We start from the raw sequence: 54,871 nt of genomic DNA, 5'->3' as shown, positions 1-54,871 counted from the left end.
AGAAAACCATGACAGTTTTATCGAATTGTACTGCATTGTCTCTGGTGGCGCCATAGCCGCGGGCCCCATAGAGGGGCGAAACAAACGGAGCCTGCGATGGACAAGACGGCGAGCGGCTGGGTGAGCGGATTTATCGGCGTGCTGATTTTCAGCGGTTCGTTGCCGGCGACGCGCGTGGCGGTGATGGATCTCGACCCGATATTCCTGACGTCGGCCCGCGCGGTCATTGCCGGCCTGCTCGGTCTCGCGCTGCTGCTTGTGTTCCGCGAGAAGCGCCCCGGGCGTCATGACTTGCTGTCGCTCGTCATCGTTGCGCTTGGCGTGGTCGTCGGCTTTCCCTTGCTGACGGCATTGGCGCTGAAGCATGTCACCTCGGCCCACTCCATCATCTTCGTCGGCCTGCTGCCGCTGGCGACCGCGATCTTCGGCGTGCTGCGCGGCGGTGAACGGCCTCGGCCGGCCTTCTGGCTGTTCTCATGCCTGGGCAGTGCGCTGGTGGCGGGCTTCGCGCTTGCGCAAGGCGTGACGGCTTCGCCGGTCGGCGATGGACTGATGCTTGCGGCCATCGTCGCCTGCGGCCTTGGCTACGCCGAGGGTGCCGCGCTGTCGCGCAAGCTCGGGGGCTGGCAAGTGATCTGCTGGGCGCTGGTGCTGTCCCTGCCGGTCATGCTGGTGCTGACCTTTGCGACCCTGCCGCTATCCTTCGCCAGCGTAGGCTCCAATGCCTGGATTGGCCTTGGCTATGTCTCGCTGTTCAGCATGCTGATCGGCTTCGTGTTCTGGTATCGAGGCCTGGCGCAAGGCGGCATTGCGGCGGTGGGGCAGTTGCAGCTTCTGCAACCGTTCTTCGGGCTCGCACTGGCGGCGACGCTGCTGCATGAACAGGTCAGCCCGATGATGATCGTCGTCACGCTTGGCGTGGTGCTTTGCGTTTTCGGCGCGAAGAAGTTTGCCAAGCAGGATTTGCCGCGTCGTGCGGCTGCATAGCGATGCCTACCCTCACGAGAACTTCGTCACCACCCCAATGCCGATACCCTCGAAGCCGCCCATCGCCATCAAGGCTGCTGGCGCTTCGTCGAGGCTGATTTTCTTGCCGACCAGCAGTTCGGGTTTGAGCTTGCCGTGGCGGATCATCTCCATCATCGCGGGGTAGCGATAGGCCTGCATGCCGTGACTGCCGAGGATTTCGAGTTCGAAGGCGATCACCTTGTCCATCGGCACCTGCGGGCGGGCGTGTTCGCCCAGCATCAAGCCGACCTGCACGTGACGGCCGCGCCGGCGCAGGTTGGCGATCGAGTTGAAAGACGTCGTCGGATGGCCGAGCGCGTCCATCGACATGTGGGCGCCACCATTGGTGATCTGCTTGACGGCCTTGACGACGTTCGGCGTCGTCGAAGCGTTGATGGTCGCCACGGCGCCGATCTGTTTGGCGAAGTCCAGCTTTTCCTCGGTGAGGTCGATGGCGATGACGTTGGCGCCCATCGAACTGGCGATCATGATTGCCGACAGGCCGACGCCGCCGCAGCCATGCACCGCCACCCATTCGCCGGGCTTTACCCGGCCCTGATCGACAATGGCGCGGAACGATGTGACGAAGCGGCAGCCGAGGCTGGCGGCGGTGGCGAATTCCATTTCGTCGGGCAGGCGCACGAGATTGGTATCGGCGTGTTCGATAGCGACATATTCGGCGAATGAGCCCCAGGTGTTGAAGCCAGGCTGGGACTGGTGTTCGCAGACCTGGTGATTGCCTGATGTGCATTCGAAGCAGTGGCCGCAGCCGACGGCAAACGGCACGGTGACGCGTTCGCCCGCCTTCCAGCGGGTGACGTGCTTGCCGGCGGCAACCACGACGCCGGCCAGTTCGTGGCCCGGCACATGCGGCAGGCGGATATCGGCGTCATGGCCCATCCAGCCGTGCCAGTCGCTGCGGCAGAGCCCGGTCGCCTCGACCTTGATGACGACGCCATCGGCCGCCGGCTTGGGGTCTGGCACGGTCTGGATCGTCGGCGCTTCGCCGAATTTCTCGAAGACGACGGCTTTCATCGTTCATTCCACCCTTGAGACGACACTCACTGTGGAAACGATAGCCGATTCCCTGTTCGGTCAAGCGGAAATCGACTCCGCCAGGCTGGCCAGTCCGCGGACCCTGCGGTCAGCTGTTTTCCTGGTTGCGGAAATCGGCAAGCCGGGTGTCACCGGGGGCAAGCAGGCGGCCGTCTTCTGCGTGCACTTCAAGACGCCTTATCGGCCGGCCACTCTCCGTGTCGACCATGAAGGTGTAGGGCTCGCCCGGACCGGAGAAATAGGTCTCGCCCCATTGCCGCAAGGCGATCAGCACGTAGAACAGGCCGCGTCCTTTTTGCGTCAGCACATATTCATGATGCGCGCTGCCGTCGGGGGCCGGGACGGTTTCGAGGATGCCGTGCGTAACCAGATTTCGGAGCCGCGCCGACAGGATGTTCTTGGCAACGCCCAGGCTCTTTTGGAACTCGCCGAAGCGTCGCAACCCGTCGAACGCGTCGCGCACGATGAGCAGCGACCACCAGTCGCCGATCGCATCCAGCGGTCGCGCGATCAGGCAATCCGCACTCTGGTGGCTCGTTCGTTTCACCATGGCTTTCGTTGGTCCAGATTGTTCATTTTGGTTGCAAGATAAAACTGTTTTGTTTATCCCACAAGTGGTTTCAAATTGAAACCTTTCGTGGAGAGCCTCATGAATATACAGGTGGTGAACGGCGCGGCAGCGAAGGCGGCGCAGCCCGAAGAGCCGAGGCAAGTCACACCGGGATTGTCCGGAATGACAGCGCTGGTCTTCGCCATCGCCTGTGGCCTGAGCGTCGCCAATGTCTATTTCGCCCATCCGCTGCTCGACGCCATGGCGCATGATTTTGCCATTGCGCCGGCCTCGATCGGCATCGTGGTGACGGTCACGCAGGTCGGCTATGCACTTGGCCTGTTCTTCATCGTGCCGCTGGGCGACCTGTTCGATCGCCGCAAGCTGATTGCCGGCCAGGCGATCCTTTCGGCCGTGGCGCTGATAGCCGTTGGACTTGCACCGAACGCGGCGATGCTGCTGGCGAGCCTCGCGGCGGTCGGGCTGCTTGCCGTGATGGTGCAGGTACTGGTTGCCTACGCGGCCGACCTCGCCGCGCCGTCGCAACGGGGGCGGGCGGTCGGCACCGTCACCAGCGGCGTCATAACAGGCATCCTGCTTGCCCGCTTCGTCGCCGGCGTCGTCGCCGATCTCGCCGGCTGGCGCTGGGTCTATCTTGTCTCGGCCGGCCTTACACTTGTCATGGCGGTTGTTCTCCACACCGTCCTGCCGCGCCATGAGGCAGAGCGGCCGCGCACGTCCTACATCAGGCTGTTGGGCTCGATGGTGCTGCTGTTCGTGCGGGAACCGCTGCTGCGCGTGCGCGCGGTGCTCGCCTTGCTGATCTTCGCCAGCTTCAACGTGCTGTGGGCACCGCTGGTGCTGCCGCTCAGCACGGCGCCATTTTTACTGTCGCACACCGCGATCGGGCTGTTCGGCCTTGCCGGTGTCGCCGGCGCGCTGGGGGCGCGATGGACCGGTGGTCTGGTGGATCGCGGGCATGGTCAACTGGTCACTGGCCTCAGCCTGCTTATGATGACGACGGCCTGGCTGCCTATCGCCTTCATGGGCATGTCACTATGGTTGCTTGTCGCCGGCATCGTCATGCTGGATCTGGCAATCCAGGCCGTCCACGTCACCAATCAGAGCCTGATTTTCTCCCGTCGGCCGGATGCGCGCAGCCGGCTGGTCGGCGGCTACATGATCTTCTACTCGGTCGGCAGTGCGCTCGGCTCGATCGCCTCGACCATGGCCTATGCCGCGGCCGGCTGGAGCGGGGTCTCGTTGCTCGGCGCCGGCATCGGCTTGACGGCGCTATTGTTCTGGGCGCTGACGCTGCGCGTTGGCCGGTGAGCCCTTACTCGGCGTCGATCTGGTTCTGTGGCGCGGCTTTCTGGAAAGCGGGTAGCGCCACGCAGGCGGCGTTGATGCGCGCGATTGTCGGATAGGGCGTCATGTCGACGCCGAAGCGGGCGTTGCTGGTGACTTGCGCGGCAAGGCAGATGTCGGCCAGCCCCGCCGCCTCGCCATGGCAGAATGTGCCGGTTTCGGGCGACGCGGTGAGCAATTTTTCGAGCGGTCCAAATCCTTCATTGACCCAATGCCGGAACCAGTTGGCGACATCCTGGTCGCCGGCGCCGAACAGGGTGCGCAGCGAAGTCAGCACGCGCAGATTGTTCACCGGGTGGATGTCGCAGGCGATCATCTGCGCCAGCATTCTCACTCGTGCCCGGCTCGGCGGATCCTTCGGCAATAGCGGGGGTTCAGGTATGGTCTCGTCGAGAAACTCGATGATCGCCAGCGATTGCGTCAGGAGCATGCCGTCGCTCCAGATCAGTGCCGGCACCAGCCCCTGCGGATTGACCGCGAGATAGGCCGCCTCCAGATGCTCGCCATGGCGCAGGTGATGCGGGATGTAGTCATAGCCCACCCCTTTCATCTCCAGGGCAATCCGCACCCGGTGCGAGGTGGAGGAGCGGAAGTAGTTGTGCAGGACAATGTCGCTCATGCGTCACTTCCGCTGGCCGATGGTCAGTTCGATCGTGCCGATGCCGTCGACACCGCCTGATATCGTTTCACCCGGCTTGATCGCGCCGACACCGGCGGGCGTGCCGGTGAAGATCAGGTCGCCAGCCTGCAATTCCACGCCTTCGCTGCAGATCGAGACGATGTCCGATACCGGCCAAATCAGTTCGGCGAGGTCGGCATCCTGTTTCACCGCGCCGTCGACGGCGAGCCAGATGCGTCCCTTGGCCGGGTGCCCGGATTTCCGTGCGGCAACCAGCGGGCCGCAGGGCGCGGAACGGTCGAAGGCCTTCGACCAGTCCCAGGGCCGCGCCGCCTTCTTGGCGGCATCCTGGAGATCGCGGCGGGTGAGATCGATGCCGACGCCATAGCCCCAGACATGGTCCAGCGCTTTGTCGCGGGAAATGCGAAAGCCTGAGGTGCCGATCGCCACCACCAGTTCGATCTCGAAGTGGAGGTTTTCCGTCAGCGGCGGGTAGGGGATATCAGTGCCGGAATCGACCACCGCGTCGGCCGGCTTGGTGAAGAAGAAGGGCGGATCGCGATCGTCATTGCCGAACTCGCGCGCATGGGCCGCATAGTTGCGGCCGACGCAGAAAATGCGCCGCACGGCAAAGCGTTCGCCGGAACCCGCAATGGCGACGGAAGGCGTTGGCGGGGCGGGAAGGACAAAGGCGGTCATGGCGGTCTCTGCGTTTGGCGGGGAGTCGGCGGCACATTCGGCCGATTTCCAGGGGCGGGCAAGGCGTCGCTTTTGATAAAGCATGGGCTTCGCCTAGGCTGTATAAGGGATTCAGGCTTCCGATCATTTTTTTGCAGCGATGAAACCTGTTCGACGGCGATAGACTATTTGCCAATAATCCGGCCATGGTCAGGAGACTATGGTGTGCCCGGTAAACCGGAACGAGCCCTATGACAGCCCCTACCGATCGCGTCCGGTTCCTTATCATCGACGATCATCCGCTGTTTCGCGAGGCGCTGCACAGCGCCGTTCAAATGGCTTATCCCGAGGTCGACACAGTCGAAGCGCGCTCGATCGCCGAGGCGCTGGACTTGCTGGCCGACGCAAAGCCTTTCGACCTTGCGCTTCTGGACCTCAGCATGCCCGACGTGCACGGCTTCGAGGGGTTGTTGCAGCTCAGGACCCGCTATCCGCGCCTGCCAGTGGTGATCGTGTCGGGTTATGAGGAGCCTCGCATCATTTCCGAGGCCTTGTCCTACGGCGCTGCCGGCTTCATTCCGAAATCGGCGCGCAAGAGCGATCTCGCCGCCGCCATTCGCTCGGTGATGGACGGCGCGATCTATGTGCCTGAAACCTATGAGGGCCTGCCGCCGGGCGCGGACAGCACCGATCGCGCCGATATGGTGCAGCGGCTTTCCAAGCTGACGCCGCAGCAATTGCGCGTGCTGCAGATGCTGCGCCAGGGCCTGCTCAACAAGCAGATCGCCTACGAGCTGCAGGTCGGCGAGACCACGGTGAAGGCGCATGTGTCGGAGATCCTGCGCAAGCTCAATGTGTATAGCCGCACGCAAGCGGTGATCGAGGTGTCGAAGCTGGACAGCGCCGAGCTGTTCCGGGATCAGGTAGGGTTTTGAACCAACCCTCCCGCTATGCCAGCAGATGCGCCAGCAGTGCCCTTAGCTGCGCCGGCTTCACCGGCTTGCGCATCAGTTCGATGCCGCCGGCCCGTGCTGCCTTGGCCACGGCTTCGGAGCTGTCGGCGGTGACGATCAGCGCCGGCACGGCGCGGCCGAGATAGTCGCGGACCTCCGATATGGTGGCGGTGCCGAGATCGCCGCCGTCGAGATGCTGGTCGGCAATGACGATGTCGGGCAGCCAGTCGGTGTCGCCAAGCATGTCCAGCGCATCGGCGGTGGAGGTCGCCGCGCGTACCAGGCACTGCCAGCGTTCGAGCAGGAAGGTCATGGCTTCCAGCACTTCGGCGTCGTTTTCGACCAGCAGCACCTTGGTGCCGAACAGGCCGTAGCCGCGCGGCCGCTCCATGCTGGCGGCGCTGGCGATGGCGTCGGCCGGCGCGCCGAGGCCGACGGGGACATCGATGTGGAAGATGGTACCGCGGCCGACCCTGGATGAAAACGTGACGGGATGGCCGAGCGCGCCGGCCATGCGGCGCACGATGGCGAGCCCCAGCCCAAGACCGCCGCCGTCGAGTTCGGCGGTAGCCGGCAAGGTGCCGCGATGGAACTCCTCGAACACCGCTTCGCGCTGATCCTCGGGGATGCCGCAGCCCGTGTCGGCGACATCGATGCGGATGGTGTCGCCGCGATGGCGTGTGCCGACAAGGACGCCGCCCGAGCGCGTATAGCCCAGCGCGTTGGAAAGGATGTTCTGCAGGATGCGGCGCAGCAGCGTCCTGTCCGAGCGGACCACGGCATTGACCGGCCGGAATTTCAGCGACAGCGCCTTCAATTCCGCCACAGGCTGGAAATCCGAGCGCAGCGACGAGAACAGCGCCTCCAGGCTGACGTCGCCAATGTCGGGCTGAACCACGCCGGCGTCGAGCTTGGAGATGTCGAGCAAGGTGCGCAGCAGGTCTTCCATCGTTTCCAGCGAGCGCTCGACCTGCCGCACGAGCTTCTCTCCCTCTTCGCTGGTCTGCACCTCGGCAAGGGCTGAGACGGAGAGATGGGCGGCGTTCAGCGGCTGCAGCACGTCGTGGCTGGCCGCAGCCAGAAACCGTGTCTTGGACAGGTTCGCCTGTTCGGCGTTTTCCTTGGCGGCGCTGAGATCGATGTTCGACTGCTCCAGCCGCCGCAACGTCGAATGCAGTTCCTCGGTGCGCGTACGCACCCGGCTTTCCAACGAGATCGCCGTCTGGAACAGCGAAAAGGCATTGCCTTGCTGGTCCATCGAGCGCTCGACGCGGCTGACCAGGGCGGCGTTGATCTTCTTCAGCCTGTCGAGATCGTTTATGTTCCTGAGCGGCATGCTGTTGCGCCGCCCTATTCAGCCGCCTGGCGGTCGCCGAAAGCGATGCCGGTGAAAGTCTGGTTGAGGTGCATCGACCGGTATTGTTCGCCATAGGTGCCGAAGCCGATGACATTGTTGACCCGGTAGAGTTCCGAAATGTCACGAAAGACCTGGCGGTTGCGCGCATCCAGCCGGCGCAGCACGCAGTCGAAGCCAAGGATCATATCGATGCCGCCCAGCCTTTCCTCGACCTCGCGCAATGCCGCTCGTGTCGCGTCCACCATGTCCTTGGGCTGGGCGATCGACAGCACGACACCGTCGTCGATGGCGCAGAAGAACGACAGCGAGCCATCCGCGTGCATCTTCTGGATTGAGCGGCAGTAATATTCTCCGCCCACCTTCACCACCACTGGATGCGAGGCGAAGCTCAACGGTGTCAAGGTCTGTGGGAGGATCCCGACCGAAGCGGCATATTCCTCCGCCGCATTGGTGGCGTTGAATTCCCGCACGACGCGGTGATCCGGGTCGGACGCGGTCACCACCAGCTTTTCGTCGGTGGGAACGAAATTGTCGGTCTTGAAGACGTGGAACGGAATTTCCGTGGCGACCAGCACGATGATGGCGCTGTCGGAGGTGACCCTGCCGTTCGAGATCAGACGCGTCGTCTCGAATTTCAAATCGTCGCCAGCCGAGCCGCCGAGGAGCGGTATGTCGTCGAGACCCCAGTGGATGGCCGAACTCACCGCTTCCTCGGCATAGGACAGCCCGTCGATGAAGCAGAGCGCGAAGGTGTTGCTGGTCTGCTCGCCGCCGAGCCGGGCGCGCAACGTGCGCCGCAGGGCCTCGACCTCTTCGGTGATCCTGTCCATGCCCGATGTCGACAGATTGTCGATCATCGTGCTGACCGCCGTGAAGGACGCCGAGGGCAGCAGCATCGCCAGCATATGGCCTTCCTCGAGCCCCTGCGGCGTGATCTCGCCGGCGGTGGAACAGCCAGCATGGTGGAGACACGGCGCGTGGGCCGAGAGTGCCCGTGACAGGGCGCCGGCCTCGATCAGGCTCTGGGAAAAGAACACGAGGGCAAAGCCGGCATTGATGGCGGCGGCCTCGGCGGCTACCGCTCGTGCGAAGACATCCGGGTCGGGCTGGTCCGTGGTCAGCGCCGACAAGCCGCATGCGTAGCGCGTCCGTGAACTTGTCAGCGGCGGTCCTCCCGCATTTCCTCCGACGCCTTCTTGTGCGCGGCTTTTCAAGTGCTCCTGGCGCGCGGGCGACGAGGGCATTGTTGCCGCCAGAAGGCGTTTTGGCAATGGGGCCGGAGGAATGCACTTTGGTGCCCTGGCCATGACCGAAAGTACAATGATCCGCCTTTTCCGTCGTGCTGTTTTTTGTGCGTTGTGCGGTGTACGACTAGCACGTGGCCGAAGTGCCAGCGGCGCGTCGGCAGCGTGATGACCAAGGTTGACACCCAGGGAGGGGCTATGTCGGACGTTTCGTTGATGGTGAACGGGAAGCGGGTCGGCGGTGCCGTCGAGGATCGAACGCTGCTCGTCCATTTCCTGCGGGAGAACCTCGGCCTGACCGGCACTCATGTCGGTTGCGACACCTCGCAATGCGGCGCCTGCGTCGTGCATGTCGATGGCAAGGCGGTGAAGTCCTGCACCATGCTCGCGGTCCAGGCCTCGGGGTCGAGCGTGATTACGATCGAAGGCCTGGCCAGTGGCGCCGACTTGCATCCCGTCCAGGCAGCCTTCAAGGAACATCATGGTCTGCAATGCGGCTTTTGCACGCCGGGCATGATCATGGCCGCGACCGACATGATCAACCGCCACCCCGAAGGCCTCGACGAGGCCACGGTGCGGGCAGAACTCGAAGGCAACATCTGCCGCTGCACAGGTTACCACAACATCGTGAAAGCCATCCTCGCCGCATCGACGACGATGTCGAAGGGGGCCAAGGGCAAGGCGAAGCAAGCGGCGTGAGGGAAAAGAGGAGTGGAGTAGTCGGTAGTCAGTAATCGGTCTGAACCGGCGGCTGTCCTCACTACTACTTCCTATTCACACTTCCTATTCACACTTCCTATTCACTTTTCGGGAGGAATCTCTGCATGGGTATCGAAGGTGTCGGCGCTCGGGTCGCGCGCAAGGAAGACAAAAGATTCATCACCGGCGCCGGCCGCTATGTCGACGACATGGTGGTGCCCGGCATGAAGCATGCGGCCTTCGTGCGCAGCCCGCACGCCCATGCGCAGATCAAGAAGATCGACGTGAAAGCGGCTCAAGGCATGCCGGGCGTCATCGGCGTCTTGACCGGCAAGGAACTGAAGGCCGACGGCATCGGAAACCTCATCTGCGGCTGGATGATCCATTCCAAGGACGGCACGCCCATGAAGATGGGCGCATGGTCGCCGCTGGCAGTCGACAAGGTCCGTTATGTCGGCGATGCGGTCGTGGTGGTGGTGGCGGAAACCAAGGGCCAGGCACGCGATGCGGCCGAGGCGGTCGAGATCACCTACAAGGAATTGGAGGCGGTCGTCGATGCGACAAAGGCACTCGAAAAGGGCGCTCCGCAGGTCCATGCCGAGGCCGAGAACAACCTGATCTTCGATTGGGAAATCGGCGATGCCATGGCCACCGACGCCGCCATCAAGGCGGCGGCGCATGTCACGCGCATGAAGATCGTCAACAACCGGCTGGTGCCGAACGCCATGGAGCCGCGCGCCGCACTTGGCCATTACGACAAGGCCGAGGATCATTATACCTGCTGGACGACATCGCAAAACCCGCATGTCGCGCGGCTGGTGATGAGCGCCTTCTACAATGTCGCGCCCGAAAACAAGCTGCGCGTGATCGCGCCGGATGTCGGCGGCGGCTTTGGTTCCAAGATCTATATCTACCCGGAAGAGATCGTCTGCCTGTGGGCCTCCAAGAAGACCGGCGTGCCGGTCAAATGGGTCGCCGATCGCACCGAGAGCTTCCTCACCGACGCGCATGGCCGCGACCACGTCTCGACGGTGGAAATGGCGTTCGACAAGAACAACAGGATTACCGGCTTCAAGGTCGATACGATCGCCAATCTCGGCGCCTACATGTCGCTGTTCTCGTCCTGCGTGCCAACCTATCTCTACGCAACGCTGCTGTCAGGCCAATATGACATCCCGGCCATCCACGCCAATGTGCGCACTGTCTACACCAACACGGCACCCGTCGATGCCTATCGCGGGGCAGGACGGCCGGAAGCCACCTATCTTCTGGAACGCACCATGGAAGCGGCGGCACGCGAGCTCGGCGTCTCGCCGGCAGACCTTAGGCGCAAGAATTTCATCACCACGTTTCCGCACCAGACACCAGTGATCATGAACTATGACGCCGGGGACTATGGCGCTTCGCTCGATGCGGCGATGAAGACCGCCGACTATACCGGCTTTGCCAGGCGCAAGGCGGATTCGGTCAGGAATGGCAAGCTGCGCGGCATTGGCATGAGCTGCTACATCGAGGCCTGCGGCATCGCGCCGTCGGCAGCGGTCGGCTCGCTCGGCGCCGGCGTCGGCCTGTGGGAATCGGCTGAGGTAAGGGTCAACGCCGTCGGCACGATCGAGGTGCTGACAGGCTCGCACAGCCATGGGCAGGGGCACGAGACGACCTTCGCGCAACTGGTCAACCAGCGTTTCGGGGTGCCAATCGATTCGGTGTCGATCGTCCACGGTGACACCGACAAGGTGCAGATGGGCATGGGCACCTACGGCTCGCGCTCGGGCGCGGTCGGAATGTCGGCGATTGCCAAGGCGCTCGACAAGGTCGAGGCCAAGGCCAAGAAGATCGCCGCCCACCTGCTCGAAGCCGACGAGGGCGACATCGTCATCGAGAACGGCGAGGTCAAGGTCGCCGGCACCGACAAGAGCCTGCCGTGGTTCCAGGTGGCTTTGGCCGCCTATACCGCGCACAATTTGCCGGCCGGCATGGAGCCAGGCCTGAAGGAAACGGCGTTCTACGATCCCGCGAACTTCACCTTCCCGGCGGGCTGCTATATCTGCGAGGTCGAGATCGATCCGGAAACCGGAACGACCGAGATCGTCCAGTTCGTGGCTGCGGACGATTTCGGCAACATCATCAATCCGATGATCGTCGAAGGACAGGTGCATGGCGGCATTGCCCAGGGCATCGGCCAGGCGCTGCTGGAAGGTGCTCACTACGACGCCAGCGGGCAACTGCTGACGGCAAGCTACATGGACTACACCATGCCACGTGCCGGCGACCTGCCGTCGTTCAAGGTCTCGACGTCGAACACGCCATGTCCGAGCAACCCGCTCGGGATCAAGGGCTGCGGCGAGGCCGGTGCCATCGGCTCACCGCCGGCAGTGATCAATGCCATCACCGACGCCATCGGCATCGTCGATATCGCCATGCCGGCCACACCGTCCACCGTGTGGGCCGCGATCCGCGCCGCGAAATGAGTGACTGGGAAAGTAGTGAGTAGCGAGTAGGGCAGCGTGCCATCTCCGGCGGCGGCCATTCCCTGCTCCCTACTGACTACTCACTGCTGACTAACCACTTAGGGGGAGGATCCCATGTACGCAGTCAACTATCACCGTGCCGCCTCGGTCACTGAAGCCGCCAAGCTCGTGAAGAGCGGCGACGCCAAGCTGCTTTCCGGCGGCATGACCTTGATCCCCGCCATGAAGACGCGGCTGGCGGCGCCGTCCGATCTGGTCGACCTGTCCCGCATCAAGGAACTGCAGGGGGTCAAGGTGTCGGGCAAGACGGTCACGATCGGCGCTGCCACCACGCATTTCGACGTCGCCAATGACGAGAAGCTGCGCAAGGCCTGCCCGGCACTTGCCCATCTGGCGTCGCTGATCGGCGATCCGGCGGTACGCCACAAGGGCACGATCGGCGGTTCGATCGCCAATAACGATCCGGCGGCGGACTATCCGGCCGCACTTCTGGCGCTCGGCGCCACCATCATCACCAACAGGCGCGAGATGTCAGCCGACAAGTTCTTCAAGGGGTTGTTCGAAACCTCCTTGAAGGACGGCGAGATCGTCACGGCGGTCTCCTTTACGGCACCGGCGAAGGCTGCGTACGAAAAATTCCGCAATCCGGCCTCGCGCTACGCGATCGTCGGCGTGTTCGTGGCCAAGGGCAAGGACGGCGTCAGTGTTGCCGTCACCGGCGCCGGCGACGACGGCGTCTTCCGCTCGAAGGAGATCGAGGCAGCACTTGCCAAGAGCTTCGATGCCGCTTCGCTCAATGGTGTGAAAGTGCCGGCGAAGAACCTGATGAGCGACATTCACGCTTCATCAGACTACCGTGCCAATCTGATCACAGTCATGGCCAAGCGCGCGGTGGCGGCAGCCAACGCCTGACGCAAGATCGATTACGGACGGGGGAACGGGCTGTCACGGCCCGTTTTCATTCCCGGCGACCGTAGGCCTAGTTCCCGTCGGCCACGTCCCCATCCTTGCTTGAAGCAATTCCGGCCCATGCTGCGGGGGACATGCATCGGCGGCAATCTCGCACTTGCACAAACTTATATTGCGCTGCAGTATAGATCAGGGCGGGAATGCGAGCCGGGTTCGGGAATTAGCCGTGCCTTTCGCATTACAATGCGAAGGGATCGGCATGTCCGAAATTTCCGCGACCCATCTGGTTCCGCCCCGAGCGATCGTCGAGCTACCGGCCAGGACAAGACTGGCCTATCTCGATGGCTGGCGCGGTCTGTCGATCGCGCTCGTGCTGATCGGGCATTTTTTTCCCGTTCCCGGGATCAATCTGGGCGTGCTGGGCGTCGAATTCTTCTTCGTGCTGAGCGGCCGGCTGATGGCCGAAATCCTGTTCATCGAACGCTATCCGCTGAAGAAATTTTTCAAACGCCGGTTCTCGCGCATTTATCCGGCGCTTCTGGTCTTTGTCGTCGTCGCCATGATCGCGCTCTCAGGCACGTTCATCGCCTTCAAATGGAAGGCGGCCCTGACGGCGCTGACCTTCACCTACAACTATGCCGGAATTCTCCTGAATCGGGCCGGCGCGCTCGACCACATCTGGTCGCTCTGCATCGAAGAACATGCCTATATCATCCTGGCGGCGATCAGCGCGGTCGTTGCCAGCCGCAGCCGTGTCATCCCGCTGCTGCTCGTCCTGGCTCTGCTGGCCATGGTCAATGGCGCGGTTTCCTACTGGTTCCTGCACATGGATTATGAGACCACGTACTGGCGCACCGACGTGCACATCGCCTCGATCCTGCTGTCGGCCGCGATCTGCCTGCTCAAAGCGGACGGCAAGCTGCCGACCTTGCTGAAGGGGCCTTATGTCGCCGTTGCGGCGGCCGTCGGCGCGGTTTGCCTGTTCATGGACTCGGTACCGACACCGATCCACTACCTGGCCGCGGTGCCATTGCTGGCGATTGCCGTCAACGCGCTGGATTTCAGCACGCGGTTCTTGTCCGGATGGCTGTCGTCCCTGCCGATGACGACGCTGGGTCTATGGTCATATTCCCTCTATCTGTGGCAGCAGCCCTTCTACAAATTCGTCTACGAGCAGGGCAGCAATCCATGGCCGATGCTGGCCGGGGTTTTTGCCTGCGCGCTCTGCAGCTACTACCTCATCGAGCGCCCAGCACGCGAATGGCTCAACCGCAATTGGTGAGCCGCCCGATGGTTTGATAGTCGCCAGACGATAGCCGTACGACCGCGAGGTCCCTTTTCGTCAGATAGCGCTTAGCCGTTTTTGGGGGTGGCGCAACGTCCAGGTGAGTCGGCGGGTGCCACCGATCAGGTGGCGATCTGCCTGACGTAATAGCGCACCGCTTTCTTGCCGCCATGGATCACCGCGTCGCCGACTTCGGCGAAGCCGAGTGCGGCGTGGAAGGCATCCGAGGCGGGGTTGGGCGGGTCGGTGTTGACCTCGCAGGTGACCAGCGCGTGACCGGCGCTCCGCGCATGGTCGAACAGGTCCCGATAGAGCCGGCGAGCATGGCCGCGGCCTCTTGCGTGCGCCGCCACGACGACGCGGTCGACATAGATGAAGCTGATGTAACGCTCGCGAAACCAGACGAAGTTCGGGCTGTCGTAGTTGGCATCCTGGTCGAAGGTCATGATGAAGGCTTCGAGATCGCCGATGCGGCGCGCGTAAAAGGCCTCGGCGAGCAGGAACGACAGCCGTTCGGCTTCAAGCCACGACAATTCGGCGGCGTGCTCGTTGTTGAGCGCCAGTATTGCCGCTTCGTCGGCCTGCGCAATGCGGTCTATGGGCGAGGTCATGCCTTGGCCGCCGCGATTGTCGCCGCCACCAGCGCTGTATCGGTCAGCGTGTTGCGATATTCGCGGTCGAGATCGGAGCCGCCCATGCCGACCTTCGGATTGCGGTAGCGCATGGCGCTCGACACGTCCTTGAGGGCGGCGAAGTGCATTTCGGCCAGGCCAGTCCTTGCGCGCACCTCGGCGATATTGCCGAGATCGAGCCCGCCGCAACCGAGGATGATGATGCGCTCGCCGGCCAGCCGGACCAGCTCTTGCAGCAATGCCAGGCCTTCGATCGCCGTGTCGCGCTGGCCGCTGGTCAGCACGCGGCCAACCCTGCAGCGGATCAGCGCTTCCAGGGCTTCGGCCGGATCGCGAGTCATATCGAAGGCGCGGTGGCAGGTTACGTTCAAGGGGCCGGCGGCCTCTGTCAATTCGCGCATGCGCTGCTCGTCGATGGTCCCGTCGGGGTTCAGGCAGCCGAACACCACGCCGGGCACGCCGAGTTCGCGAAGCGCGGCGACGTCGGCAAGCATCGAGCGGTATTCGGTCTCGCTGTAGAGAAAATCCCCGCCGCGCGGCCGCACCATGACATGAAAGGGCACGGTCGCCTGGTCGAGAGCGGCGCGCACGGTGCCGAGGCTCGGCGTGGTGCCGCCTTCGACAAGGCTGGCGCAGAGTTCGATCCGGTCGGCGCCGGCGGCCTGCGCGGCGAGCAGGCCATCAATGCCTTCGACACAGATTTCTATAAGCGGCGGGCGAATTTTTGGGGTCAAGGGGCGATCCAATCCATGGTGTTGCGCAAGCCCTAGCACCCGGGCGCCTGGCGCGGAAGCGTGAACGCTACGCCGCCACTTGGACCAGACGGCAGATTCCATTCTTGACAGTCACATAACTGCAGGGTTATGGGTTATACATAGCTGATGGGTTATGATTTTGCGCGTGGCACCACGACAGCAACGAGAGGAGCAAGGCATGACGGAAACCAAATCGATCGTCGTCGAAAGGCTGATTCCATATTCGGCGGAAAAGATATGGCGCGCACTGACCCTGCCGGTACTCGTCGGCGAATGGCTCATGCAGAATGACTTCGCTGCCCAAGAGGGGCATCGCTTCACATTCCGTGCGACACCAGTTCCCGGATGGTCCGGGGTGACGAACTGTGTGGTGCTAAAAGTCGAGGCGCCGCGGCTGCTGGCTTATAGCTGGGGCGATGGGACGGAATCGGACAGTGGGTTGAAAACCGTGGTGACGTGGTCACTGAAACCTGAGGGGACGGCGACCCGGGTGCGAATGGAGCAGTCGGGATTCCGGCCCGCCGACGAGCGTGGCTATATCGGCCTGGGAAGTGGCTGGCCGCGCATTCTCGAACGGCTCGAACAGGTTACCTCAAACCAGGCCTGATACGCGGCAGGCAGCTAACAGTTTCATCAAGTTCGAAACCCTGGATGCGAGGCGTCCGGGCCGGGAAAACACGCCCGGAGAACAGTTCAAAAGGAAAAGACACATGCAAGCGAGAATCAAGAACCCGGTGATGCTCATCCCAGGCGCCCTGCAGGCGTTTCTGGCGCTGGACAAGTCGACCGAGGCAGCGGACCTGCCCTATGTGACACGCAAGCTCGTGCATCTGCGCGCCAGTCAGATCAACAGCTGCAGCGTCTGCGTCGACATGCACGCGCGCGAGCTCAAGAAAGCCGGCGAGAAGGAAGAGCGCATCTTTGCCCTCGCTGCCTGGAGGGAAACGCCTTATTTCACCGACGCCGAACGCGCGGCATTGGCGCTGGCAGAAGCCGGCACAAGGCTCGCCGACCGACCGGACGCGGTGCCGGACGATATCTGGGAGGAGGCGGCCCGGCATTATGACGAGAAGGCCCTTGCCGGACTGGTCATCCAGATCGCCCTGATCAACGCCTTCAATAGGCTGAACGCGACGACCCGGCAGCCGGTTGGCGCCTGGGGCTGAGCGCCGGGTGCACATGGGGGGCTGGGTCCACGAGGCGAGGGGCGGGCGGCGCATTGCCTTCCCGCCCCGCCGGGAGCACCTATGCAACCTGGTGGCTACTGTCGCAATTCGGTATTCTTGGCGCCTTCCTCGACCTGATCGATCACCAGGAGCTTGACCGGCCCGTCGCCAATGTTGGTGGCCTGGTGCCACTGCCCGATCATTTCGATGATGAAATCGCCAGTCTTGTAGGTGTTGCTGTTGCCGGTTTCGACATTCGTGACCTTCAGCGTTCCGGCCTGGACATAGGCGTAGCGCGGGAAGGGATGGCGATGGACCGGCAAGGTCGCGCCGGGCGCGATGTCATAGGTCGAGACCAGCACCTGCACGTTCTTCCGCGGCAGCGTGATCGGCTGCCCGGATGCAGTGGTGGTACGTGATGCGAGTGGCGTCACGACGACCGGGGTTCCGCTGCTGTCCAGTGCATGAGCGCCGGTCGCGAACGATGCTGCCGTGAGCAGCAATGCCGATGCCAGGATTTTCCGCATGATGTCCTCCCTTGACCGACGCATCTATCGCGCGGCGGCGGCAGCGTGCAAGGCCGCTCGTGACCAGAGGCCGAACCTGGCGTGCATTTGCACGGGCAGTTGATCCACCACCCGGGCCATGTTCCTCACCCGCTTCCAACCGGAAGGCTGTCCTGCAAGGTCTGATGCATGCCCGGTCATGAACGGCCATGGTGCTGCTTCAAAAAAATTTCGGGCGACCTCTTGAACAAAAAAATCATGATTCCCAGATCGTTTTCCGTCGAGGCTTCGGCTCGACATACTGCGTCGCGGCGACGCTGCGGCGACCCGTAAACCATGTTGCTTCACGGAGGATATGGCTATGAGAAGCTTTGATTATTCGCCTCTTTACCGCACCACGGTCGGCTTCGACCGGCTCTTCGACATGCTCGAAAACAGCGTGCGCTCCGACTGGCCGCCCTACAACATCGAGAAGAATGGCGACAACGACTATCGTATCACGATGGCCGTCGCCGGCTTCGGTCTCGACGAAGTGGAACTTGTGCAGAACGGCCCCGAATTGTCGGTCATCGGACAGAGAAAGCCCGATCAGCAACATCGGGAAATCCTCCACCGGGGCCTGGCGATAGGCAACTTCAAGCAGGTGTTCAAACTTGCAGACCACGTCAAGGTCAAGGCGGCCAATATTCATAATGGCCTGCTGTCGGTGGACCTGGTCCGCGAAGTGCCCGAGGAACTCAAGCCCCGGCGCATCGAGATCGGTTCCAACGCCGCAGCGGTTCCGCTTCAGGATGGCGGCAACAAGCAGTCCATAGATGTGGATGCCGAGCCGCAACGCAAGGTGGCCTGATACAAGAAACCTCAGTCTGTGGTCCGCCTCCCGGCTCGGCCGGGAGGCACAGATCGCGGAGAACGGAGATGAGATCCCAAGCTTACAGTTTTCATGAATCCAAACCGACGGATTACGCAGCGGAATTCGCTGCGCTGCGTACGCCCGAGGACGTCCTGAACGAGAACATGACGATCGGCGAGAAGAGGGCTCTGCTCGCCTTCTGGGCCTCGGACGCCCATGCGGTTCCTGACAACCCAACCCTGCGTCAATTGGACAACGGTGCGATGGCGCAGGTCAGCGAGATTCTTCGTGCGCTCCACACCCTGGACGAGATTGCGCGCAAGCCGACGGCCAGGGCACCGTTTGATCGCAGTCCGTCCTCAGACCAGCGTCGCAACAAAACCAGGCGCAACTGGCTGCGGTACCCCTGGCGAGATGACGACGACGATGATCCGCCGCCGGTTCCGGCATATGCCGGTGTCCCACCCAGGTGTGGGGATGGCGGCATGTTCGCGGAGCCTGAGCATGCCGTCGCGTGAAAAGCTGAAGCAAACGAACACCCTCAACCGAATGGAGGACTATATGGGCGACAGGACGTTCGATCGACCGGTGTTAGTCAAGGATGGCCAGTTCATCCAAGAAATAGGAAGCCTTGAGGATGCATTCGATTTCCTGGATGAGTGGCCGCGGGAGCGTCGAGGCCCGATTTTCGAAACGGCCTTCCGGGCTTGCCAGCGTGCTTACGATGGCCAGATACCACTCTCGGTCGCGCGCGATGCCGTCGCTGGGTTCGCGAGATCCGTCAAGATGCTGCAGGAGCCGCTTGCTCCGCTGCCCTGGATGAGCGGCACCAAATCTGGCCGCGGTGGGGTGGCCGCCTAGCTGCTGCGACACCGGCAGCGGCACTGCCCAGAGGTGTCGCTGCCCGCAGTCCCTACGGGTTAGCAGGACGGGTCACAGCCACGGCGAACCCACTATGTCGCGTGGTGCCGACGATGGCAGGCAGTCTTTTGAGAAATTGGCTCCCCGGGCCGGACAAGTTTGGTAAATCGAACCGGGTGCGCAAAGGTCCAGAAACGCCTTTATTTCAATTGCTTGGTGCAATCACTTCCCCAAAGCGTCGACCGCCTTGGTGTATCTTAAGGGGTAGCAGCGGTGTATCTCTTGGTCAAGCAAAATGACGTTGCAAAATGACAATCGCAAATCAACGTCGCTCTTGTAGGGCCACCACGCTATCGGCCACCCGGAAGTACGTTATCAGCAGGGGAGAGATTGTCCGGAAAGCGTTCGCTTGTCCCGCAAGGCTTCCTACCACACCCGACATCTGCCGTGTCACGTTGGCGAAATTCCGATAGACTTCCTTCAGGCTCTTCGTTTCGCCGATCACTGCATACGTCTGCGCATCTGCTCCCTTGAGTTCGGTCAGGAATGCAAACTGCTGCTCGGAGAGTTCTTGATCAGGAAGAAAGGGAAGTACGGCTTCCATCTTGTTTGCTGCGTCTGCAAACAACTGGGCGGCTTGCTGGAATTGTTCGCCACCGGAGCCTGGCAGACGCTCCCTCTCACGGAGCCCCTCGATCACTTTGCCCACGGCTTCGAGTGCTGTTGCACTGGCGTCCCGTGACTGTCCTGCACCCGCTGAACTGCCGAGCACATTTCCGAACTCTCCGGCGTGAGTGCCGGTGCAAAGTGCAATACAAAGCAAGGCTGGAGCAATGAACCTAATTTTTCGCACACCACGCCTCCCTCATAGCCACATAGTTTTTTGAGATTCTCTTCTCGGCCAGCATCTCGTCGAATGCATTGGCCATGTTTTTTTCAGAAAGCAATTGGCAGAAATCCTGCCCGAAGGCGTCGCCTATCTTTTCGTTGATCCCGCCGGCCTCAAGTTGCCTGTAGACGGAAAGATAGAAATTTAGCATCGCCCAGAAGTCGTTTTTTGCATCCTCACGCTCCTCTGTTGGCAACGTTCCTTGTCTCAATTTTTTGACAAATCCGCGCAAAAGCACCTGTGCAGCTAAATCTCGTGCATCGTGCTGAATGGTGTAAGTGTTGGACGCTTGGAGCGAATAATTTGCTGAACGAAGCTGCCAGGCAGTCGCACCGAACCCTATGATACCAACAAGAACGCCGAGAATTGCCGCCACTGCCTGGATTTCACCATTCTTTTCCCCAAGCCATTTGCACATCTCTAGTTCCCCCTATGAGTAACATACCGCAATCTGGGGCCGGCGATAGGGAGGGTCCTGAGTAGTACACCGCCATGTTTGAGCTTCAGCCCCCGACAAACCTCTTGGGGCGATGCATCGGGGGCGGGGAGGTGGCCATTGGGTTAGCTGCTGTAGGCCGTCCCGTCCTTCCGGGCCGCTGCTATCGCTTGGGCATGTTCGTGAAATACCTCCCACCGGCCTTGTGCCGCAGCCCTGCGCAGCGCCGGGAGGTCAGCATCATCAACATGCTCCATGTACGTCGCCATCGTCAGCCCATGTTGCCGAAGCACATTGCGGTCCAGATGCTGCTCGAAAGCCACCATGACCACAGTCGCCTCAACCTCCTCGATCCCGAAAGCTTCGCCGGTCGGTATCGCTCCGGTCTCCACGAACGCGTCCACGATGAATTGTTGCTGGGCCTCGCTGTGAGTGTCCCTAAACCGGTCAAGGCTCTGGTCGGCCATGCGGACAAACTCGGCATGTTGTTTCTCCTCCTTCTCGTCGTCAGTCAAATCCTCATCGGTCTCAGCGTCGTCGGTCGTCTCATCCGCAGTCGACAAGGGAGCGGCCTTATCGGTCGCCCCCTCGGTCTCGGTCGCTGCGGCTATCTGAAAGACTTTGGCGGGGCGTAGCCACGAGCGGCCAGCCCGTCGACCACTGCCTTGTTGAACTCGGCCTGCGTGATCTGCCCGACCTCAGCCATGTCCTTGGCTTGGCTGTAGCTCAGTTCCATGTTGCCTAGAGATGGCACCCGCACCGTGGTCTTCTCGACCTCGGCCATCGGCGGGATCACCCCGACATCCTGAGAGCGGATCGCCCCTTGCGTCTTCACGCCAAGGCGTTGGGCGGCAAGCTGCTGGTTGAACTTGGACATGGAAAGCTCAACAGCGCGGTCAATCTCTTCCTGCTTGGCCCGCTCTGCCGCCTCGGAAGCCAGGACGTTTTGCTTGGCCCTGTCAGCGTCCGCCTGTGCCGCCTGGGCTCGCATCATGGCCTGAGCCACGGGCGTGTTGTCAGTCTGGTACTTGTTCGTGTTGTCGTCGTAATGGGTCATGCTGTTCGTTCCTTCTGGTCATGGTTGATCGCCCCCGGCGCGTCATTGCTCCGGGGTGCGGGTAGGCTTGATTTTGGTGGTGGTGGAGTGGTCCTCGGACCGCGAATGGCCTGCGGGTGCTATGCCCGGCGAGTGAACCCATAGGTCATCGTCACAGGGCATTCAGGACGCGCGCTGGGTGCGGCTGGGGTGGTCGGTCGAGATAAGCCGTCGCTGCCTCCGGCGAGCCCTCCCTGTGGCACTCTGGGCCGCATAAACACCTCGGTCATGCCTCGGGCCAACGTCGCAGGCTCAAGTTCTTCGTAGCCATACACGAGGTAGCACCTGTCAGCGACGGTCAGGACATTGGGGACGCCGGTCAGCCGCTCCAGTTCGCCCGATGTCCCCGCCTCACCCCTCCTGAGGGCTTCAACGATGGCAAGGGCGGTTTCCCGGCTGGGATAGTTGTCGATCCAATCGCGGCGCTGCCATGCGGTCGGAAGGTCGCCTCGGCTATATGTCAAAGCGTGCATTCCAGTGGTCACGATATTTCAACGGGCCGTGCTTGATGATCAACGGGAGATCGTCACGCAATTCGTGGCTGGTGTGGATGTGATCACTGCCCATGGCCTCCAGAACGTCCAGCACCGAGGGCTCGGCCCGGTGGCCTTGCGTGGGGCGGTTGGTGGCGCGACAAGGGTGCCGCTCGGGCAACCGGTTGAGCCAGTCAAGAACATCCTGTCCGACATGCCCCCGAAGGCCAGCCTTCATTGCACCGTTACCGACAAGGCGCTTGAGTTCGCCATTCAGCATGGTCCGACTGGTGATGTAGGCGCGGTCGACCCATTCCCCTTTTGGCTGGATGCCGTGCCTACGGGTCCGCTTCATCTCGACTGCCTGGATGATCCATTCGCGATCAGTCTCGACAACGCGGATTGTTGGCGTGATCCCCACAGGACGAAAGTCCGAGGACGTTCCTTGGCGGATGTTCTCAGCCATTGGCTGCCGCCTTGACCAGACGCGCGGCCTCTCGCTTCATCTTCCGCACCTCGGCAACCTGGGCCTTGTTGCGGTGATACCATTCCCGGCTGATTTCCTTGGCGCGCTCCGGGTTCGCTGCTCGCCATTCTCGACCGTGTATCCGCCATGCAATGCGGTTGGCCTCAGTAGACATGATGGGGGTCTCCTCCTGTAGTGGTGGTGTTCATGGTTGTGATCCTTTCGGGTGGTGAGTTCGTGGTGACATTCGAGGGTTCCTTTAAGGGACGCCTCTGGTTGACGTAGAAGCATGAAGACCTGTGGAGTGGAGACCATCAGTCTTCCAATCATCAGGTGGCCAATCATCAGGTGGCCAATCTTCATTGGTTCTTTGGGGTCCCTCTGGCTAGGACCTTGGGACAAGAGAAATCCAGAGAGCAGACCAAAGCTTTGAGTGAAGCTGTGCTGAGGTGGATCAGGTACTAAGGAGACACACCCCGTGGTCTTCGGGGCGAAGCGACCAATGACATCCTGACATAAGGGGGTCTCTAGGGTCTCTCTGTTACAGAGTGTTTCTAGAGGTGCGTCTTATGTTCCTGTGCAGCCCCAGTAATATTCAATGGACCCTTGGCGTCATCTTCGGGGAAGCCTTCATTGTGAAGGGAACCCGAAGGGCTAGCCAAAGGTATCACCTGAAAGAGGGAACCCCATGAAAGGGAAACCCCGAGGTGCCACTTTCTGCCTATAGTAACGGACAGACCGTTTTTTTGACTATGCCGCCCTGAGCGCCTTTAGGTGGTACGATACGAGCTGCTTGGAATAGCCAGTGAGCCGGACAATCTCGGCTTGGCGATGGCCGCTCTCAACCAGATGGGCGACGGTCTTTCTAACCTTGGCCTTCTGGGAACCAGCAGCTCGGCGTTCATCCACCCACTCAGCCAGACAGCCAAGCCCCGCTGGTGTTAGGACGGTCATGGTGAACTTGCTGCCCTTTCTGGTCATCGGGAAGGAGACCGCAAAGCCTCCCTGCATTGCCGCTCTGGAGGCAACGTGACGGGCATAATAGTCAGGCTTTGTGACGGCTGGATTTGAGACCATCGGGACATTGTCCCAGTCAATGAGCCGATCAAGCACGCCCTCCTTCTCCAGAACGGCGATGACTGCCCTGGAGGTGGTCTTGATCTCACAACGCGTCCACAGCCAAGACACAGCGCTGTTGATGGATAGGCAGCCGGTGTGGATTTCTCCGGTCTCGGGGTTGAGTATCTCTCCGCGAGATAAGCCAGGAAACTGAGGCTTCAGGCCGGCACGTTCCTCCAGATAGAGGCGGCTCGCCTCGGTGACCTGACGGGCCGTGAATGGTTGGCCTCCCTGCGCGATGGAAGCTTCACGGTGCTGCCGTATCCACGCGCTGTATCGGTGTATGTTTGTAGGGCTGCTTAGGGCGTTCATGAAGTTCCTTCTGTTGTGCAGAGTAAGGGAGGGGGTGCCTCATACAAAACCAATCCGTGGTTGGCGGTTTCATACAAAAGGGGGAACAGATAGAGAGGCACATGGCCTCAGATATCCGCGCCTCACCAAAGCTGCCCCGCCAAGCGCCACGTCCCGTCACCCCAGAAGGAGTAAACAGGGCAACAGGCGGTCGCAACAGGGGAGAACTGCACGGGGCAGCTTGGGTGAAGGGCGTTGGGTTGTGCTAGTGGTGTCCGTACCAGCCCTACGCAGTGCTAGTGGGCTGACTAACCGGCGAAATCGCCTTCGTAGTAGCTAGTGGGCAACCTATTTGCCGTTGCCCTGTGCTAGTGGGGTATCTATTCAGCAGTCGCTAATGGACGGCCTACATAGCTAGTAGGTTAAGGGAAATCGGCTCGGCAGTGCTAGTGGTCAGGTTTGTCGCGGAAATGGCCTTCGTAGTGCTAGTAGGGGGGTTATGGTTATGCCGCTGCGAGAACCTTCTGGACCGCTGAAGGGGAACACCCGGCTTCCTTGGCGATCTGCCTCACCGACCTTCCCTCAGTCTTCAGAGCCTTGATCAGGTCATGGTCGAGGGTCACTGGCCTGCCGGTCTTCCACGGCTCACCCTTCTTCTCAGCCTCGGCCTTGGCCTTGGCGATGCCTTCCATCTGGCGTTCCTTCCGCAGCGCCGTCTCAAACTCGGCAATGCTGGCGAGGATGCCGAACACCAGCTTGCCTGTCCGGGTGGTCGTGTCCAGCGAGGCGTCATCCAACACCTTGAAGCCGACACCCTTCTTGTCGAGGTCCCTGACGATTTGGTGAAGGTGAGCCGCTGAACGGGCCAGACGGTCAACTTTGGTCACCACGAACACGTCACCCTCGCGGGCGAACTCAAGGGCCGCTGCGAGTTCCTTGCGCTCATCGTCCAGACCGGACTTCTTCTCGCTGTAGGTCTTATCGACGCCAGCGGCCTTGAGCTTCTCAAGCTGCACGTCGAGGTCCTGGCCTGTGGTCGAGACGCGGGCATAGCCGATGATCATGTGTGCACTTTCCTCTAAGAGTGTTGATACACACCACTTAGTGGACGAATAGTGCACATGTCAAGGGCCTTGTTCACCAAGCCATAGGTTTGTGGACAGGCCAGGATGGGCCGCGCCTGCGTGTTGCCTTCATTGCCTAGAGTAAATATGCAAAGCCATAAAAAACATCGCAACTAGCGATGCTACAACGCTCCAAGCGAGCCGTCTTTGTTCCTTTGGGTCAGATGGATACTTCCACAATCCTCCTTTCCATGGCTTGAGTGTACTTGCGACAGAGATAGCGAAGCCAATGGAAAACGAGATGATAAGGAAAATGTTGTCACGAATTTCCATCAGTAAGCCGCTCTGCATCTTACGATCCCTTCGGTTGTCGACGACAGAAATGGGTTAGCCTTAGGTTGTGGCAGAGATTGTGACATGGGAAAACTTGACGCGCCATGCGTGGCAGGACGAGGGGGTACGGGGGGCCGGGGCGCGTGCCTGTTATCCGATCACCCGTAAGGAAATTTCCATCAAATATAGTGACCCCTTATTGAGCGCCACCTAATGGGCAGCGAATGGACAGAGAACCCGTTGGCACGGACCCGGAACGCGGACAACGCCCTCTCGACCTTCAACTTCAACACCTCGGCCATCCGCGTGGTGACCATCGACGGTAACCCATGGTTCGTGGCGCGCGACCTCGCTGGCCCACTTCACTGGACCATATCCAACGTCAGGTTGCAGACCGGAAGGAACTTGGCGGCGGATGAGAGGAGGGAACAAGTTGTTACCACCTCTGGCGGGCCTCAGTCCTTGGTTCTGATCTCCGAGAGCGGCTTCTACAAGCTGGTCCTCCGCGCTCAGCGTTCCAATCCCCATGCTAAGGAGGTCCAAGACTGGGTCACCCGCATCGTCCTGCCGGCCATCCGCAAGGATGGCATGTACGTCGTCGGGGAGGAACACGCGAAGACCGAGGACGACCTCGACATGCTGACGCTTGTCGTCATTGAGCGCATGAAGGCCTGCTCCCCGAAGTCACTCCATGTCCGGCACATCACCACCGACAAAGAGCGTTGTCGGTTCTCCATACTCACCAAGTGAGGGATTGGCATCACGCGACCACGCAATGACCCCGGCATGTTTCGCAGCCAACCCCTTTGCGGTCCTTATGGCCCTTTCCTCGGTCTGCTGTTCGGCTGGCCCAAAGACGGGCTGGAGGTCGCCGCTCTCGTCGCGGTCGAAGGCGGTGACGACGATGAGCTTGGGGGCTTTCTGCTGTGGAAGAATGCTTTCAGCCATGTTCACTCCAGCCGAGGCGGTGTGGCGTCGTAGCTGATCTCCACCAACTCGGGATGCCGATGGGCGAGGGCTAATATCTGCGTCTCAAGCTCGCAGTTGTAGGCCATGAGTGCCTTCACGGTTTCTACGGGACTGTCGTACCTGGCGATCAGCTTTACCGCCTCGGCATGCAGTTCCGCCTTGGCTTCGGCGTCCAGATGGTAAGTGCCCATAGCGTCCTCCCTAGCGGCTCGCGCGGCGCGGTGCTGAACGTTCGTCAAGGCGGTCCTGAAGGTGTCCATTGAGGACAATCATCTCCTTGAGTGCCTTCATCACGTCGCCTTTATGGGTGGCAACGAACCTGTCGGCGACGGCTTGAAGGGCAGCTTCCTGCCGGCTGTCCAATGTCACGAGGTGGTCCATGGCGATCGTTCCATTAAGTGTCATGCACAGAGTGAACAAAATGAGAACAAACTTGTCAAGCTCGAATTGACTGAGGCAGGAATCAGTTCCTATTTTGGGCCATGCCGGAACAGAGCAGAAGACCGCGCCGCCTTGTGCAGACCCTATGCAAAGCGCATGAGGTTGGTCAGCTAATCCGAGTCCGGTGCGTCAACTGCAATATCACCCGTCACTATCTGCCTGGGGACCTTGCCAAGTTGGTTGGGGACATTCCGTTTTGGGACGTTGACCGCCACATGCGTTGCGAACGGTGCAAGCGTAGAGACCTTGACGTGGATATCTTGCTGCCGAGCGCTGCGGAGGGTCTGAAGATACGGGTGAGGCGGCTTGTCGAAGTCCGTATGGTTCGGCGAGTGATCTGGACGGATGACTGAGGCCGGTCCTTATCGCGAAATCCTCTGCTGGTATCTATATCCGGTGCGTTCGTTCATGAGGCCTACCGCCCCCTCAAACACATCAGCCAGGGGGTGTGCCTGACAGTAGTTGTCCATCCACAGAAAGACTTGATCTTGACTGAGCTTGGCACCTGTTGCCCGCCAAAATTCAGTTCCGGAGCCAAGGACAAGTCCGTTCATGAAGCCGACCAAATAGCCCTCGAAAATATCGGATCGTCCTTCCGTTCTTGCTTTGACCCACGCCCCGCAGTCGAGAACTCCTTCAACTGTAAATCCGTCTGCAAATGCAGGATGCGCGGCGTCAAGCGATGCGATTGCAAGCATTAGCCCAATTGTGCGGCACGACATTACCCTTCTCCAAAAGCTTCATTTTTTGTCTAGAACAGCGACCCCTGGGCCGGCGCCTGCTGCGGAAACTTGATCTGTGCGGCCGGCTTCTCAACAATCACCAAGGCATCATCCTGGGCAGTCCTCTGCATCCGCTTTGCCTCAGACCATGGCGCTGTCAGCCAAGTATGGACCTCCTCCCGCGTCGTCAGGATAACCGGCATTGCCTTCTCGTGGATCGGCTTGATGAGCGCGTTGGGGGCGGTCGTCAGGAAGCCGTAAAGCTCGAAATCGCCGGGACCGTCCTTGACCCTGCGAACACCCTGCCAGCGCGTCCATAGGCCTGCAAAGAAGAACAGCCGGCGGTCGTCGTTCCGGGCAAACCAGTAGTTCCGCTGAATGCCCGTCTCGGGGTCCTTGTCGCCGGGCGTGGGGCTAGGCTCCGCGAAGCTCGTCACGGGCACCACGCAGCGGTTCTCCACGCCGACATACTGCTGCCAATGGCTGTACTGTGGATTGCGGATGTTGGTTGTGCCGTAATCGGCTTTGCCCTTCACCCGCTCTGCCGGCGTCGGCATGCCCCACAGCAGCTTGGCAAGCTCGCGCTGGCCGTCAGGCGCATTGCGGACAACCGGGCCCGGCATGTTGGGGTAGACATCGAGCGAGGGCTCAAGGTTGCCTATGATGTCCCGCATGGTGCGGGTCCATTCGCGGATGGCGTCTTGGCTGGTGGTGATGTTATAGAGATTGCACATGTGGCGAATGTGCCCGAACTGTTCCAGTTTCGCTAGGTCATCAAGCACGGCCCCATCCGTCGAAGATTGCCGCTTCCAACTGGCTGCCACCGACAAAGAGCGCCTTCGGTTCCCGCTACCGGAGCGAATCAGCCTAGAGTGTTGCGATGGACCGAGTCACGCCTGTTTCACCCTCAGCAGCAATGTTCGCCGAAGTCCCGGAGACGCGTCGGCGCATCATGCGGGCAATCCGCAGCACGGACACCCGTCCGGAGCGGACCCTTCGCGCGAAGCTGCATGCGCTCGGATATCGGTTTCGGAAGAACGTTGCGGGGCTGCCTGGCAAACCGGATGTCGCATTTAGCCGCAAACGCAAGGCGATATTCGTTCATGGCTGTTTCTGGCATTCACATGCAAGATGCAAGAACGCGTTGCGACCAAGAACCCGCAGCGATTACTGGAAACAGAAATTAGACAACACCATCGAGCGAGATCGCAGAAATCTCGCGAAGCTCCAAGAAATAGGCTGGCAGACATTTGTCGTCTGGGAATGCCAACTCGCTGCTGACGGCGAATTGCAACGGCAACTGACAGGGTTCCTGGGCAACCCCAGGGAAGAGGAATGAATAGATGCTGGGGAAGCGCGGCAAACAACTTACGGCATTTGCAATGTTTGCCGGTGCGGGAGGGCTCGATCTCGGCCTTGAGCAGGCGGGCTTTCGCGTGGCTGTGGCGACCGATATTTCGCCCCATGCGCAGGCAACCTACGCGCTGAACAAGCCGCAGACCCCGTTCATTCTGGCGGACGCACGAAAGCTTTCTGGCGACGCGCTGGTTGCTGCGGCAGGCGGCGTTGCGCCTGACCTAATCGTTGGGGGGCCGCCATGCCAAGGCTTCTCGACGCTGGGCGACAAGATGTCTGCAGACCCGCGAAACGAACTGTTTGCCGCGTTCGCTCGAATTGTTTCTGAAATACAGCCCACGTACGTCCTTATGGAGAACGTTAAGGCACTCACGACGATGTACGGGGGCCGGTTTAAGGACCACATCCTCCGGGTATTCGGGGAAATGGGCTATCGCATGCAGTGGGAAGTGCTCGACGCGGCGAACTATGGCGTTCCCCAGTTTCGCCAGCGCGTATTCTTTTTCGGCACTAGGCGGAATGCACCCTTCCGGTTCCCAGAGCCTACCCACGGCGCTGAAGCAGGCCGGCCTTACGTGACCGCATGGCAGGCAATCAGCGACCTTTCGGCGAGGGGCAGTGAAGTTCCCAACCATGTGGCACTAGCGCATTCAGAGACCGTCGTCGCACGATATCGACTCATTCCAGAAGGCGGCCGCCTGCCCCCGCCCGAGCAACTCCCTCCGGAAATACGTCGTGGCAATTTCGGAAACACCTACAAGCGGCTCCATCGGAGTAAGCCCTCTTTGACGATGGTGCCTGGAAACAACGCGTTCCCGGTCCACCCGACACTCAACAGAAGCCTGACCCCCCGCGAGGCAGCCCGTTTGCAAACCTTCCCGGACGAGATTCAGTTTGCCGGGGATCGACGCAATCAGTGCATCTTGGTTGGCAATGCCGTTCCACCCCTCCTTGGGTGCGCGATTGGCAAGGCAATCATCAAACACGCTGAAGCTAAACTCGGCAAAAGGGCGAACACGGCCAGCAGTCCCAAAGCAGACGTGCCTCCACCCCAGACGCTCTCGCTCTCCCGCGCAAAGCCTCGAACATCGACAACAAGTCGGAGCGGCCCTCCAATGGCGTTCGCTGATCTATTCTGCGGGGCAGGGGGCATCTCAATCGGGATGGAGCGAGCGGGATGGACGCCAACGCTTGCAGTCGACGCAAACCCACACGCGAGTGCCACCCATCGCCTCAACTTTCCTCAGGCCCCGTTCCTCGAGACGGACCTTTCCAAGCAAAGCGTGGTGGATGAGGTAGTGGAGAGGCTGTCGGCCTCCCAGACTAACCTGATCGTGGGTGGTCCCCCTTGCCAAGGGTTCTCAATGTTTGGACGCCGGCGGTTTGTGAATACACGGGGGTATGATCCGCACAAGGACCCTCGAAATACGCTGGTCTTCGCCTTCGTTGAGATTGTGCGCAGAGTGCAGCCGCGTTGGTTCGTGATGGAGAACGTCCCCGGTTTGGCGAACCTGGATGATGGGCAGTTTCTGCGCGTGTTGTTGAGAGAGTTCCAAGAAGCCGGGTACACCCAGTGTGAGGCACGGGTACTTAACACGGCAGACTATGGCGTGCCGCAGCTTCGCCGCAGGCTCCTCATAATTGGCAATCGGACCGGCCACGTGATTCCTTGGCCAAAAAGGAAATTCTTTGCCGAGCCAAAGGATTGGCAGGACCCCTACCGCACAGTCGGCGAAGTGATCGGCGACTTAGCAGTGCCGTCCTCTCATGACCGTGTGACCTGTCACGTGCCAATGAAGCATAAGCCGCTCTTGGTGGAACGATATGGTTACATCCCGGAAGGGGGGCGGCTGGATGTCGAGTCCCTGCCTTTCCACCTCAAATCGGGTTACCGAACTGACGAAGTGAAGAACTACAGCCATGTATTCAAGCGCCTCCACCGCGACCGGCCCTCTATTACCATGGTGCCTGGTCACAACGCGTTTCCAATACACCCCTTCCTGAACCGTGCCCTTACGGTGCGAGAGGCAGCCCGCATTCAGACATTTCCGGACGATGTGGAATTTGTTGGCCCTCGGCAGGAACAATGCATACAAGTCGGCAACGCCTTCCCGCCGCTTCTCGCTGAAATACTGGGCAACTGCATTAGGAAAGCTGAGGTCAACGGTTGGTTTCCGGGCCAGGTGCCTGCGTCCGCGTACTACTCCCTGATTGACGGCCCGCAACCGCTCTCTAATCCAGATGACAGTGGCGACGATGATGATTTGCTTGAGGCTGTGGCATGAGCCACGACATCGAGGCTTCATACGCGGCTGCCGAAATCGTAAGGCTGTTGCTCGCTTCGCCGCAGAATTGGTTTGATACTCCTCCAGCCGCCGCCACACTTAGCGCATATGCTGCTCGTGAGGGCCGCCATGCTTGGCCCCATGCCGATGGTGTGATCGCGGTCTCGATTCCGGGGCCGGCCGCAGCCGACTACACCATTGCGGTAGAGTACAAACGGCCGAACGAAGGACTGCACGGCGTGTTGACGGCGATAGGCCAAAGTCATGCCTATCTCCGCAAAGGATATGCGGGTGCTGTGCTTGTAGTGCCCGATTCATACCCTGGTTTCGCTGGTCCAGGCGCATACGCAAAGGATGTCATAGACCTCACAAGCCAATCGCGAGCAATCGGCGTTTTTTCGTACTCGAAGCCGAACATGGCGGCAGTGTCGCCATTTGCAGGAAAACTTCAAATGCATCGCACATTAGCGGTTGACGCGGCAGCCCCGATTGCCGCGCCTCTGCCGCTAACGCGAACGCAGACCCAATGGGCGCATGTACGCGAAGGCAGCACAGACCCAGATGCGTTCTTCCGGTACCTCCAAGCGGTGAAGCTCTTGGGCGGTGGAGTTGTGCAGCCGACTGCGCCAGTATTCCACGCTGATCTTTTGGCAGCGGTGCAGCGCCTTCGTCCCGGGATAGACCCAGCGCGCTACCTCTCAAACTGTATGCACAATGAGTTGCCGGATCAAGCTTGGCGACATTTCTGGTTTACGTACGTGTTGCACCCGGCAGCGCTTGCCGGATGGCAGATTGGAGGGCCTCCGTACCAGGTCAATGGCGCACAGTCTTTGCTGACAAAGTCCAACGGCAAGGGCCCCAAAAATTTCTTCGTAGGCAAGTCAAATTCAATCAAGAACCGAATCGTCAGCGACCTCAACGCTGGGGCAATCACCCTGGACGAGGCGCATGACAGGCTTGCCAAGAATTATTTTGATAGGGCCCACTCCTATCGTGAAGACATTGACTCAGGCTGTGAGCATCTCGGCTTTGTGGATGCCAACGGCAGGCTAACCGACGTCGGCTACCGCTTTGTTGATGCATGCGAACGCTACGGAGATCCCAACTCCGGCGTGCCGAAGGCCATCTTCTTGCGGGCGCTGGTGGGCGAGGGCGCCCTCGGCGCATTCCTCCACTACATCTACCGTCTGTCAGAAGAGCGGTTTAACGCCAATCCGCTCGCGTTTACGATAGCTGGTCCGGCTGGAGCGCCACCTGTTTTTCAGCAAGCGGAATATCTGAACTGGCTTGAGGACGAAATGGAAGCACGGCTCCACGTCTTGAGAAAGGTAACGGCCAGAGGCGGTGTTGCGCGAAAGCCATTCCAGGCAGAGCTCGCTGTTCTGCGCGGCTTGGGGCTCGTCGGCAGGGGGTTCCGAATAGGTGTCGGGCTACCAATAAATTGGCCTGAGCTGCAGGAATCGATGTCGTTCGCTTCGGAGGCGACTTTCCACTAATCCCAGCGTTTTAAGAAGAAGCCGCGTCCTGCCTCAATCCGCCGCATCCGGGGGTCCCTTAGCCACCAGAGCCCAGCGCTTTCTCAAGCGCCCGCCTGGCTACCTCAAGCCGCGCCTCATCACCACCATAGTCCTCGCCTACGCTTCCTGAGGAGTGGCCCAGAACGATGTCTTGGTCGGACTTGCTGACACCGGCCAACCGCAATCGGTCCTTCATGAGATGCCGAAGCGAATGCGTTGTGGCCTTCGGATCGGTCACACAAGCTCGAACGTGCTTGCCCAAGGCGGCAGAAGCTGAGGACGCGCCCTTGGGGCGTCCGTAGGTCGGAAAGAGCATCGTTGCGTTGCCGGCGGCCTTCACGGCTTCCGTTGCGGCCTCCAAAGCGCCACCTCTCAACGGCACATTGCGCCGCGACACCTTATTCTTAATGCGCCGGTCGTCATGCCACTCGACTGTGATGTGTGGAATGGCGTGGTCGAGGTGCACGTCCGCGACACGAAGGCCGGACACCTCAGCGAGGCGGCACCCTGTACCATTGAGAATTGTCCAGATGTACTGAAGGTCTGCCTTGGCATGGTATGCGATGCGGGCGGTTATGGCGGTGACCTCGGCCTGGGTGAATGGGCGGCGTTTGTCCTTGTCCGGCTCGGCCTTGTCCTTCGGCGCCGCTTCCAAATTCATGAAGGGGTTGATGACGCCGGCTAGGTCAAACTCTCTGATGGCATGGTTGATCATCGCGCGGACCACGTTCAGATAGCGGTCAACCGAAGACGCTTTGCGCCCATCGAGCATGTGGTCGCGGACTTCCTTGGCGTCCTCGCGCTTGAGGCTAGACAGTTTGCGGTCCTTGCCGAGTGCTTCCTTGACGAGGTTGAAGACCCGCTCAAGCTCCATTTGCTTCGTTTCGTCGTCGCCAACGCGCTCCTTGAGATAGAGCCTTTTGGCGTCTTCAAGGGTCGGGACAGGCTGGTCTAGCCGCGCGCCATACATGAGTGCCCGAAGGGTAGCCGCGTCCTTCGTGCTAATTCCTGTCGGGTTCCCCTCATCGTTGAGAGGATACTTCGCTGCGATCTGCTCAGCGATTACCTCGCGTTTGAGGGCTTCGCTGTCATGCTCGTCATCGGCGCCAGACCATTCCGGGTCCAACTGCAATCGACGGACATCTTGCTGCCCCCATTTGAACTGCTCCAACGCTGTCAACGATTGGTGCGAATTGGGCGAGGGTGCCTGCTTGCTGGAAAGAGCCGACAGAAGGAGTTTCTCGGCCTCAGCGTGAACCCTTGGGTATTTCTTGATGGCAATGGCTTCGGTAGGGCCAAGCGGGATTAGGATTTCCCTCTTGCCCAAAATGTTCCGAAGTTCCTCCGGAATTTTGCGCCTGTAGCGCCAACCGGCCTTGCCGCGTTTCTGTATGTGCTTCACGTCAATCTTCATGCTCAGGGTACCCCGCAGTGTATCGCGCGGTGTATCTCTGGGGAAGCGGAAACCCTTGCAGTACTTGGGTTTCAAGACTTTTCTGGATTAAGTGGCTCCCCGGGCCGGATTCGAACCAGCGACCAACCGGTTAACAGCCGGTTGCTCTACCACTGAGCTACCGGGGAACGGAGGCTCTTTGAGCAAGTGGCGCAGCCTATAGCAAACCCGTTTCGGCTTTGCAAAGAAGCATTTCGCATTTTTCCGAGACTTTTTCGCTCAGGCGTTTCTCGCAATCGGCCTTGCCCACCCTCATATTAGCCGTCTTGGCGACGGGGCGCGGAACCGAAAGGGCGGTCGCGGCTTTCGTAAAATGAGATTGTCGAGCCCTAACACAGGCGGTTCTTCGCGATGACGGCAGCGGACGAAAACCCGATACCCGCACGAAAGATCTCGGTGTTCGGGCGCGAATTCACCATGCCGCAGTCGCGCGGCCTCAGAATCACGATCGGCGTGCTATTGACCCTTGGCGGCATTCTCGGGTTCTTGCCGATCCTCGGCTTCTGGATGGTGCCGCTCGGATTGCTGGTGCTCTCCTACGAAATTGCCATGGTGCGCCGCCACCGGCGCCGCCTGGTCGTCTGGTGGGAGCGGCGACGCCGGCCAAATTGAGCGGCCGATACCGATGCATGTCGCATGGCGATCGCCTTCGACGAGAATCAATCGTCGCGCTGTTTTTCCGTGTCGGTGCCGGATTCCTCCGAATCCGGTTGCTGGCCTGCTTTCAGATCTTCGCTGATCTCCCTCAGGACGGCTGAAGCCGAGGCCAGGCGCGCCCGGTCGCGGGGTGAAAGCCTGCCGGTGCCTTCTATTCTCAGGCAGTCGATGGCATAGCGCACCAATTCCTCGCATCCCAGCAGCGGCACGCTTTCGGTTTCGTGCGTTTCGTCCTTCGGTTTGGCCAGGGCCATGATGCAGTCCTCCCTGTTTCTCAACGCAAGCCGGTGGGCGGAGTTTCGCTCGATCATTTGCCATGCTTAACGGATTGCCAATGTGAGTGGGCGGCTCCGACGGCGATCTAACAGGGCGCGGAGCCGGCGCAAGGAAACCGTTTTGGAATGCGCGTGGCCGCTTGACGGCATTTTCGCCGCAACCTATTGGAACCGGGTGGAACGCCGGGAGCAATGAGGCCTCGTGGCGGAGTGGTTACGCAGAGGACTGCAAATCCTTGCACCCCGGTTCGATTCCGGGCGAGGCCTCCAATACCCGGGCTCCAGCGCGTCAGCGCCGGAGCCTGAAGTTCCGGTCGAAATGAACCGCGATTCTGGCGCGGCAAGCAGATTGGTTGGAGCATGAGCGCTGATTTTTCCGAACTTCGCGTCAAGATGGTCGATGGTCAGGTTCGCACCACCGACGTGACCAGCGCGCCGCTGCTCGACGCGATGCTTTCGGTGCCGCGCGAGGTCTTCGTCGGCGATCGCCAGCGCGATCTGGCCTATATCGACGAGGACATCCGCATCGCCGACAGCGCCGATGGCCCGCGTTACCTGATGGAAGCTTCGCCATTGGCCAAGCTGATGCAACTGGCCGAGATCAACCCGACCGACTCGGCGCTCGATGTCGGTTGCGGCACCGGTTATGCCTCGGCCATCCTGTCGCGCCTGGCGAGATCCGTCGTGGCGCTCGAAAGCGATTCGGCACTGGCGCAAACCGCCGCGTCGACCCTGTCCGGGCTTGGCTGCGGCAATGTGACCGTGGTTCAGGGCGCCCTGGCGCAAGGCCATGCCGCGAAGGCGCCTTACGAGGTCATCTTCATCGGCGGCAGTGTCAGTAAAGTGCCGTCGGCGTTGCTCGACCAACTCGCCGAAGGCGGCCGCCTGGTGGCGGTCGAGGGCCAGGGCAATTCAGGCGTGGCGCGACTTTTTGTCAAAGCCGGGGGGGTTGTAACCGGGAGAAGGGCGTTTAATGCGGCAATTAAGCCACTACCCGGGTTCGAACGTGAGCATGCTTTCGAATTCTGAATGATTTGCCTTGCAGCAAAGACCTTGTCATGGTCGCTTGCATTTGAACGATCGTTGCTGATCCCAGACTGGGGGCACTTTGGGCTGAGCGACAGGGAACATAAACACGCCACGCCGCCTGCTCTGGAAGGAGAAGCCGGCGCGGCGCGGTTCCCATGGAAAACGAATGAGGGATACACCGTGCCGTCAGTACGCAAGTCACTTTTCACCGCCGTCCTTGTTTCGGCGACCGCGCTATCCCCACTGGCTGCTTCGGCTGAAACCATCACCGGCGCGCTTTCAAAAGCCTATCAGTACAATTCCACGCTGAATGCATCGCGCGCCGGCGTGCGTGTCACCGACGAGAGTGTGGCCATCGCCAAGTCGGGCTGGCGGCCGACGGTTACAGGTTCAGCCAACATCGATTATACGAACACGCGCCGGGCAAATGGCGGCGGCAGTTCGAAACTGACAAGCGGCAGCTACGGCATTCAGATCAATCAATCGCTGTTCGACGGGTTTCAGACGAGGAACAATGTCGCGGCCGCCGAATCCCAGGTCAAGGCGTCGGTGGAAAGCCTGCGCAATACCGAGGAAAACACGCTGTTCAACGCGGCCATGGCCTATATGGACGTGATTCGCGACCGGCAGATCGCGGTGCTGACCGAGCAGAACCTGCAGTTCCTGAGCGAGCAGGCGCGCGCCGCGCGCTCGCGCTTCGAAGTCGGCGAAGGCACGCGCACCGATGTCGCGCAGGCCGATGCCTCACGAGCGTCCGCGGTGGCATCGCTGAGCGCGGCCCGCGCACAGGCGCTGGCCAGCGCTGCGACCTATCACCAGGTCGTCGGTGACGAGCCTGGCAAGCTCAGGCCCGCTTCGCCATTGGGCCGGTTGCTGCCGTCGAGCCTCGACGCGGCGATCGCCGTCGGCTCGGCCGAACACCCGGCCATCCTTGCCACTCAGCATCTGGTCGACGCCGCAGCGTTTTCAGTCAAATCGGCTGAAGGCGCGCTGTTGCCGCAGCTGTCGGCTTCGGCCGGCGTTTCGGAAGATTACCGCAAGTCCATTCCCGACATCACCGGTTCCAACGGCAATTCGACCTCGGCCAATATCGGCGCGACGCTGACCATTCCAATCTACTCCGGCGGCCGGACGTCGGCGGTCGTGCGGCAGAACAAGGAATCGCTGGGGCAAGCACGCATCCAGGTCGACGTTACCCGCGACCAGGTGCGCCAGGCCATCGCCACGGCATGGTCGCAATACACCGCCGCGCAGCAAAGCGTATCCGCCAACAGGCAGGTTATCGACGCCGCACAATTGGCGCTGAACGGCGTCATCGAGGAACGCAATGTCGGCCAGCGCACGACGCTTGACGTGCTTAATGCGCAGGCCACCGTGATTACCGCCAAGATCAACCAGGCCAATTCCGAACACGACGTTGTCGTGGCGAGCTATGCCATCCTTCAGGCGATTGGCCGCTTGTCTGTCGACCGGCTTGCGCTGCAGGTGACGAAGTACAGGCCCGAAGAGCACTACAATGCCGTCAAGGACAAGTGGATCGGCCTGCGCACGCCGGACGGCCGCTAGGCCGTTCGCTCGATCGGCGTTTTCTGGCTAGGATTCGATCGACACCGTTGGACCATCGTTGTCCTTTGGCCGGTGGCTGACGGGACCGTCACACGGCTTTGGCGGATTTGCTCTAATCTGTTGAAATCCCACATGTCCCCAGATTGGGGATTCTCGTGCGGCGATCCGTCGGTTACGCTGTCGCCATGATTCGAATCCGGCTTTTGCCGGAGCGGAAATCTGCAACGGGTCACAAGGGCGGCGGATGTGACGATGGCAACGGCAAGCAGCGCACAGCGCGAACCTTCCATGGAAGAGATACTGGCTTCCATCAGGAGGATCATCGAAGACAGCGACAATGGCCGCAAGCAGCCCGGCGAGGCCGACGAATTGCAGCAGGACCTGGAGCCGCCACCGAGCGCTGTGGCAGCCGCCGATATCGATGCGTTTCGCGCCGAATTGCATGCCGCTCCCGAGGTCAGGAAGCCGGTCGCTGTGACCGAAACAATCCAGGCGCAGCCGGCGATTGCGCGCATGGATGCGCCGCCGCGTGCCGATCCGGCTCCGGGCAGGACGCCGATGACACTGGCCGAGGTCAGCGCCCGGGTTGCCGCCGAGCCTGCCGCCGACGCGCCAGCGGCTCCCGCGGAGGTTGCGACAAGTGAAGCCATCGTCGCCGATTGGCGGCGCGAGATCGCGGCGGTTGGCGAGCAAGCCAAGGCGATGCCGGACCGGAGCGTCCGCAAGCCAGCGGCACAGCCGGAGGTTTCGGCAAGCAAACCAGTGGCGGCGGAACCTACGATCGACCCGGCTCCTTCAAGCGATGCTCCAACGGGTACGGGTGAGGCGCGCGCGGCGGCGCACGAAACGCCCGCGGTGCGTCCCGCGATTCTATCCGAACATACCGGCCGCCAGGTCGCGGCCGCCTTCGGCGAACTGTCCGACGCCTTTGCCAGCCGCAGCAAGAAGACATTCGACGAGATGGCCGAAGAAATGCTGCGGCCGATGCTGCAGGATTGGCTGGACAACAATCTGCCGACGCTGGTCGAAAGGCTGGTGCGTGAAGAGATCGAGCGCGTGGCACGCGGAGCGCAATAACGTCCAGGCTTGCATCCCGAAGAAAGGCCGCCGCCGAGGCGGCGTTTCTCGTGGTGGCGAGGTCAACCGCCGGTCACCGAACTGGCGAAGGCGATCAACTTGCAGTCGGAGTCGCTGACAATGAAGGTGCGCGAGCCCGGGGCTCGTCCAGCGATCGATTGGCGCCAAGACGCCCAGGGCCCGTCCGTTGAAATGAATAGGCCGACGCCTATCTGCTTGTGATGAGCCCAGCCGTCCCTCGCGGTTGACTTGGCCAAGACCTTCCGATTTACACCGAACCAGCAAAATTCCCGACAGCGCGGACCGTTTTCCCATGCTTGAAAAGACCTACGACGCAAAAACCGTCGAGCCGAAGATCGCCAAGGTGTGGGAGGAAGCCGACGCGTTTCGCGCCGGCGCTGGGGCGGAGGAGGGGGCCGAGGCCTTCACCATCGTCATTCCGCCGCCCAACGTCACCGGCTCGCTGCATATGGGCCATGCGCTCAACAACACGCTGCAGGACATTCTGGTGCGCTTCGAGCGCATGCGTGGCAAGAACGTCCTGTGGCAGCCCGGCATGGACCATGCCGGCATCGCCACGCAGATGGTGGTCGAGCGGCAGCTGATGGAAAAGCAGATCCACCGCCGCGATCTCACCCGCGAGGAATTCATCGAGAAAGTGTGGGAGTGGAAGGCCGAATCGGGCGGCGCGATCTTCAACCAGCTGAAACGTCTCGGCGCTTCCGCCGACTGGTCGCGCGAACGCTTCACCATGGACGAGGGCCTCTCCAAGGCCGTGCTCGAAGTCTTCGTCACGCTCTACAAGGAAGGGCTGATCTACAAGGACAAGCGCCTTGTGAACTGGGACCCGAAACTGTTGACCGCGATCTCCGATCTCGAGGTCGAGCAGCAGGAGGTCAACGGCAACCTCTGGCATTTCCGCTATCCGGTCGAAGGCGTGACGTTCGATCCCGAGAATCCAAAAACCTTCGTTATCGTGGCGACGACTCGTCCCGAGACAATGCTGGGCGACACGGCTGTCGCGGTGAATCCAGAGGACGACCGGTTCCGGCATCTCGTCGGCAAGAATGTCGTCCTGCCGATCGTCGGGCGCAAGATCCCTGTCGTGGCCGACGAGTATTCCGATCCGGAAAAGGGGTCCGGAGCGGTCAAGATCACGCCGGCGCATGATTTCAACGACTTCGAGGTCGGCAAGCGCCACAAGCTGCCGGCGATCAACATCCTGACCGTCGAAGCGGCCATCAAGCTCAGGGATAATGAGGACTTCCTCGCCGGCGTCGAGGTGACGCCGGAGCGCCAGGCCGTCTGGGACGAGCTCGACGGCCTCGACCGTTTCGTTGCGCGCAAGAAGATCGTCGAGCTGATGGAGGCCGGCGGCTTCCTCGACAAGGTCGAGCCGCACCGCCATGCGGTGCCGCATGGCGACCGCGGCGGCGTGCCGATCGAACCGTTCCTGACCGAGCAGTGGTACGCCAACGCGGCGGAACTCGCCAAGCCGGCGATCGCCTCGGTGCGCGAGGGGCGCACCAAAATAATCCCCAACAGCTGGGACAAGACCTACTTCCAGTGGATGGAGAATATCGAACCCTGGTGTATTTCGCGCCAGCTCTGGTGGGGTCACCAGATTCCGGCCTGGTACGGGCCAGATGGACGTGTCTTCGTCGAGAAGTCCGAGGAAGAGGCGCTGAGCGCCGCCATCGAATATTATCTGGCGCTGGAAGGGCCATGGAAGGCCTGGGTCGAGGACAAGCTCGAGAACTTCAAGCCGGGCGAGATCCTGACCCGCGACGAGGATGTGCTCGACACCTGGTTCTCGTCGGCGCTGTGGCCTTTCTCGACGCTGGGCTGGCCGGAGCAGACGCCGGAGCTGAAGACTTATTACCAGACCGATGTGCTGGTGACCGGCTTCGATCTTATCTTCTTCTGGGTCGCCCGCATGATGATGATGGGCCTCCACTTCATGGGCGAGGAGCCGTTCCATACCGTTTATATGCATGCGCTGGTGCGCGACAAGAACGGCGCCAAGATGTCGAAGTCGAAAGGCAACGTCATCGATCCGCTCGACCTTATCGACGAATATGGCGCCGATGCGCTGCGCTTCACGCTGACGGTGATGGCGGCACAGGGGCGCGACGTGAAGCTCGATCCGGCGCGTATCGCCGGCTACCGCAATTTCGGTACCAAGCTGTGGAACGCGACGCGCTTCGCCGAGATGAATGAGGTCGCCCGCAACGACGATTTCTGGCTGAACGACGCCAAGCTGGCGGTCAACCGCTGGATCCTGACCGAACTGACGCGCGCCGCGCGCGAGGTCACCGACGGCATCACCTCGTATCGCTTCAACGAGGCGGCTGGAGCCGCCTACCGCTTCGTCTGGAACCTGTTCTGCGACTGGTATCTGGAACTCTTGAAGCCGGTGTTCATGGGCTCGGACGGGGCCGCCAAGGCCGAAAGCCGCGCCTGCGTCGCCTTCGTGCTCGACGAGATCTACAAGCTCCTGCATCCGATGATGCCGTTCATGACCGAGGAGCTCTGGGCGCAGACGGCGGGCGAGGGCAGGGATCGGGACTCGCTGCTGTGCCATGCCGCATGGCCGTCGCCGGATTTCGAGGACCATGAAGCGGCTGGCGACATCAACTGGCTGGTCGATCTCGTCTCCGGCATCCGCTCGGTGCGCTCGGAGATGAACGTGCCGCCGGCAGCCATAGCGCCGCTGGTCGTGGTCGGCGCCAACGATGTGACGCGCGAGCGGCTGGTTCGCGAGGAGTCGGCGATCAAGCGGCTGGCGCGTGTCGGCGACATCTCGCTCGCCGATGCGGCACCCAAGGGGTCGGCACAGATCGTGCTCAACGAGGCGACGATCTGCCTGCCGCTTGGCAGCCTGATCGACCTCACCGCGGAGGCCGGGCGGCTGCAGAAGGAACTGGTCAAGGTGACCGAGGAAATCGCGCGCCTGCACAAGAAGCTGTCGAATGAGAAATTCGTCGCCAGCGCGCCGGCCGAGATCGTGGAAGGCGAGCGGGAAAAGCTCGCCGAATATCGCGCCGCGCAGGACAAGCTTTCGGTGGCGTTGACCAGGGTTCGTGACGCCGGCTGAAAGGCAGATTCGCGAGACTTTAGCACCCTCTAAAATTGGTAGTCTTTTGCCTCGAAAATCGGCATTCCGTTGCGTTAATGTTGACGTAAACGGAAGTTTTTGCCCCATTGTTGCCATAATGTAACAATGGGGCCGAAGACCCCTTAAATCGGCTTTTTTTGGGCCTTTCTGGCCGTTTTTTTCCTTTTTTGGGAAAGGCAAACCTCGCCAAAGGCCCTTTTTTGGCGCCGCGGCATCCGCTCGCATTTTGTCCAAAATACGTTGCGGGAACATGTACATGTACGCCAATCAATTCGTTGTTGCACCGTTAACCTGAATTGGTTCTAGCTTGATGCACTAGTTATTCGGGGAGGACATCCATGAACAATTTGCGTCTGAAAGCACTGCTGGGAGCAGGATGCTTTTCGCTGGCTTTGATCGGGACGGCAATGAGTTCGGCGCATGCCGGCGGACTGGAGCGTGGCTGGTACGATATCGACCTGCTGTTCGATCCGGCTCAGGTCACAGGCGAACTTTCAGGCACTTATGTGATGCCGCAACGGGATCTGAAGAACGCAAAGGATACCGATCCGTCAGACGGCACCCTGAGTGGGCCCAAGTTTTCCACCTCGGCACGTGACACAGAAAGCTACTGGGTGCCCAACGCCGGCATCAAGGTCGGCATGGGCCCGATCGATTGCCTGGGCGACTACTCTCAGCCCATCGGTGCCTCCAGCAATCCCGGTGCTAACTGGGCGGGTGCACAAAGCAACGTTGACACGCAGGTAAAAAGTGAAGCCTTTGGTGCCACCTGCTCGTATAAGACGGACCTCGGCAAAGGTCAGTTTCGTTTCATCGGCGGCGTGTTCCATGAGGATGTTTCCGGCTTCAAGGAACAACTGGTCGCTCCGCTTCCTTCACCGCTTTTGGGCAGCGGCATCGGTCGCCTTGATCTCCAGGGAGACGGTTGGGGCTGGCGCGCTGGTGTTGCTTACGAAATCCCCGATATCGCGTTGCGTGGAAGCTTGGTCTACAATTCGGCGGTCAAGCTCGACAATCTGAGCGGAACGCTCGACCTGACTCAAGTTCCCGGATTCATTAACCCGACGAACCCGCTTCTTGGACGCGTGACTGATGTTTACGGGTCTGCGGAGGTTCCGGATTCGGTTGAACTCAAGCTGCAGTCGGGCATAGCGCCCGGCTGGCTGGCGTTTGGCTCCATCAAATGGGTGAATTGGAGCGAGCTGCAGAGCATTCCATTCTGCCCGACCTCGACCCAGGGGCTTGTCGCTTGCTCGACGACCAGCCCTGTACGCGCCACCTCGCTTGATCTGCTCTATCGCGACGGTTGGACGGTTTCCGGCGGTGTCGGTCACAAATTCAACGATCAGTGGAGTGGCGCGGCGGTTATCACCTGGGATCGCGGAACGTCCACCGGCCTGAGCGCCCAGACGGATACGTGGACCCTCAGCGGTGGCGTGGCCTACACGCCAACTCAGAACATCGAAGTTCGCCTCGGTGGAGCGATCGGCGTGCTGACCAGCGGAACGATACATACGTCCGTAAGCAAGGATGATGGTCTAACATACGACAATGGCTATACGGCCGACTTCGGTAATGACCTTGTCACGGCACTCTCGACTACATTGAAGGTCAAGTGGTAACTAGCTGAATTTGAACCTAAAAGGCCGGGCATTGCCCGGCCTTTTTGTTGGCACCGGCATCGCCGATACGCCCATCATCCAAGCTGCGTTGTATATAAGCCGCACTCTCGGCCGCTTCCCGCAATTGTGACGTTTCAGCAACACTTCCTGAACAACCCCTGCGCTAGAAGTCAGGTCGAGGAAATTGCCCATTTCCCGCCATAAACCCGGCGCACCTCGATCTTGTCTCGGGACACGCGCCAAAAGGCTCGGCGATGGGACAGGCCGCACCGCCCGCGGCAAGGATGAGAATGGACGCCAAGGTCATCTCAAAGGCTAAGCTCCCTAGCCGCCATGTGACTGTCGGTCCGGCGCGTGCGCCGCACCGGTCCTATCTCTATGCCATGGGCCTCTCGGCGGCAGAGATCGCGCAGCCGCTGGTCGGCGTCGCATCCTGCTGGAACGAAGCGGCACCCTGCAATATTTCGCTGATGCGCCAGGCGCAGGTGGTCAAGAAGGGCGTCGCGGCCGCCAACGGCACGCCGCGCGAATTCTGCACCATCACAGTCACCGACGGCATCGCCATGGGCCACCAGGGCATGAAGTCGTCGCTGGTGTCGCGCGAGGTCATCGCCGATTCGGTCGAGCTCACCATGCGCGGCCATTGCTACGATGCGCTGGTCGGGCTCGCCGGCTGCGACAAGTCGCTGCCCGGCATGATGATGGCCATGGTGCGGCTCAACGTGCCGTCGATCTTCATTTATGGCGGTTCGATCCTGCCCGGCAGCTATCGCGGCCGTCAGATCACCGTGCAGGATGTGTTTGAAGCGGTCGGCCAGCATTCGGTCGGCACGATCGGCGATGCCGAGTTGCTTGAAATAGAACAGGTGGCCTGTCCATCGGCCGGTTCCTGCGGCGCCCAGTTCACCGCCAACACCATGGCCACGGTCGCCGAGGCGATCGGCCTCGCGCTGCCTTATTCCTGCGGCGCGCCGGCGCCCTACGAAATGCGCGACCGCTTCAATTTCGCTTCCGGCGAAAAAATCATGGAGCTCATCGCCAAAAACATCCGCCCGCGCGACATCGTCACGCTGAAGGCGCTGGAAAACGCGGCGACCGTGGTCTCGGCCACCGGTGGCTCGACCAATGCGGCACTGCACCTGCCGGCGATCGCGCATGAGGCCGGACTGAAATTCGACCTGTTCGACGTGGCGCGCATCTTCGAGAAGACGCCTTACATCGCCGATCTCAAGCCGGGCGGCAAATATGTCGCCAAGGACATGTTCGAGGCTGGCGGCATTCCGCTGCTGATGAAGACGCTGCTCGACCATGGCTATCTGCATGGCGATTGCCTGACGGTCACTGGCCGCACTTTGGCCGAAAATATGGAGCACGTTGCCTGGAATGAACACCAGGATGTGGTCCGCCCGGCCGACAGACCTATTACCCAAACCGGCGGTGTCGTGGGCTTGAAGGGAAACCTTGCCCCCGAAGGCGCGATCGTGAAGGTCGCGGGCATGGCGGAGTTGAAATTCTCCGGTCCGGCGCGCTGCTTCGATTCGGAAGAGGAATGTTTCGAAGCGGTGACGCATCGCAACTACCGGGAAGGCGAGGTTCTGGTCATCCGCTATGAGGGACCGCGCGGCGGTCCTGGCATGCGCGAGATGCTGTCGACGACGGCGGCGCTCTACGGCCAGGGCATGGGCGGCAAGGTGGCACTGATCACCGACGGTCGCTTCTCGGGCGCCACACGCGGCTTCTGCATCGGCCATGTCGGGCCAGAAGCGGCCGTTGGCGGTCCGATCGGTCTCGTCAGGGATGGCGACGTGATCACGATCGACGCGGTGAACGGCACGATAGAGGTGGCGCTGTCCGATAGCGAGCTGGCGGCTCGGGCGAAGACATGGAAGGCGCGTACGACCGACTATCAGTCGGGCGCGATATGGAAATACGCACAGACGGTAGGGTCCGCCCGGGATGGCGCGGTCACCCATCCGGGCGGTGCGAAAGAAACACACTGCTATGCGGATATCTGAGTTGTTGAAGTCAACACCAGAGTTGCTGAGGTCATCTGTCCTTCCGGCACTGGTCGCGGTTGCGATCTTTGGCGCCGTGGGCCAGGCCATGGCTTTCGACGACAAGGTGTTCGACGACAAGACCGGAGTGAAGCCGCAGTCGAGCCCCTGGGCGGTGTTCCAGTTTGGCTTCTCCGCCTACAAGAACGGCCACAAGGAACAGGCGGCCGAGGCCTATAAATACGCCGCCGAGAACGGCCAGATCGGCGCCACCTGGAAGCTTGCCCGCATGTATGCCGAAGGCGACGGCGTGGCCCGCGACGATTATGAGGCGTTCAAGTTCTTCTCGGAGATCGTCGACCAGGACGTCGAGCCCGGCTCTCCGGAAGAAAGCTACGTCTCCGACGCGCTGGTGGCGCTGGGCGACTATCTGCGCAAGGGCATTCCCGGCAGCCCGGTCAGCGAGAACGAGGTGGCGGCGCAGGAATACTACATGCGCGCCGCCGCCAATTACCGCAATCCGAACGCCCAGTTCGAGATGGGGCAGATGTTCCTGAAGGGTGAAGGCGGCGTGAAGGCCAGCGTCAAGCAGGCCGGGCGCTGGTTCCAGCTCGCCGCCGAGAAGGGCCATGCCGGCGCGCAGGCGACGCTTGGCCATCTGTTGTTCCAGAGCGGCAAGGTCGTGCGCGGCCTGGCGATGATGACAGCGGCCCTCGAGCGTGCTTCCCCGGCCGATCAGCCCTGGATTCGCGGCATGCAGGAAGAGGCCTTCGCCGCTGCCGGCGAAGCCGACCGTCGCACCGCGATCTCACTGGCCGACGATATCCTGACCAAGGGCAGCAACGTCGATCAGTAAGGTTCTTTCGAGGAACCAGAAAATCAGTTTTCGGTTGGTTCGGTCGGCACCATGCTTGGCGCGGGTGTGGAGATCGGCGTGACGTGCAGGTGCGGCGCCATCGTGTTTGCGGGGCAGCTATCGCCGACCTTTGTCCACGATGTGTTGTTGAGCACCATGTCGCAGCGAGCCAAATGACTCTGATCGGCGACCGTCAGGCAGGCGACCTGGCCGACCGGATAGGATTTTCCATTGGCAAGACATTCCTGCGCGGCGAAGGCCGGCACGATCGCGGCCGTGGCGAGTGCCAAGCCGATCGGACAAAGAGCAAATCGAATGGTCATGGGAACCCCGGCCGCCATGATGATCTCCCATCATGCGTCGGAATGTGGCGATATGAGGGTTTCTCTGGTTATCCGGCCGGCTGCAGCGCGAGGTTGATCGCTACCGGGACGTGATCGGACGGTTTTTCCCAGGCGCGCACATGTTTTTCGATCGAAGCCGATGAGAACCGGTTTGCGGCTTCCGGCGACAACAGCAGATGGTCGATGCGGATGCCGTTGTTCTTCTGCCAGGCGCCGGCCTGATAATCCCAGAACGTGTAGGTATCAGGCGCATCGGTGACCGCGCGCACCGCTTCGGTGAAGCCGAGGTTCAGCAGCCGGCGGAAAGCCTGCCGCGTCCGCGGCTGGAACAGCGCGTCGCCCAGCCAGTTCTCCGGAAAACGCGCGTCGATGGGCTCGGGGATGACATTGTAGTCGCCGGCCAGCACCAGCGCCTCTTCCAGCCTCAGGCGCTCCTGCGCCCACCGCTCCAGCCGCGCCATCCACGACAGCTTGTAGGGGAACTTCTTCTCGTCATCGATCGGGTTGCCGTTGGGCAGATAGAGCGAGGCGACACGAAGCGCGCCCTTGTCGGTGGAAAAAACACCCTCGATGAAACGGGCCTGCTCGTCGATGTCGTCGCCCGGCAGGCCCCTGATGACCTCGTCGAAAGGAAGCTTCGACAGCAGGGCGACACCGTTGAAGCCCTTCTGGCCATGGGTTTCGACATTATAGCCAAGCGCCTCGATCTCGGCACGCGGGAACTGCTCGTCGACCGTCTTGATCTCCTGCAGGCAGACGATGTCGGGCGCGCTCTCGGTCAGCCAATGGGTCAGGTTGCCGATGCGGGCGCGCACGCCGTTGATGTTCCAGGTGACGATTTTCATGACGGTCTCATTGTTCCTGCGGCGGGCGGCGTTCAACGAGTCCGATCGTATTGCCTGCCGGGTCCTTTATAAAGGCCATCCATTCGCTTTCCCCCGCCGGGCCGAACTGGCCCCCGGTGTCGCGATGGACGAGCGCCGGCGGCGCGGTGAAGGGAATGCCGGCTGCCTTGGCCTCGGCATAAAAGGCTTCGAGGCCTGACATGTCGAGATAGAGGGTGCCGGCCGGGATGCCGTCGGTGAACAACAGCCTGACATTGCCTGCCATGATGAAGGCGATGCCGGGCGGATCGTAGCGGGCATGAATGCTCATGCCGAGGACGTCGCGCCAAAAGGCCAGCGTCGCGTCGAGGTCGCGACCGGCTGAGAGCGCAACCTGACGAACCGCGCCAGTTGCGGGCATCTCGGTCCTAGATGGAGAAGCTGGTGCCGCAGCCGCAGGAGGCGACCGCATTCGGGTTCCTGATCTGGAACGACTGTCCCATCAGATCGTCGACGAAATCGATCACCGAGCCACCCATATAGACCAGCGACATGTCGTCGATCAGCACCGTGGCGCCATCCTTCTCGATGGCGACGTCGTCGTCATTGCGTGTGTCGACCAGATCGAATTTGTAGGAAAAGCCGGAGCAGCCGCCACCTTCGACGGACACACGCAGCGCCGTCTTGCCGGCTTCGGCCGAAACAATCCTGGCGATCCGCTTGGCCGCGGCCTCGGTCATATCGACTTTCATGGCAGTCTTGGCATCCGCGCCCATGGGCGTCACCTTGCTTTCGGTTTCACATGATAGGTATGAAGCGCGACGGGGCAAGTCAACTGCGGCAGCATCAGCCATGACAAATGAGCTTGGCGACATCGGTTTTGGCTATCGGCCGCGCGCGGGCTACGCCACGGATCCCGCACGTTCGCGGGGCCGTCTGTTCGACGAGGTGGAAAGTCCGACCCGCACACCGTTCCAGCGTGACCGCGACCGGATCATCCATTCGACGGCGTTTCGGCGGCTCAAGCACAAGACGCAGGTCTTCATCGCGCACGAAGGCGACCACTACCGCACAAGGCTGACCCATTCGATCGAGGTGGCGCAGATCGCACGTGCCCTGGCGCGGGCGCTACGCGGCGACGAGGATCTCGCCGAAGCGGTGGCGCTGGTGCATGATTTCGGCCACACGCCTTTTGGCCACACAGGCGAGGACGCGCTGAACGAAAAGATGGCGGCGTGGGGCGGCTTCGACCACAACGCACAATCGCTGCGCATCGTGACCAGGCTGGAGGCGCGCTACGCTGAATTCGACGGGCTCAATCTGAGCTGGGAAACGCTGGAAGGCCTGGTCAAGCACAATGGTCCGCTCACCAACAGTAGCGGCCAAGGCCTGAAAGGGCCGGTACCGCAGGCGATCCGCGACTACTCGCAACTGCAGGATCTCGAGCTCGACCGGTTCGCCGGCATCGAAGCGCAGTGCGCGGCGATCGCCGACGACATTGCCTACAACACGCATGATATCGATGATGGGCTGAGGTCAGGGCTGCTGACGCTTGACATGCTGAAGGCCGTTTCGCTGCCGGGAACGATCCTGAAAGCTGTGCGCGTGCGCTATCCAAGGCTTGATGACGTACGCACCGGCCACGAATTGATGCGGCGCCAGATCACGGCCATGGTCGAGGATGTGATCAAGTCGACCACCGCCAATCTGGAGCGGATCAGGCCGCTGAGCGCCGACGCGGTGAGGGCGGCGGGCGAGACGATGGTGACATTTTCGATAGACATGGCGGAAGCCGAGAAGGAACTGAAGGCCTTCCTCTACAAGCATCTCTACCGGCACGAGGAGGTCATGCGGGTGCGTGCGGACGCCGAGCAGATCGTCCGGGACCTGTTCGACGTCTATTTTGCCGACCCGCGCGCCATGCCGGACGGCTGGCGCGAAGGGCTGGACCGCGCCGAGGATCGCATCAAAGCGCGCAGCGTCGCCGATTTCCTGGCCGGCATGACCGACACCTACGCGCTCAAGGAACACAGGCGTTTGTTTGACCGCACCCCGGATTTGAGCTAGGGCGGGCTCGATTTGCCGGCCAAAGGGCCGGATTCGTCATAAAGCCACCGAGCATACACCATGAACATCTTCGCCGATTTCACCGCGCGAGTCACAAAGGCTGTCGACGCGCTAGACCTGAAGGACCAGGACGGCGTTTCGCCTGATCTGTCGCGCATCGCCGTCGAGCCGCCGCGCGACGCCAGCCATGGCGATCTCGCGACCAATGCGGCGATGGTGCTGGCCAAGCCAACCGGACAGAACCCGCGCGCGCTGGCCGAGAGATTGGCGGACGCGCTGCGGGCCGACCAGGATGTCGCCGCCGCCGAGGTCGCCGGTCCCGGCTTCGTCAATCTCAGGCTCCAGGACGGTTTCTGGCAGGCGCATCTGTCGGCGCTTTTGGGCGAGGGTTCCAACTACGGCCGATCGACGGTCGGCGCCGGCCGGAAAACCAATGTAGAATATGTCTCGGCCAATCCGACCGGGCCGATGCATGTCGGCCATTGCCGGGGCGCCGTCGTCGGGGATGCGCTCGCCAACCTGATGGCGTTCGCCGGTTACGACGTGACCAAGGAATATGTCATCAACGACGCCGGCTCGCAGATCGACGTGCTCGGGCGCTCGGCGATGTTGCGCTATCGCGAGGCGCTTGGCGACGATATCGGCGAGATTCCGGCAGGACTTTATCCCGGCGACTATCTGGTCTCCGTCGGCGAGGCTCTGGTCAGGGAGTTTGGCCGTTCCTTGCTGCAGATGCCCGATGACGAGGCATTGGCCATCGTCAAGGATCGCACCATAGATGCGATGATGGTGATGATCCGCGAGGACCTTGCACTGCTCAACGTGCATCACGACGTGTTTTTCTCCGAACGCACGCTGCATGCCGACAATGCCAGGAAGATCCGCTCGGCGATCAACGACCTGACGCTGAAGGGCCATATCTACAAGGGCAAGCTGCCGCCGCCCAAGGGCGAGAAGCCGGACGACTGGGAAGACCGCGAACAGACGCTGTTCCGTTCGACCGCCGTCGGCGACGACATGGATCGGGCGCTGGTCAAGTCCGACGGCTCGTTCACCTATTTCGCGGCCGACGTGGCTTATCTCAAGGACAAGGTCGATCGCGGCTTCGTCGACCTGATCTATGTTCTCGGCGCCGACCATGGCGGCTACGTCAAGCGCCTGGAAGCCCTGGCGCGGGCCATTGCCGGCGACGACGTCAAGCTCACCGTTCTCCTGTGCAATCTCGTCAAGCTGTTTCGCGATGGCGAGCCGGTGCGGATGTCGAAGCGGTCCGGTGACTTCGTGACGCTGCGCGAGGTGGTGGAAGAGGTCGGACGCGATCCGATCCGCTTCATGATGCTTTATCGCAAGAACGATGCGCCGCTCGATTTCGACTTCGCCAAGGTGACCGAACAGTCCAAGGACAATCCGGTGTTTTACGTGCAGTACGCTTCGGCGCGCTGCCATTCGGTGTTCCGGCAGGCGAGCGAACAATTGGGCGAGGCGAATTTCGACCGCAACAGCCTGGCGGCAGCGTCAACGTCGTTGACCGACGAAGGTGAAATCGGCTTGATCAGGAAGCTTGCGGAATATCCGCGCCTGATCGAGTCCGCCGCTCTTGCGCTCGAGCCGCATCGGCTGGCATTTTATCTTTATGATCTGGCTTCCAGTTTCCATGGACACTGGAACCGGGGTACGGATAATCCGGACTTACGTTTTGTTAAGGTTAACGAACGACAATTGACGCATGCCAGACTAGGGCTGGTGCAGGCTGTTTCGGATGTTCTGACGTCCGGCCTGACGTTGATCGGGGCCGCCGCGCCCACCGAAATGCGTTAGGTTTGACTAAAAAACCTGTCACCTTTTGCCCACATTGCGCTGGTAAGGGCCAACCCTGCGCGACGTCCATGGCGTCCGAATGAGTGCGAGTTCGGGAACAATAATGGCAGACAGAACCCAGCTGAGAGTAGCCGACAACAACGACATCGCCGCCGATGATCCGTTCGCGGAACTGACCAGGATCATGGGATTCGACCCCCGCCAGCCGGTCAAGCCGCAGGCGCCGGCCGAGCCGAAAGCCATGGTCGCCGATCAGGCTGCGGGAGAGGGCGATTTCGACATTGATCTCGAGAAGGAACTGATGGGCGAATTCGACGCTGCCGATAGCGTCGCCGCCCCGCTTGTCGAGGCTCATGAGCCGGCATTCGAGCCGGTGGCAATCGATGTGTCGGATGACGATCTCGCGCTGTCGCTTGATGACGATTTTCACCTGGACATGGCTGAGCTCGATGACCGGACGGTGGCCGCCAGCCATGCCGGCGCCGCGGAAGCTGTGCCGTCCGTCGAGCCTGCCGTCGACATCGATTTCGACAATACCGTGGCCAGCTCGCTCGAAGACGTTTCGGCCTTCGACGACGATCTGCCGATGGAAGACGAGCTTGCCGCTTCCCTCGACCGGGATTTCCATATCGAGGACGAGGCCGCCGAGCCCCAGTATGCCGTTGAATCGCCGGTTGCAGAAGTGGCGGCAGCGGCCGAGCCGGCTTCCGATCAAGAATTCGACGATGCCGTTGCGATCTCGCTCGAGGACGAGCTGATGCTCGACGACCATTCGGCGGATCAGCGCCAAGTGGCTGCTGCCGAATATCCAGAGCCGGCGCCTGCCACCGCGGATGAGACCCAGTCGATCTCCGGCGAGGATTTCGTTGGTCAGTTCGACGATGCCATGGCCGATGTCGACGTGGATTTTGACGTTCAGGCCGATGAGCCAGAAGCTTTTGAGGAGCCGCGAGCACATGAGTTGCTTGCCGATGTCATCGGCACGAAGGACGAGGTTCCAGGCGCTGAAGCCATTTCGGATGACGCTTTCGACCTGGATTTGGACGAGGCGTTTGCCGAGCCCGCCGAAGAGCCAGCCGCCGAAATTGCAGCGGCTCCCGCGCAGCCGATGGCGGCAGCCATCGCGCCCCCAGTGCAGGCGCCCATCACGGACGAACGAAGCCTCGAAGACGAGTTGAACGCGCTTCTTGGCGCCATGACCGCGCGCACGCTGCCGTCGGCCAGGGAGCCGGCCATGGCTCAGCCGGTCGTGCCCCAGCCGGCCGCCGCGCCTGTTCAGCCGCCACTCGTCTCGACTGCAAAGGCCGCGGAGGAACCTGTCGATCTTGTTGGTGATCTCGACTGGGATCTCGATGAAGCAGCGTCCGAGGATGTGCATCAGTCCGGTTCCGACCAGGCGGCCGACGTTGACCTCGACGACCTGCTGCTCGACGAGCTTCAGGACCATGATTTCGGCTCGGAGACCGCTGAACAGGGCGAGGTCAATTTCGACAATGGCGCCTTCGACGCCACCCGGGCCAAGGGTATCGACCCGCGTGAGGAAACAGCTTCCCCGCAGGATCAAGCCGATTCGCTCGATTGGCTGGCGGAACGCTCCGCGCCGTCGGAGCCGGCCCGTTCGTGGAGCCGCGTGACACCGGTTCCCCAACAGCCGACATTTGCCGCGCAGTCTGCCGCCTCGATGGCGGCCTGGACGGCAGCACCGGAAACGGCCGCGGTGCCGTCCTACCATCCGGCCGAGCCGGTTGCAGCCGCTCCCTACGTGGCTCCGTCGGCACCGCAGGCGCAGCAGTCTTCGCGTTATGAAGAGATGCCCGATGTCGAGACGGTCGATGTGCCGGAGCGCGTCGTGGCGCTGGCCGACGATCTCGACATTCCAGAGTTGCATTTCGAGGATGATGAGCCGGTGGCATCCGGTTATGACGATCTCGACGCCGAATTCGCCAGCCTTCTGACTGAAATGAATTCGGTGGAGGTCGCGCCTGCTTCTGCCACTAGCGCCGCCTATGCGGACGAATCCTACAATGCCGGGTTCAATCCGGGATACGGCGCGGCCAATCCGGGATATGGCGACGCCACTCCGGGATATGGCAACGCCAATCCGGGATATGACGCGGTCAATCCGGGATATGACGCGGTCAATCCAGGACATGAAGAATCCAGGCCGGCCTATCAGCCGGAAGCGCGGACCTATGCGGCACGGCCGGCGGAAATGCCTGCCCGCGCGGCGGCGGCGGCCTCGACCTATGCCGATGCTGCTGAAGGCTTCGATGATCTGCCCGGCAGCCAGCCGATCTCGCAGGCGGACGATTTCACCGTCGATGAACTCGACTACGATCCCGAACTGGACGAAGCGATGTCGGTTCCGGGTCTCGGCGAGCGGGAAGCCGCCCGGTCGTCCGGCCGGCGCGGCCTCTTCATTGCGGCGATTGTCGGTGCCGTGGCGGTCGCGGGCGGCCTTGGCGCCTTTGCGCTGTCTTTCGGCGGCAAGGGCGGCAGTGAGGCTCCGGTGATCGTCAAGGCCGATAATTCACCGATCAAGATCAAGCCGGAAAATCCGGGCGGCACCGTGGTGCCGAACCAGGACAACAAGGTCTATGACGCGGTGGTCAAGGGCGCGAAGCCGGCCGAGCCGGTCCAGCAGAAGCTCGTCACCAACGCCGAGGAGCCGGTGGACGTGCAGGCGAAGGACCCGGCCCGCGCCGTCGATCTTTCTCCCGACCAGAACACTGCCGCCGGCACGGATGGCGCAGGTGACGTCTCGACCGCTGGTGCGGCCCCCGCCAACATTGCGGCGCCCACGCAGAAGTCGGAGGATCGCATCGCGCAGGTCCTGCAGGAAGCGGACAAGGGCACCAGCAACGATGTCGTTGCCGTTGCGCCGCGCAAGGTTAGGACCATGGTGGTCAAGTCCGACGGCTCGCTAGTGGCGCGTGAGGATCCGGCACCGGCGGCACCCCAAGTCGCCGCGGCGGAGCCGACCGATCCGGCACCACAGCATGTGGCGCCTGCCGCGCAGGCCAATACCGATCAGACCGGGGCCGACCAGACTGGCGCCGACCAGACTGGCGCCGACCAGACCGGTACCGCCCAGACCGGTGCCGGCCAGACTGGCACCGACCAGACTGGCACCGTGGCGCCCGCCGCCGCGCAGGCCGACGATGAGCCGGCTCTGAAGCCCGCGGCCAAGCCTGCCAAGGCTGAAGCCAAGGCGCAGTCGGCCAACACGCCGGCCAAGGTTGCGATCGCGCCGCAGCGTCCGTCCGACCAGCCGGTCGACGTGGTCGGCGAGGTCAAGCCAGATCAGGTCGCTTCCATCGATCCCGCCTCGACCGCGACCGGCAGCGGTTCGTGGTCGATGCAGATCGCTTCTCAGCCGACGGTAGAGAGTGCCCAGTCGACCTACCAGGACCTGCAGCGCCGCTACGGCAGCGTGCTCTCCGGCCGCACGGCCAACATCGTCAAAGCCGAGATCGCCGGCAAGGGCACGTTCTACCGCGTGCGCGTTCCGGCTCAGTCGCGCAACGATGCGATCAATTTGTGCACCAGCTACAAGACCGCGGGCGGCAACTGCTTCGTATCGCGCTAGAGCCGGATGATTTCAGGTCGAGTCGACCTGAAATCTGAATCCGTCTCTAAATCAAAGAGATAGAGCATGTCGTCCGAAAACCGTTTCACACTTTTCGGCATCATGCTCTAGACGTCGATCCAATCTCTCAAAGTCGGGGGGGGGGGGGGGCGGGG

At 61.5% G+C, this 54,871-nt stretch carries 54 protein-coding genes and 2 tRNA genes; 28 read left to right on the top strand and 28 right to left on the bottom strand.

Annotated elements, in window-relative coordinates:
* Positions 1-96 precede the first annotated feature (96 nt).
* Complete coding sequence (locus tag LB524_RS00280; protein ID WP_140873593.1) at positions 97-987, top strand: DMT family transporter; 891 nt, start codon at positions 97-99, stop codon at positions 985-987.
* Positions 988-999: 12 nt separating this feature from the next.
* On the opposite strand, the gene LB524_RS00275 is transcribed toward LB524_RS00280, so the two are convergent.
* Positions 1,000-2,043, bottom strand: coding sequence for a zinc-dependent alcohol dehydrogenase family protein (locus tag LB524_RS00275; RefSeq protein WP_015317494.1), 1,044 nt, complete (start codon positions 2,041-2,043; stop codon positions 1,000-1,002).
* 109 nt (positions 2,044-2,152) lie between these two features.
* Entirely contained in the window at positions 2,153-2,614 is a 462-nt protein-coding gene (locus tag LB524_RS00270) for a winged helix-turn-helix transcriptional regulator (RefSeq protein ID WP_015317495.1), read from the bottom strand.
* Positions 2,615-2,713: 99 nt separating this feature from the next.
* Here LB524_RS00270 and LB524_RS00265 point away from each other — a divergent pair, with 99 nt between their 5' ends.
* Positions 2,714-3,946, top strand: coding sequence for an MFS transporter (locus tag LB524_RS00265; protein WP_224523076.1), 1,233 nt, complete (start codon positions 2,714-2,716; stop codon positions 3,944-3,946).
* 4 nt (positions 3,947-3,950) lie between these two features.
* On the opposite strand, the gene maiA is transcribed toward LB524_RS00265, so the two are convergent.
* Entirely contained in the window at positions 3,951-4,601 is a 651-nt protein-coding gene (maiA, locus tag LB524_RS00260) for a maleylacetoacetate isomerase (RefSeq protein WP_140661095.1), read from the bottom strand.
* A 3-nt stretch (positions 4,602-4,604) separates the two neighbouring features.
* Positions 4,605-5,300 carry a fumarylacetoacetate hydrolase family protein gene (locus LB524_RS00255; RefSeq protein WP_140661096.1) on the bottom strand — a complete coding sequence of 232 codons (696 nt, stop codon included), beginning with the start codon at positions 5,298-5,300 and terminating at the stop codon, positions 4,605-4,607.
* A 230-nt stretch (positions 5,301-5,530) separates the two neighbouring features.
* Between LB524_RS00255 and LB524_RS00250 the strand changes: the two genes are divergently transcribed.
* Positions 5,531-6,214 carry a response regulator gene (locus tag LB524_RS00250; protein WP_015317499.1) on the top strand — a complete coding sequence of 228 codons (684 nt, stop codon included), beginning with the start codon at positions 5,531-5,533 and terminating at the stop codon, positions 6,212-6,214.
* A gap of 13 nt (positions 6,215-6,227) precedes the next feature.
* Here LB524_RS00250 and LB524_RS00245 read toward each other — a convergent pair whose 3' ends face one another.
* Positions 6,228-7,568, bottom strand: a complete 1,341-nt coding sequence (locus LB524_RS00245; protein WP_224523064.1) for a hybrid sensor histidine kinase/response regulator — start codon at positions 7,566-7,568, stop codon at positions 6,228-6,230.
* Between the two features lie 14 nt (positions 7,569-7,582).
* Positions 7,583-8,719: an FIST signal transduction protein gene (locus LB524_RS00240; protein ID WP_140616037.1), complete on the bottom strand. Its 1,137-nt coding sequence runs from the start codon at positions 8,717-8,719 to the stop codon at positions 7,583-7,585.
* A 312-nt stretch (positions 8,720-9,031) separates the two neighbouring features.
* On the opposite strand from LB524_RS00240, the gene LB524_RS00235 reads away from it, so the two are divergent.
* From LB524_RS00235 to LB524_RS00220, 4 genes are all read left to right on the top strand, one after another.
* Positions 9,032-9,532, top strand: coding sequence for a (2Fe-2S)-binding protein (locus LB524_RS00235; protein WP_140661098.1), 501 nt, complete (start codon positions 9,032-9,034; stop codon positions 9,530-9,532).
* Positions 9,533-9,657: 125 nt separating this feature from the next.
* Positions 9,658-12,003 (top strand): xanthine dehydrogenase family protein molybdopterin-binding subunit, encoded by a 2,346-nt coding sequence (locus LB524_RS00230; RefSeq protein ID WP_224523062.1) that lies wholly within the window; start codon positions 9,658-9,660, stop codon positions 12,001-12,003.
* Between the two features lie 114 nt (positions 12,004-12,117).
* Positions 12,118-12,915, top strand: a complete 798-nt coding sequence (locus tag LB524_RS00225) for an FAD binding domain-containing protein (RefSeq protein ID WP_224523060.1) — start codon at positions 12,118-12,120, stop codon at positions 12,913-12,915.
* Positions 12,916-13,171: 256 nt separating this feature from the next.
* Positions 13,172-14,194 carry an acyltransferase family protein gene (locus LB524_RS00220; protein ID WP_224523058.1) on the top strand — a complete coding sequence of 341 codons (1,023 nt, stop codon included), beginning with the start codon at positions 13,172-13,174 and terminating at the stop codon, positions 14,192-14,194.
* A 125-nt stretch (positions 14,195-14,319) separates the two neighbouring features.
* On the opposite strand, the gene LB524_RS00215 is transcribed toward LB524_RS00220, so the two are convergent.
* Together LB524_RS00215 and LB524_RS00210 are read right to left on the bottom strand one after the other, a co-directional pair.
* Positions 14,320-14,808 (bottom strand): GNAT family N-acetyltransferase, encoded by a 489-nt coding sequence (locus LB524_RS00215; RefSeq protein WP_140821971.1) that lies wholly within the window; start codon positions 14,806-14,808, stop codon positions 14,320-14,322.
* On the bottom strand, positions 14,805-15,563 hold the full coding sequence (locus LB524_RS00210) for a copper homeostasis protein CutC (RefSeq protein ID WP_015317507.1): 759 nt from the start codon (positions 15,561-15,563) through the stop codon (positions 14,805-14,807). The genes LB524_RS00215 and LB524_RS00210 overlap by 4 nt, the downstream gene beginning before the upstream one ends.
* A gap of 199 nt (positions 15,564-15,762) precedes the next feature.
* Between LB524_RS00210 and LB524_RS00205 the strand changes: the two genes are divergently transcribed.
* Both LB524_RS00205 and LB524_RS00200 read left to right on the top strand, forming a co-directional pair.
* Entirely contained in the window at positions 15,763-16,191 is a 429-nt protein-coding gene (locus LB524_RS00205; RefSeq protein WP_224523056.1) for an SRPBCC domain-containing protein, read from the top strand.
* Positions 16,192-16,294: 103 nt separating this feature from the next.
* Entirely contained in the window at positions 16,295-16,750 is a 456-nt protein-coding gene (locus tag LB524_RS00200; protein WP_140792304.1) for a carboxymuconolactone decarboxylase family protein, read from the top strand.
* A gap of 95 nt (positions 16,751-16,845) precedes the next feature.
* Here LB524_RS00200 and LB524_RS00195 read toward each other — a convergent pair whose 3' ends face one another.
* Positions 16,846-17,277: a cupin domain-containing protein gene (locus LB524_RS00195; protein ID WP_140714930.1), complete on the bottom strand. Its 432-nt coding sequence runs from the start codon at positions 17,275-17,277 to the stop codon at positions 16,846-16,848.
* 340 nt (positions 17,278-17,617) lie between these two features.
* Here LB524_RS00195 and LB524_RS00190 point away from each other — a divergent pair, with 340 nt between their 5' ends.
* From LB524_RS00190 to LB524_RS00180, 3 genes are all read left to right on the top strand, one after another.
* On the top strand, positions 17,618-18,106 hold the full coding sequence (locus LB524_RS00190; protein WP_140616045.1) for an Hsp20 family protein: 489 nt from the start codon (positions 17,618-17,620) through the stop codon (positions 18,104-18,106).
* A gap of 68 nt (positions 18,107-18,174) precedes the next feature.
* Positions 18,175-18,627 carry a hypothetical protein gene (locus tag LB524_RS00185; protein WP_140616047.1) on the top strand — a complete coding sequence of 151 codons (453 nt, stop codon included), beginning with the start codon at positions 18,175-18,177 and terminating at the stop codon, positions 18,625-18,627.
* Between the two features lie 43 nt (positions 18,628-18,670).
* On the top strand, positions 18,671-18,970 hold the full coding sequence (locus LB524_RS00180; RefSeq protein WP_140616501.1) for a DUF982 domain-containing protein: 300 nt from the start codon (positions 18,671-18,673) through the stop codon (positions 18,968-18,970).
* 322 nt (positions 18,971-19,292) lie between these two features.
* Here LB524_RS00180 and LB524_RS00175 read toward each other — a convergent pair whose 3' ends face one another.
* From LB524_RS00175 to LB524_RS00140, 8 genes are all read right to left on the bottom strand, one after another.
* On the bottom strand, positions 19,293-19,823 hold the full coding sequence (locus LB524_RS00175) for a hypothetical protein (RefSeq protein WP_224523054.1): 531 nt from the start codon (positions 19,821-19,823) through the stop codon (positions 19,293-19,295).
* On the bottom strand, positions 19,810-20,277 hold the full coding sequence (locus LB524_RS00170) for a hypothetical protein (protein ID WP_224523052.1): 468 nt from the start codon (positions 20,275-20,277) through the stop codon (positions 19,810-19,812). The genes LB524_RS00175 and LB524_RS00170 overlap by 14 nt, the downstream gene beginning before the upstream one ends.
* 143 nt (positions 20,278-20,420) lie before the next feature.
* A complete protein-coding gene (locus LB524_RS00165) occupies positions 20,421-20,858 on the bottom strand; it encodes a hypothetical protein (protein ID WP_224523050.1) in 438 nt (145 codons plus the stop codon).
* A gap of 44 nt (positions 20,859-20,902) precedes the next feature.
* Positions 20,903-21,352, bottom strand: coding sequence for a hypothetical protein (locus LB524_RS00160; RefSeq protein ID WP_224523048.1), 450 nt, complete (start codon positions 21,350-21,352; stop codon positions 20,903-20,905).
* A gap of 492 nt (positions 21,353-21,844) precedes the next feature.
* Entirely contained in the window at positions 21,845-22,330 is a 486-nt protein-coding gene (locus LB524_RS00155) for a hypothetical protein (RefSeq protein WP_224523046.1), read from the bottom strand.
* Positions 22,323-22,505: a hypothetical protein gene (locus tag LB524_RS00150; RefSeq protein ID WP_224523044.1), complete on the bottom strand. Its 183-nt coding sequence runs from the start codon at positions 22,503-22,505 to the stop codon at positions 22,323-22,325. Before LB524_RS00150 ends, LB524_RS00155 begins: the two co-directional genes overlap by 8 nt.
* A gap of 575 nt (positions 22,506-23,080) precedes the next feature.
* Complete coding sequence (locus LB524_RS00145; RefSeq protein ID WP_224523043.1) at positions 23,081-23,761, bottom strand: hypothetical protein; 681 nt, start codon at positions 23,759-23,761, stop codon at positions 23,081-23,083.
* A 482-nt stretch (positions 23,762-24,243) separates the two neighbouring features.
* Positions 24,244-24,804, bottom strand: coding sequence for a recombinase family protein (locus LB524_RS00140; protein WP_224523042.1), 561 nt, complete (start codon positions 24,802-24,804; stop codon positions 24,244-24,246).
* Between the two features lie 546 nt (positions 24,805-25,350).
* Between LB524_RS00140 and LB524_RS00135 the strand changes: the two genes are divergently transcribed.
* Positions 25,351-25,887, top strand: coding sequence for a Bro-N domain-containing protein (locus LB524_RS00135; RefSeq protein WP_224523041.1), 537 nt, complete (start codon positions 25,351-25,353; stop codon positions 25,885-25,887).
* Here the strand turns inward: LB524_RS00135 and LB524_RS00130 are convergent.
* From LB524_RS00130 to LB524_RS00115, 4 genes are all read right to left on the bottom strand, one after another.
* Positions 25,822-26,085: a hypothetical protein gene (locus LB524_RS00130; protein WP_224523040.1), complete on the bottom strand. Its 264-nt coding sequence runs from the start codon at positions 26,083-26,085 to the stop codon at positions 25,822-25,824. The genes LB524_RS00135 and LB524_RS00130 overlap by 66 nt on opposite strands.
* A gap of 2 nt (positions 26,086-26,087) precedes the next feature.
* Entirely contained in the window at positions 26,088-26,297 is a 210-nt protein-coding gene (locus LB524_RS00125; RefSeq protein WP_224523039.1) for a hypothetical protein, read from the bottom strand.
* Between the two features lie 10 nt (positions 26,298-26,307).
* Complete coding sequence (locus LB524_RS00120; protein WP_224523038.1) at positions 26,308-26,487, bottom strand: hypothetical protein; 180 nt, start codon at positions 26,485-26,487, stop codon at positions 26,308-26,310.
* Between the two features lie 811 nt (positions 26,488-27,298).
* On the bottom strand, positions 27,299-28,003 hold the full coding sequence (locus LB524_RS00115) for an SOS response-associated peptidase (protein ID WP_224523458.1): 705 nt from the start codon (positions 28,001-28,003) through the stop codon (positions 27,299-27,301).
* 146 nt (positions 28,004-28,149) lie between these two features.
* Between LB524_RS00115 and LB524_RS00110 the strand changes: the two genes are divergently transcribed.
* Genes LB524_RS00110 through LB524_RS00100 form a run of 3 tightly spaced genes read left to right on the top strand, consistent with a single transcriptional unit; the run spans position 28,150 to position 32,406 of the window.
* Positions 28,150-28,608 (top strand): very short patch repair endonuclease, encoded by a 459-nt coding sequence (locus tag LB524_RS00110; protein WP_224523037.1) that lies wholly within the window; start codon positions 28,150-28,152, stop codon positions 28,606-28,608.
* A 4-nt stretch (positions 28,609-28,612) separates the two neighbouring features.
* Positions 28,613-30,910 (top strand): DNA cytosine methyltransferase, encoded by a 2,298-nt coding sequence (locus tag LB524_RS00105; protein ID WP_224523036.1) that lies wholly within the window; start codon positions 28,613-28,615, stop codon positions 30,908-30,910.
* Positions 30,907-32,406, top strand: coding sequence for a hypothetical protein (locus LB524_RS00100; RefSeq protein ID WP_224523035.1), 1,500 nt, complete (start codon positions 30,907-30,909; stop codon positions 32,404-32,406). The genes LB524_RS00105 and LB524_RS00100 overlap by 4 nt, the downstream gene beginning before the upstream one ends.
* Before the next feature lie 58 nt (positions 32,407-32,464).
* Here the strand turns inward: LB524_RS00100 and LB524_RS00095 are convergent, their stop codons facing one another.
* Both LB524_RS00095 and LB524_RS00090 read right to left on the bottom strand, forming a co-directional pair.
* Positions 32,465-33,841 carry a tyrosine-type recombinase/integrase gene (locus tag LB524_RS00095; RefSeq protein WP_224523034.1) on the bottom strand — a complete coding sequence of 459 codons (1,377 nt, stop codon included), beginning with the start codon at positions 33,839-33,841 and terminating at the stop codon, positions 32,465-32,467.
* A 92-nt stretch (positions 33,842-33,933) separates the two neighbouring features.
* A tRNA-Asn gene (locus LB524_RS00090) sits at positions 33,934-34,008 on the bottom strand.
* Between the two features lie 223 nt (positions 34,009-34,231).
* Between LB524_RS00090 and LB524_RS00085 the strand changes: the two genes are divergently transcribed.
* Positions 34,232-34,492 (top strand): hypothetical protein, encoded by a 261-nt coding sequence (locus tag LB524_RS00085; protein WP_015317514.1) that lies wholly within the window; start codon positions 34,232-34,234, stop codon positions 34,490-34,492.
* Positions 34,493-34,539: 47 nt separating this feature from the next.
* Here the strand turns inward: LB524_RS00085 and LB524_RS00080 are convergent, their stop codons facing one another.
* Complete coding sequence (locus LB524_RS00080) at positions 34,540-34,791, bottom strand: hypothetical protein (RefSeq protein ID WP_140716602.1); 252 nt, start codon at positions 34,789-34,791, stop codon at positions 34,540-34,542.
* A gap of 217 nt (positions 34,792-35,008) precedes the next feature.
* On the opposite strand from LB524_RS00080, the gene LB524_RS00075 reads away from it, so the two are divergent.
* The 8 genes from LB524_RS00075 (at position 35,009) to LB524_RS00040 (ending at position 46,074) form a co-directional block, all read left to right on the top strand.
* A tRNA-Cys gene (locus tag LB524_RS00075) sits at positions 35,009-35,082 on the top strand.
* A gap of 90 nt (positions 35,083-35,172) precedes the next feature.
* On the top strand, positions 35,173-35,841 hold the full coding sequence (locus LB524_RS00070; protein ID WP_015317516.1) for a protein-L-isoaspartate O-methyltransferase family protein: 669 nt from the start codon (positions 35,173-35,175) through the stop codon (positions 35,839-35,841).
* A gap of 180 nt (positions 35,842-36,021) precedes the next feature.
* Positions 36,022-37,407, top strand: coding sequence for a TolC family outer membrane protein (locus tag LB524_RS00065; RefSeq protein ID WP_015317517.1), 1,386 nt, complete (start codon positions 36,022-36,024; stop codon positions 37,405-37,407).
* Positions 37,408-37,659: 252 nt separating this feature from the next.
* On the top strand, positions 37,660-38,484 hold the full coding sequence (locus LB524_RS00060; RefSeq protein ID WP_224523033.1) for a PopZ family protein: 825 nt from the start codon (positions 37,660-37,662) through the stop codon (positions 38,482-38,484).
* A gap of 313 nt (positions 38,485-38,797) precedes the next feature.
* The gene (locus LB524_RS00055) at positions 38,798-41,581 is read left to right on the top strand and encodes a valine--tRNA ligase (protein ID WP_224523032.1); all 2,784 of its coding nucleotides are present in this window, start codon (positions 38,798-38,800) and stop codon (positions 41,579-41,581) included.
* 359 nt (positions 41,582-41,940) lie between these two features.
* Positions 41,941-43,224 (top strand): OmpP1/FadL family transporter, encoded by a 1,284-nt coding sequence (locus LB524_RS00050; protein WP_224523031.1) that lies wholly within the window; start codon positions 41,941-41,943, stop codon positions 43,222-43,224.
* A 290-nt stretch (positions 43,225-43,514) separates the two neighbouring features.
* Positions 43,515-45,239, top strand: a complete 1,725-nt coding sequence (ilvD, locus tag LB524_RS00045; protein ID WP_140661111.1) for a dihydroxy-acid dehydratase — start codon at positions 43,515-43,517, stop codon at positions 45,237-45,239.
* Complete coding sequence (locus tag LB524_RS00040; RefSeq protein ID WP_140616060.1) at positions 45,226-46,074, top strand: tetratricopeptide repeat protein; 849 nt, start codon at positions 45,226-45,228, stop codon at positions 46,072-46,074. Before ilvD ends, LB524_RS00040 begins: the two co-directional genes overlap by 14 nt.
* A 23-nt stretch (positions 46,075-46,097) precedes the next feature.
* On the opposite strand, the gene LB524_RS00035 is transcribed toward LB524_RS00040, so the two are convergent.
* The 4 genes from LB524_RS00035 to erpA are packed head-to-tail and all read right to left on the bottom strand — an operon-like array spanning position 46,098 to position 48,018.
* Positions 46,098-46,415, bottom strand: coding sequence for a hypothetical protein (locus tag LB524_RS00035; protein WP_015317523.1), 318 nt, complete (start codon positions 46,413-46,415; stop codon positions 46,098-46,100).
* A 50-nt stretch (positions 46,416-46,465) separates the two neighbouring features.
* Positions 46,466-47,263 (bottom strand): exodeoxyribonuclease III, encoded by a 798-nt coding sequence (xth, locus tag LB524_RS00030; protein ID WP_015317524.1) that lies wholly within the window; start codon positions 47,261-47,263, stop codon positions 46,466-46,468.
* 7 nt (positions 47,264-47,270) lie between these two features.
* On the bottom strand, positions 47,271-47,663 hold the full coding sequence (locus LB524_RS00025; protein WP_224523030.1) for a VOC family protein: 393 nt from the start codon (positions 47,661-47,663) through the stop codon (positions 47,271-47,273).
* 7 nt (positions 47,664-47,670) lie between these two features.
* Positions 47,671-48,018, bottom strand: a complete 348-nt coding sequence (gene erpA, locus LB524_RS00020) for an iron-sulfur cluster insertion protein ErpA (protein ID WP_140661113.1) — start codon at positions 48,016-48,018, stop codon at positions 47,671-47,673.
* A gap of 76 nt (positions 48,019-48,094) precedes the next feature.
* Between erpA and LB524_RS00015 the strand changes: the two genes are divergently transcribed.
* The 3 genes from LB524_RS00015 (at position 48,095) to LB524_RS00005 (ending at position 54,716) form a co-directional block, all read left to right on the top strand.
* The gene (locus tag LB524_RS00015) at positions 48,095-49,309 is read left to right on the top strand and encodes a deoxyguanosinetriphosphate triphosphohydrolase (protein WP_224523029.1); all 1,215 of its coding nucleotides are present in this window, start codon (positions 48,095-48,097) and stop codon (positions 49,307-49,309) included.
* Positions 49,310-49,369: 60 nt separating this feature from the next.
* Positions 49,370-51,127, top strand: a complete 1,758-nt coding sequence (gene argS, locus LB524_RS00010) for an arginine--tRNA ligase (RefSeq protein ID WP_224523028.1) — start codon at positions 49,370-49,372, stop codon at positions 51,125-51,127.
* A gap of 103 nt (positions 51,128-51,230) precedes the next feature.
* The gene (locus LB524_RS00005; RefSeq protein WP_224523027.1) at positions 51,231-54,716 is read left to right on the top strand and encodes an SPOR domain-containing protein; all 3,486 of its coding nucleotides are present in this window, start codon (positions 51,231-51,233) and stop codon (positions 54,714-54,716) included.
* Positions 54,717-54,871 lie beyond the last annotated feature (155 nt).

The organism is Mesorhizobium sp. ESP6-5, from assembly GCF_020164695.1.
In the GTDB taxonomy this organism is placed as follows: Bacteria; Pseudomonadota; Alphaproteobacteria; order Rhizobiales; family Rhizobiaceae; genus Mesorhizobium; species Mesorhizobium australicum.
This window is presented reverse-complemented; position numbering and strand designations above follow the sequence as displayed.

What these genes read in the sequence shown, in the direction of transcription:
- LB524_RS00100 (WP_224523035.1), top strand. Translation starts at nt 30,907, where the DNA reads ATGAGCCACGACATCGAGGCTTCATACGCGGCTGCCGAAATCGTAAGG.
- LB524_RS00130 (WP_224523040.1), bottom strand. Translation starts at nt 26,085, where the DNA reads ATGGCTGAAAGCATTCTTCCACAGCAGAAAGCCCCCAAGCTCATCGTC.
- LB524_RS00245 (WP_224523064.1), bottom strand. Translation starts at nt 7,568, where the DNA reads ATGCCGCTCAGGAACATAAACGATCTCGACAGGCTGAAGAAGATCAAC.
- LB524_RS00155 (WP_224523046.1), bottom strand. Translation starts at nt 22,330, where the DNA reads ATGGCTGAGAACATCCGCCAAGGAACGTCCTCGGACTTTCGTCCTGTG.
- LB524_RS00275 (WP_015317494.1), bottom strand. Translation starts at nt 2,043, where the DNA reads ATGAAAGCCGTCGTCTTCGAGAAATTCGGCGAAGCGCCGACGATCCAG.
- LB524_RS00105 (WP_224523036.1), top strand. Translation starts at nt 28,613, where the DNA reads ATGCTGGGGAAGCGCGGCAAACAACTTACGGCATTTGCAATGTTTGCC.
- LB524_RS00140 (WP_224523042.1), bottom strand. Translation starts at nt 24,804, where the DNA reads ATGATCATCGGCTATGCCCGCGTCTCGACCACAGGCCAGGACCTCGAC.
- LB524_RS00005 (WP_224523027.1), top strand. Translation starts at nt 51,231, where the DNA reads ATGGCAGACAGAACCCAGCTGAGAGTAGCCGACAACAACGACATCGCC.
- LB524_RS00060 (WP_224523033.1), top strand. Translation starts at nt 37,660, where the DNA reads ATGGCAACGGCAAGCAGCGCACAGCGCGAACCTTCCATGGAAGAGATA.
- LB524_RS00120 (WP_224523038.1), bottom strand. Translation starts at nt 26,487, where the DNA reads ATGGACCACCTCGTGACATTGGACAGCCGGCAGGAAGCTGCCCTTCAA.
- LB524_RS00180 (WP_140616501.1), top strand. Translation starts at nt 18,671, where the DNA reads ATGGGCGACAGGACGTTCGATCGACCGGTGTTAGTCAAGGATGGCCAG.
- LB524_RS00235 (WP_140661098.1), top strand. Translation starts at nt 9,032, where the DNA reads ATGTCGGACGTTTCGTTGATGGTGAACGGGAAGCGGGTCGGCGGTGCC.
- LB524_RS00080 (WP_140716602.1), bottom strand. Translation starts at nt 34,791, where the DNA reads ATGGCCCTGGCCAAACCGAAGGACGAAACGCACGAAACCGAAAGCGTG.
- LB524_RS00200 (WP_140792304.1), top strand. Translation starts at nt 16,295, where the DNA reads ATGCAAGCGAGAATCAAGAACCCGGTGATGCTCATCCCAGGCGCCCTG.
- LB524_RS00185 (WP_140616047.1), top strand. Translation starts at nt 18,175, where the DNA reads ATGAGATCCCAAGCTTACAGTTTTCATGAATCCAAACCGACGGATTAC.
- xth (WP_015317524.1), bottom strand. Translation starts at nt 47,263, where the DNA reads ATGAAAATCGTCACCTGGAACATCAACGGCGTGCGCGCCCGCATCGGC.
- LB524_RS00070 (WP_015317516.1), top strand. Translation starts at nt 35,173, where the DNA reads ATGAGCGCTGATTTTTCCGAACTTCGCGTCAAGATGGTCGATGGTCAG.
- LB524_RS00095 (WP_224523034.1), bottom strand. Translation starts at nt 33,841, where the DNA reads ATGAAGATTGACGTGAAGCACATACAGAAACGCGGCAAGGCCGGTTGG.
- LB524_RS00250 (WP_015317499.1), top strand. Translation starts at nt 5,531, where the DNA reads ATGACAGCCCCTACCGATCGCGTCCGGTTCCTTATCATCGACGATCAT.
- ilvD (WP_140661111.1), top strand. Translation starts at nt 43,515, where the DNA reads ATGGACGCCAAGGTCATCTCAAAGGCTAAGCTCCCTAGCCGCCATGTG.
- LB524_RS00160 (WP_224523048.1), bottom strand. Translation starts at nt 21,352, where the DNA reads ATGACCCATTACGACGACAACACGAACAAGTACCAGACTGACAACACG.
- LB524_RS00225 (WP_224523060.1), top strand. Translation starts at nt 12,118, where the DNA reads ATGTACGCAGTCAACTATCACCGTGCCGCCTCGGTCACTGAAGCCGCC.
- LB524_RS00055 (WP_224523032.1), top strand. Translation starts at nt 38,798, where the DNA reads ATGCTTGAAAAGACCTACGACGCAAAAACCGTCGAGCCGAAGATCGCC.
- argS (WP_224523028.1), top strand. Translation starts at nt 49,370, where the DNA reads ATGAACATCTTCGCCGATTTCACCGCGCGAGTCACAAAGGCTGTCGAC.
- LB524_RS00270 (WP_015317495.1), bottom strand. Translation starts at nt 2,614, where the DNA reads ATGGTGAAACGAACGAGCCACCAGAGTGCGGATTGCCTGATCGCGCGA.
- LB524_RS00035 (WP_015317523.1), bottom strand. Translation starts at nt 46,415, where the DNA reads ATGGCGGCCGGGGTTCCCATGACCATTCGATTTGCTCTTTGTCCGATC.
- LB524_RS00145 (WP_224523043.1), bottom strand. Translation starts at nt 23,761, where the DNA reads ATGAACGCCCTAAGCAGCCCTACAAACATACACCGATACAGCGCGTGG.
- LB524_RS00085 (WP_015317514.1), top strand. Translation starts at nt 34,232, where the DNA reads ATGACGGCAGCGGACGAAAACCCGATACCCGCACGAAAGATCTCGGTG.
- LB524_RS00050 (WP_224523031.1), top strand. Translation starts at nt 41,941, where the DNA reads ATGAACAATTTGCGTCTGAAAGCACTGCTGGGAGCAGGATGCTTTTCG.
- LB524_RS00150 (WP_224523044.1), bottom strand. Translation starts at nt 22,505, where the DNA reads ATGTCTACTGAGGCCAACCGCATTGCATGGCGGATACACGGTCGAGAA.
- LB524_RS00125 (WP_224523039.1), bottom strand. Translation starts at nt 26,297, where the DNA reads ATGGGCACTTACCATCTGGACGCCGAAGCCAAGGCGGAACTGCATGCC.
- LB524_RS00230 (WP_224523062.1), top strand. Translation starts at nt 9,658, where the DNA reads ATGGGTATCGAAGGTGTCGGCGCTCGGGTCGCGCGCAAGGAAGACAAA.
- LB524_RS00265 (WP_224523076.1), top strand. Translation starts at nt 2,714, where the DNA reads ATGAATATACAGGTGGTGAACGGCGCGGCAGCGAAGGCGGCGCAGCCC.
- LB524_RS00170 (WP_224523052.1), bottom strand. Translation starts at nt 20,277, where the DNA reads ATGTGCAAATGGCTTGGGGAAAAGAATGGTGAAATCCAGGCAGTGGCG.
- LB524_RS00280 (WP_140873593.1), top strand. Translation starts at nt 97, where the DNA reads ATGGACAAGACGGCGAGCGGCTGGGTGAGCGGATTTATCGGCGTGCTG.
- LB524_RS00015 (WP_224523029.1), top strand. Translation starts at nt 48,095, where the DNA reads ATGACAAATGAGCTTGGCGACATCGGTTTTGGCTATCGGCCGCGCGCG.
- LB524_RS00190 (WP_140616045.1), top strand. Translation starts at nt 17,618, where the DNA reads ATGAGAAGCTTTGATTATTCGCCTCTTTACCGCACCACGGTCGGCTTC.
- LB524_RS00215 (WP_140821971.1), bottom strand. Translation starts at nt 14,808, where the DNA reads ATGACCTCGCCCATAGACCGCATTGCGCAGGCCGACGAAGCGGCAATA.
- LB524_RS00040 (WP_140616060.1), top strand. Translation starts at nt 45,226, where the DNA reads ATGCGGATATCTGAGTTGTTGAAGTCAACACCAGAGTTGCTGAGGTCA.
- LB524_RS00025 (WP_224523030.1), bottom strand. Translation starts at nt 47,663, where the DNA reads ATGCCCGCAACTGGCGCGGTTCGTCAGGTTGCGCTCTCAGCCGGTCGC.
- LB524_RS00135 (WP_224523041.1), top strand. Translation starts at nt 25,351, where the DNA reads ATGGGCAGCGAATGGACAGAGAACCCGTTGGCACGGACCCGGAACGCG.
- maiA (WP_140661095.1), bottom strand. Translation starts at nt 4,601, where the DNA reads ATGAGCGACATTGTCCTGCACAACTACTTCCGCTCCTCCACCTCGCAC.
- LB524_RS00255 (WP_140661096.1), bottom strand. Translation starts at nt 5,300, where the DNA reads ATGACCGCCTTTGTCCTTCCCGCCCCGCCAACGCCTTCCGTCGCCATT.
- LB524_RS00195 (WP_140714930.1), bottom strand. Translation starts at nt 17,277, where the DNA reads ATGCGGAAAATCCTGGCATCGGCATTGCTGCTCACGGCAGCATCGTTC.
- LB524_RS00205 (WP_224523056.1), top strand. Translation starts at nt 15,763, where the DNA reads ATGACGGAAACCAAATCGATCGTCGTCGAAAGGCTGATTCCATATTCG.
- LB524_RS00220 (WP_224523058.1), top strand. Translation starts at nt 13,172, where the DNA reads ATGTCCGAAATTTCCGCGACCCATCTGGTTCCGCCCCGAGCGATCGTC.
- erpA (WP_140661113.1), bottom strand. Translation starts at nt 48,018, where the DNA reads ATGGGCGCGGATGCCAAGACTGCCATGAAAGTCGATATGACCGAGGCC.
- LB524_RS00115 (WP_224523458.1), bottom strand. Translation starts at nt 28,003, where the DNA reads ATGTGCAATCTCTATAACATCACCACCAGCCAAGACGCCATCCGCGAA.
- LB524_RS00110 (WP_224523037.1), top strand. Translation starts at nt 28,150, where the DNA reads ATGGACCGAGTCACGCCTGTTTCACCCTCAGCAGCAATGTTCGCCGAA.